At 51.5% G+C, this 57,671-nt stretch carries 52 protein-coding genes (2 of these 52 running past the window's edge); 33 read left to right on the forward strand and 19 right to left on the reverse strand.

Annotated features, from left to right (window positions below; translation table 11 throughout):
• The 7 genes from queF to AYJ59_RS00800 form a co-directional block, all read left to right on the forward strand.
• Positions 1-818 carry the 3' portion of an NADPH-dependent 7-cyano-7-deazaguanine reductase QueF gene (gene queF / locus AYJ59_RS00770; protein WP_127119045.1) on the forward strand. The gene continues 31 nt to the left of window position 1, outside the view, so 818 of the gene's 849 nt are visible here — the last part of the coding sequence; its start codon lies off the left edge, out of view; its stop codon occupies positions 816-818.
• Between the two features lie 89 nt (positions 819-907).
• Positions 908-3,793 carry an EAL domain-containing protein gene (locus AYJ59_RS00775; RefSeq protein ID WP_127119046.1) on the forward strand — a complete coding sequence of 962 codons (2,886 nt, stop codon included), beginning with the start codon at positions 908-910 and terminating at the stop codon, positions 3,791-3,793.
• 94 nt (positions 3,794-3,887) lie between these two features.
• Positions 3,888-4,130, forward strand: a complete 243-nt coding sequence (locus AYJ59_RS00780; RefSeq protein WP_127119047.1) for a helix-hairpin-helix domain-containing protein — start codon at positions 3,888-3,890, stop codon at positions 4,128-4,130.
• Positions 4,123-5,622 (forward strand): sensor histidine kinase, encoded by a 1,500-nt coding sequence (locus AYJ59_RS00785; RefSeq protein ID WP_127119048.1) that lies wholly within the window; start codon positions 4,123-4,125, stop codon positions 5,620-5,622. Before AYJ59_RS00780 ends, AYJ59_RS00785 begins: the two co-directional genes overlap by 8 nt.
• Complete coding sequence (locus AYJ59_RS00790; protein WP_127119049.1) at positions 5,619-6,221, forward strand: hypothetical protein; 603 nt, start codon at positions 5,619-5,621, stop codon at positions 6,219-6,221. The genes AYJ59_RS00785 and AYJ59_RS00790 overlap by 4 nt, the downstream gene beginning before the upstream one ends.
• On the forward strand, positions 6,211-7,578 hold the full coding sequence (locus AYJ59_RS00795; RefSeq protein ID WP_127119050.1) for a sigma 54-interacting transcriptional regulator: 1,368 nt from the start codon (positions 6,211-6,213) through the stop codon (positions 7,576-7,578). The genes AYJ59_RS00790 and AYJ59_RS00795 overlap by 11 nt, the downstream gene beginning before the upstream one ends.
• Positions 7,579-8,083: 505 nt before the next feature.
• Positions 8,084-8,323 carry a hypothetical protein gene (locus tag AYJ59_RS00800; protein WP_127119051.1) on the forward strand — a complete coding sequence of 80 codons (240 nt, stop codon included), beginning with the start codon at positions 8,084-8,086 and terminating at the stop codon, positions 8,321-8,323.
• A 183-nt stretch (positions 8,324-8,506) separates the two neighbouring features.
• Here the strand turns inward: AYJ59_RS00800 and AYJ59_RS00805 are convergent, their stop codons facing one another.
• A complete protein-coding gene (locus tag AYJ59_RS00805) occupies positions 8,507-9,409 on the reverse strand; it encodes a LysR substrate-binding domain-containing protein (RefSeq protein WP_127119052.1) in 903 nt (300 codons plus the stop codon).
• A 111-nt stretch (positions 9,410-9,520) separates the two neighbouring features.
• Between AYJ59_RS00805 and metE the strand changes: the two genes are divergently transcribed.
• On the forward strand, positions 9,521-11,896 hold the full coding sequence (gene metE / locus AYJ59_RS00810; protein WP_127119053.1) for a 5-methyltetrahydropteroyltriglutamate--homocysteine S-methyltransferase: 2,376 nt from the start codon (positions 9,521-9,523) through the stop codon (positions 11,894-11,896).
• 66 nt (positions 11,897-11,962) lie between these two features.
• Here metE and AYJ59_RS00815 read toward each other — a convergent pair whose 3' ends face one another.
• The 4 genes from AYJ59_RS00815 to AYJ59_RS00830 all read right to left on the reverse strand — a co-directional run bounded on the left by AYJ59_RS00815 (position 11,963) and on the right by AYJ59_RS00830 (position 14,676).
• A complete protein-coding gene (locus tag AYJ59_RS00815) occupies positions 11,963-12,265 on the reverse strand; it encodes a hypothetical protein (RefSeq protein ID WP_164730710.1) in 303 nt (100 codons plus the stop codon).
• A 2-nt stretch (positions 12,266-12,267) separates the two neighbouring features.
• Positions 12,268-13,275 carry a hypothetical protein gene (locus AYJ59_RS00820; RefSeq protein ID WP_127119055.1) on the reverse strand — a complete coding sequence of 336 codons (1,008 nt, stop codon included), beginning with the start codon at positions 13,273-13,275 and terminating at the stop codon, positions 12,268-12,270.
• A gap of 149 nt (positions 13,276-13,424) precedes the next feature.
• Positions 13,425-14,261: an AraC family transcriptional regulator gene (locus tag AYJ59_RS00825; RefSeq protein ID WP_127119056.1), complete on the reverse strand. Its 837-nt coding sequence runs from the start codon at positions 14,259-14,261 to the stop codon at positions 13,425-13,427.
• Positions 14,212-14,676: a carboxymuconolactone decarboxylase family protein gene (locus AYJ59_RS00830; protein WP_029939189.1), complete on the reverse strand. Its 465-nt coding sequence runs from the start codon at positions 14,674-14,676 to the stop codon at positions 14,212-14,214. The genes AYJ59_RS00825 and AYJ59_RS00830 overlap by 50 nt, the downstream gene beginning before the upstream one ends.
• Before the next feature lie 29 nt (positions 14,677-14,705).
• Here AYJ59_RS00830 and AYJ59_RS13110 point away from each other — a divergent pair, with 29 nt between their 5' ends.
• On the forward strand, positions 14,706-14,837 hold the full coding sequence (locus AYJ59_RS13110; protein ID WP_257791231.1) for a hypothetical protein: 132 nt from the start codon (positions 14,706-14,708) through the stop codon (positions 14,835-14,837).
• Between the two features lie 50 nt (positions 14,838-14,887).
• Here AYJ59_RS13110 and AYJ59_RS00835 read toward each other — a convergent pair whose 3' ends face one another.
• Both AYJ59_RS00835 and murI read right to left on the reverse strand, forming a co-directional pair.
• Entirely contained in the window at positions 14,888-15,127 is a 240-nt protein-coding gene (locus tag AYJ59_RS00835) for a hypothetical protein (protein ID WP_029939188.1), read from the reverse strand.
• Positions 15,128-15,290: 163 nt separating this feature from the next.
• Positions 15,291-16,103 carry a glutamate racemase gene (murI, locus tag AYJ59_RS00840; protein ID WP_029939186.1) on the reverse strand — a complete coding sequence of 271 codons (813 nt, stop codon included), beginning with the start codon at positions 16,101-16,103 and terminating at the stop codon, positions 15,291-15,293.
• A gap of 347 nt (positions 16,104-16,450) precedes the next feature.
• On the opposite strand from murI, the gene AYJ59_RS00845 reads away from it, so the two are divergent.
• The 5 genes from AYJ59_RS00845 (at position 16,451) to AYJ59_RS13115 (ending at position 21,505) form a co-directional block, all read left to right on the forward strand.
• Positions 16,451-17,746: an MFS transporter gene (locus AYJ59_RS00845; protein WP_029939185.1), complete on the forward strand. Its 1,296-nt coding sequence runs from the start codon at positions 16,451-16,453 to the stop codon at positions 17,744-17,746.
• A 136-nt stretch (positions 17,747-17,882) separates the two neighbouring features.
• Positions 17,883-18,800 (forward strand): sensor domain-containing diguanylate cyclase, encoded by a 918-nt coding sequence (locus AYJ59_RS00850; protein ID WP_038151785.1) that lies wholly within the window; start codon positions 17,883-17,885, stop codon positions 18,798-18,800.
• Between the two features lie 176 nt (positions 18,801-18,976).
• Positions 18,977-20,392, forward strand: a complete 1,416-nt coding sequence (locus tag AYJ59_RS00855; protein ID WP_029939183.1) for a cytochrome ubiquinol oxidase subunit I — start codon at positions 18,977-18,979, stop codon at positions 20,390-20,392.
• Positions 20,392-21,390, forward strand: coding sequence for a cytochrome d ubiquinol oxidase subunit II (cydB, locus tag AYJ59_RS00860; protein WP_029939182.1), 999 nt, complete (start codon positions 20,392-20,394; stop codon positions 21,388-21,390). The genes AYJ59_RS00855 and cydB overlap by 1 nt, the downstream gene beginning before the upstream one ends.
• Entirely contained in the window at positions 21,374-21,505 is a 132-nt protein-coding gene (locus AYJ59_RS13115) for a hypothetical protein (RefSeq protein ID WP_257791232.1), read from the forward strand. The genes cydB and AYJ59_RS13115 overlap by 17 nt, the downstream gene beginning before the upstream one ends.
• Positions 21,506-21,572: 67 nt before the next feature.
• On the opposite strand, the gene AYJ59_RS00865 is transcribed toward AYJ59_RS13115, so the two are convergent.
• Genes AYJ59_RS00865 through AYJ59_RS00880 form a run of 4 tightly spaced genes read right to left on the reverse strand, consistent with a single transcriptional unit; the run spans position 21,573 to position 28,015 of the window.
• Positions 21,573-22,697, reverse strand: a complete 1,125-nt coding sequence (locus AYJ59_RS00865; protein ID WP_029939181.1) for an ABC-2 transporter permease — start codon at positions 22,695-22,697, stop codon at positions 21,573-21,575.
• A 3-nt stretch (positions 22,698-22,700) separates the two neighbouring features.
• Positions 22,701-25,439 (reverse strand): ribosome-associated ATPase/putative transporter RbbA, encoded by a 2,739-nt coding sequence (rbbA, locus tag AYJ59_RS00870; RefSeq protein ID WP_029939180.1) that lies wholly within the window; start codon positions 25,437-25,439, stop codon positions 22,701-22,703.
• A 3-nt stretch (positions 25,440-25,442) separates the two neighbouring features.
• The gene (locus AYJ59_RS00875; protein ID WP_029939179.1) at positions 25,443-26,519 is read right to left on the reverse strand and encodes an HlyD family secretion protein; all 1,077 of its coding nucleotides are present in this window, start codon (positions 26,517-26,519) and stop codon (positions 25,443-25,445) included.
• A 5-nt stretch (positions 26,520-26,524) separates the two neighbouring features.
• A complete protein-coding gene (locus AYJ59_RS00880; RefSeq protein WP_051673475.1) occupies positions 26,525-28,015 on the reverse strand; it encodes an efflux transporter outer membrane subunit in 1,491 nt (496 codons plus the stop codon).
• Between the two features lie 376 nt (positions 28,016-28,391).
• Between AYJ59_RS00880 and AYJ59_RS00885 the strand changes: the two genes are divergently transcribed.
• Complete coding sequence (locus AYJ59_RS00885; protein ID WP_051673474.1) at positions 28,392-29,570, forward strand: NnrS family protein; 1,179 nt, start codon at positions 28,392-28,394, stop codon at positions 29,568-29,570.
• 48 nt (positions 29,571-29,618) lie between these two features.
• Here AYJ59_RS00885 and AYJ59_RS00890 read toward each other — a convergent pair whose 3' ends face one another.
• From AYJ59_RS00890 to AYJ59_RS00910, 5 genes are all read right to left on the reverse strand, one after another.
• Positions 29,619-32,069, reverse strand: coding sequence for a YbcC family protein (locus AYJ59_RS00890; RefSeq protein WP_127119058.1), 2,451 nt, complete (start codon positions 32,067-32,069; stop codon positions 29,619-29,621).
• A complete protein-coding gene (locus AYJ59_RS00895) occupies positions 32,066-33,619 on the reverse strand; it encodes an NADH-quinone oxidoreductase subunit L (protein WP_029939175.1) in 1,554 nt (517 codons plus the stop codon). Before AYJ59_RS00895 ends, AYJ59_RS00890 begins: the two co-directional genes overlap by 4 nt.
• A gap of 221 nt (positions 33,620-33,840) precedes the next feature.
• Entirely contained in the window at positions 33,841-37,743 is a 3,903-nt protein-coding gene (locus AYJ59_RS00900; RefSeq protein WP_051673473.1) for a transporter substrate-binding domain-containing protein, read from the reverse strand.
• Positions 37,715-38,761 carry an HD domain-containing phosphohydrolase gene (locus AYJ59_RS00905; RefSeq protein WP_127119059.1) on the reverse strand — a complete coding sequence of 349 codons (1,047 nt, stop codon included), beginning with the start codon at positions 38,759-38,761 and terminating at the stop codon, positions 37,715-37,717. The genes AYJ59_RS00900 and AYJ59_RS00905 overlap by 29 nt, the downstream gene beginning before the upstream one ends.
• Positions 38,762-38,839: 78 nt before the next feature.
• The gene (locus AYJ59_RS00910; protein ID WP_127119060.1) at positions 38,840-39,457 is read right to left on the reverse strand and encodes a hypothetical protein; all 618 of its coding nucleotides are present in this window, start codon (positions 39,455-39,457) and stop codon (positions 38,840-38,842) included.
• A 193-nt stretch (positions 39,458-39,650) separates the two neighbouring features.
• Between AYJ59_RS00910 and mnmG the strand changes: the two genes are divergently transcribed.
• The 17 genes from mnmG (at position 39,651) to ubiA (ending at position 54,062) form a co-directional block, all read left to right on the forward strand.
• Positions 39,651-41,543, forward strand: coding sequence for a tRNA uridine-5-carboxymethylaminomethyl(34) synthesis enzyme MnmG (gene mnmG, locus AYJ59_RS00915; protein ID WP_127119061.1), 1,893 nt, complete (start codon positions 39,651-39,653; stop codon positions 41,541-41,543).
• Between the two features lie 14 nt (positions 41,544-41,557).
• A complete protein-coding gene (gene rsmG, locus AYJ59_RS00920; RefSeq protein ID WP_051673601.1) occupies positions 41,558-42,208 on the forward strand; it encodes a 16S rRNA (guanine(527)-N(7))-methyltransferase RsmG in 651 nt (216 codons plus the stop codon).
• Entirely contained in the window at positions 42,209-42,976 is a 768-nt protein-coding gene (locus tag AYJ59_RS00925) for a ParA family protein (RefSeq protein ID WP_029939170.1), read from the forward strand. It abuts the gene before it with no gap.
• A 14-nt stretch (positions 42,977-42,990) separates the two neighbouring features.
• A complete protein-coding gene (locus AYJ59_RS00930) occupies positions 42,991-43,857 on the forward strand; it encodes a ParB/RepB/Spo0J family partition protein (RefSeq protein ID WP_029939169.1) in 867 nt (288 codons plus the stop codon).
• Between the two features lie 226 nt (positions 43,858-44,083).
• Positions 44,084-44,380, forward strand: coding sequence for an AtpZ/AtpI family protein (locus tag AYJ59_RS00935; protein ID WP_038151781.1), 297 nt, complete (start codon positions 44,084-44,086; stop codon positions 44,378-44,380).
• A gap of 2 nt (positions 44,381-44,382) precedes the next feature.
• A complete protein-coding gene (locus tag AYJ59_RS00940; protein ID WP_029939167.1) occupies positions 44,383-44,748 on the forward strand; it encodes an ATP synthase subunit I in 366 nt (121 codons plus the stop codon).
• Positions 44,749-44,759: 11 nt separating this feature from the next.
• Complete coding sequence (gene atpB, locus AYJ59_RS00945; RefSeq protein ID WP_038151778.1) at positions 44,760-45,572, forward strand: F0F1 ATP synthase subunit A; 813 nt, start codon at positions 44,760-44,762, stop codon at positions 45,570-45,572.
• Positions 45,573-45,713: 141 nt separating this feature from the next.
• Entirely contained in the window at positions 45,714-45,998 is a 285-nt protein-coding gene (atpE, locus tag AYJ59_RS00950) for a F0F1 ATP synthase subunit C (protein WP_011371579.1), read from the forward strand.
• A gap of 57 nt (positions 45,999-46,055) precedes the next feature.
• Positions 46,056-46,526 (forward strand): F0F1 ATP synthase subunit B, encoded by a 471-nt coding sequence (locus AYJ59_RS00955; RefSeq protein ID WP_029939165.1) that lies wholly within the window; start codon positions 46,056-46,058, stop codon positions 46,524-46,526.
• A gap of 10 nt (positions 46,527-46,536) precedes the next feature.
• On the forward strand, positions 46,537-47,073 hold the full coding sequence (locus tag AYJ59_RS00960; RefSeq protein WP_029939164.1) for a F0F1 ATP synthase subunit delta: 537 nt from the start codon (positions 46,537-46,539) through the stop codon (positions 47,071-47,073).
• A gap of 14 nt (positions 47,074-47,087) precedes the next feature.
• Positions 47,088-48,629 carry a F0F1 ATP synthase subunit alpha gene (gene atpA, locus AYJ59_RS00965; protein WP_029939163.1) on the forward strand — a complete coding sequence of 514 codons (1,542 nt, stop codon included), beginning with the start codon at positions 47,088-47,090 and terminating at the stop codon, positions 48,627-48,629.
• 13 nt (positions 48,630-48,642) lie between these two features.
• Positions 48,643-49,509: a F0F1 ATP synthase subunit gamma gene (gene atpG / locus AYJ59_RS00970; protein WP_029939162.1), complete on the forward strand. Its 867-nt coding sequence runs from the start codon at positions 48,643-48,645 to the stop codon at positions 49,507-49,509.
• Positions 49,510-49,538: 29 nt separating this feature from the next.
• Positions 49,539-50,921 (forward strand): F0F1 ATP synthase subunit beta, encoded by a 1,383-nt coding sequence (gene atpD, locus AYJ59_RS00975; RefSeq protein WP_164730781.1) that lies wholly within the window; start codon positions 49,539-49,541, stop codon positions 50,919-50,921.
• 6 nt (positions 50,922-50,927) lie between these two features.
• Positions 50,928-51,362: a F0F1 ATP synthase subunit epsilon gene (locus AYJ59_RS00980; RefSeq protein ID WP_029939160.1), complete on the forward strand. Its 435-nt coding sequence runs from the start codon at positions 50,928-50,930 to the stop codon at positions 51,360-51,362.
• 138 nt (positions 51,363-51,500) lie between these two features.
• Positions 51,501-52,865, forward strand: coding sequence for a bifunctional UDP-N-acetylglucosamine diphosphorylase/glucosamine-1-phosphate N-acetyltransferase GlmU (gene glmU, locus AYJ59_RS00985; RefSeq protein WP_127119063.1), 1,365 nt, complete (start codon positions 51,501-51,503; stop codon positions 52,863-52,865).
• A 51-nt stretch (positions 52,866-52,916) separates the two neighbouring features.
• Positions 52,917-53,183: a hypothetical protein gene (locus AYJ59_RS00990; RefSeq protein WP_029939158.1), complete on the forward strand. Its 267-nt coding sequence runs from the start codon at positions 52,917-52,919 to the stop codon at positions 53,181-53,183.
• Positions 53,184-54,062 (forward strand): 4-hydroxybenzoate octaprenyltransferase, encoded by an 879-nt coding sequence (ubiA, locus tag AYJ59_RS00995; protein ID WP_127119064.1) that lies wholly within the window; start codon positions 53,184-53,186, stop codon positions 54,060-54,062. It abuts the gene before it with no gap.
• A 1-nt stretch (position 54,063) separates the two neighbouring features.
• Here ubiA and AYJ59_RS01000 read toward each other — a convergent pair whose 3' ends face one another.
• A complete protein-coding gene (locus tag AYJ59_RS01000) occupies positions 54,064-54,570 on the reverse strand; it encodes a hypothetical protein (RefSeq protein ID WP_127119065.1) in 507 nt (168 codons plus the stop codon).
• A gap of 262 nt (positions 54,571-54,832) precedes the next feature.
• Here AYJ59_RS01000 and AYJ59_RS01005 point away from each other — a divergent pair, with 262 nt between their 5' ends.
• Entirely contained in the window at positions 54,833-55,765 is a 933-nt protein-coding gene (locus AYJ59_RS01005; RefSeq protein WP_127119066.1) for a hypothetical protein, read from the forward strand.
• A 57-nt stretch (positions 55,766-55,822) separates the two neighbouring features.
• On the opposite strand, the gene AYJ59_RS01010 is transcribed toward AYJ59_RS01005, so the two are convergent.
• Together AYJ59_RS01010 and AYJ59_RS01015 are read right to left on the reverse strand one after the other, a co-directional pair.
• Positions 55,823-57,136, reverse strand: a complete 1,314-nt coding sequence (locus AYJ59_RS01010) for a porin (RefSeq protein WP_127119067.1) — start codon at positions 57,134-57,136, stop codon at positions 55,823-55,825.
• A 66-nt stretch (positions 57,137-57,202) separates the two neighbouring features.
• A protein-coding gene (locus AYJ59_RS01015; RefSeq protein ID WP_206197888.1) for a DsrE family protein crosses the window boundary here: on the reverse strand, positions 57,203-57,671 show its 3' portion. It continues 17 nt past the right edge of the window; the window shows 469 of its 486 coding nt (coding positions 18-486); the start codon falls outside the window, past its right edge; it ends in the stop codon at positions 57,203-57,205.

Genomic DNA, 57,671 nt, shown 5'->3' on the forward strand with positions numbered 1-57,671 from the left:
CCACCGCCAACCAAAGTTTGCTGGGGCGTGCCACGCCCTATTGCCGTCAGTACGATCCGAGCATTTTGTTTCCGGTACCGCGTCAGGAAAAACGCGACGAATTGGGCGTTTCGCCGGATGCGCTACCGTTTTCCGGCCAGGATGTCTGGACCGGGTTCGAGATTTCCTGGTTGAACGATCAGGGCAAGCCGCAAGTCGGTTGGGCGCTGTTTTTCTTTCCGGCGGAGTCGCCGAACTTAATCGAGTCGAAATCCTTTAAGCTGTATCTGAATTCGTTTAACGGCACCCGCTTTGCCTCGGCGGAGGCGGTCAAACAGCACTGGATAACCGATTTATCCCAGGCCTGCGGCGGTGAGGTCAAGGTGGAATTGTACGATTTGGATGAGCCGCAAACCTTAATCGGTGCTCCGCCCGGCGAGTGCCTGGACGACTTGGACATCGAGGTGAACGATTATCAGGTTCGACCGGAGTTGCTGACGACCGTGTCGTCGACACCGGTGTCGGAAACCCTCTACAGCCATTTGCTCAAATCGAATTGTCTGGTGACCGGTCAGCCGGATTGGGGCAGCATTGTCATCCGTTATGAAGGGCCGCAAATCGACCGCGAAAACCTGTTGAAATACCTGGTGTCGTTTCGCGAACACAACGAGTTCCATGAACAATGCGTGGAACGGGTGTTCGTCGACTTGATGCGCCACTGTCAGCCGGAAAAATTGACCGTCTATGCGCGCTATGTCCGACGGGGCGGACTCGACATCAATCCTTACCGTTCCAACTTCGAGACCGACTTCGATTTGCGGCGTCTGGTTCGCCAATGACGACACCTGTTTGACCCGCATCAAGAAGGTGTCTTCTTTTCCGTTAACTTCGGTGGTCTTCCCGTGACGCTTGGTGTAAAATTTTCGTCATGAAACACCCAAGTAACATTCCGCTTTTTGCAACGTCGCAAGAATCCTTGACCGTTTCCCATTTTATGCATCATGGGCTGGAAACCTGTCCGCCGGATATGAGCATCAAATCGGTGATTGGTCTCTTGAGCCAGAAAAACATCGGCTCCATCCTGGTCGAGGACAACGGTGAAATCGAAGGCATCTGGACGCGTACCGATTTGTTGCGTCTCGACGTCTCCAAACCGGAAGTGTTACAAGCCCCCATCGCGATGGTGATGAACACGCCGGTTTGGCGTGTTCATAAAGACGAGCTGGTGTCGTCCGCCACGTATCTGTTCCACAAGAAACACATCCATCATCTGCTGGTCGTCGATTGCGACGAACGTCCGGTGGGCGTTTTGGCGCAATCCGATCTGGTCAACGCCAAGGCCAGCGAACATTTTCTGGAAGGCGTCGCCATCCGTGAATTGCTGAGCGGGCACTTGCATTTCATTGATGCTCATGCCGGCCTCAACGAGGTATTGGCGATGATGGCGGAAAAAGACGTGGACGCCTTGGTGGTGCGCAAGGAAGATGAGCTCGGAATTGTCTCGATGCGGGATTTGCTGAAGTGTTTCGCGCTGTTGGAAAATTACGACGACCTGACGGTTAAGGACATCGCTTCCTGGCCGTTGATCAGTGTGTCTCACAATCAAAGTCTGTCGTATGTGCGCCATTTCATGATGGAGCGCAAGTTCCATCATATCGGCGTGGAAGACGACGACGGCACTTTGCTGGATTTAATCAGCTTTTCCGAACTGTTGCACCGTATCGAAGAAAACTTCCATTACCAGACCAGCATCAGCATCAAAGAGAAAGAACAGCGGGTATTGGAAGCGGAAACCCTGTATCGCGACTTGTTGAGCATGTCGATGCATGGTGTGCTGATTTATCAAAACGACCGCATCGCCTACGCCAACCATGAAGTCTATAACCTGTTGGGCTATCAGGAGTGCGATCTGATGGAAAAATCGCTGTTGGACCTGGTGCCGGAGGCCGAACGGGAAGCTTTTGCCTTGCGTTTGCGGGAAATGGAACATCACCATCCGGCCTACATCGAACAGAAATTGCTGTGTCACGACAATCGCCGGGTCTCGGTGGAACTGTCGCATAAACCGATTACCTATCACGCCGAACCGGCGCACCTAGTGGTGATGAACGATTTGAGTTTCCGGCATGAAACCGAGCGCTTCCAGATGCTGACCCGTTCGGTGTTCGACAATGCCGGGGAAGGCATTCTCGTCACCGACGCCCGTAACCGTTTCGTTCTGGTCAATCGTAAGTTCGAAGACATCACTGGCTACGACTTCAAGGATGTCGCAGGCAAAGACCCGTCGATGCTCAGTTCCGGTAAGCAAGCGGAAAATTTCTATCGCGAAATGTGGGCCTCGCTGAATGCCACCGGCACCTGGCAGGGCGAAATCTGGAACCGTAAGAAAGACGGCACCATCTATCCGGAATGGTTGACCATCAACGCGGTGAAAAACAAAACCGGCGAAGTGATGCATTACGTGGGTCTGATGAACGATTTGAGCCAGCAAAAAGCCACCGAGCAGGAAATCAACCGTCTGTCGTTTTACGACATTCTGACCGGCTTGCCGAATGTGTCGCTGTTCAAAAACCGCTTGCAGCAGTCGATCAAAAAGTCCTCTCGCGAATCTCAGAAGGTCGCATTGTTGATTGTGGACATCGCCCGTTTCAAGATGTTCAACGATGCCGTGGGTTACGAATATGGCGACCAATTACTGAAAGCCGTGGCACAACGTTTGAACCAACTGCTGGATTCGGAAGATTCTGTGGCGCGTTTGGGGGCGGATAACTTCCTGATTCTGATGGAAGACATCCAGCATAAAAACGAAACCGCCGAATTCGCCGAGCAGTTGATTGAAGCTTTTCTGGAACCGTTTAGCATTGACGGTCAGGATCATGTGCTCGACGTCAAAATCGGTATCGCCTTGTCGTCTCTGGACGGCGACGAAGCCTTGGATTTGATGAAATCCGCCGACGAAGCCTTGTTTGAAGCCAAGAAATTGCCGCACAGCGGTTACGCTTTCCATTCCTCGGAACTGACCACCACCACCTCGGAATACTTCTTTTACGAAAAAGCGTTGCGTCAGGGCATTGAAAACAAAGAGCTGATTACCTATTTCCAACCGCAAATCTGCTTGAAAGCCAATCGGGTGATCGGGGCCGAAGCGCTGGTGCGTTGGTTGCATCCGGAAATGGGCGTGGTGCCCCCAAGCAAGTTTATCGGCATCAGCGAATCCACTGGCTTGATTATTCCATTGGGACGCGAGATTCTCGCCCAGGCCTGCCGCCACTGGCAGGCCTGGCAAAAACAGGGATTCGAGTTGGAGCGCATATCGGTGAACGTTTCCACCATCCAGTTGATGCATCAGGACTTTGTGTCTTCGGTGGCCGAGGTACTGGCGGAAACCGGCATCAACCCCGCGGTGCTGGAACTGGAAGTGACCGAAAGCTTCCTGTTGCAAAACGAGCAACAGGGCATTGAAGTTCTCTACGCTTTGAAGGAATTGGGTGTCGCCTTGTCGATGGACGATTTCGGGACAGGTTTCTCGTCCTTGTCCTATTTGAAGAAACTGCCGTTGGACCAGTTGAAAATCGACCAGTCTTTCGTGCAGTCGCTGCCCGACGATGCCGAAGACCTGGCCATTGTCGAAGCCATTATCGCGGTCGGAAAAGCCGTCGGGGTGGAAGTCATCGCCGAGGGCGTCGAAACCGAGTTGCAGGCCAAATTCCTGCACGACAAAGGCTGCTTGCTGGCGCAAGGCTTCGGCTTCAGTCGGCCGTTGCCGCCGGAAGAATTCCTCGGCTGGTGCCGTTCATTCAACCAGATGGATTGATTTCCGTCGAATCCATGCTTCTCCAAAATTTTCCGATTTTTCCCGGCCGTCGTTTTACAATGATGTTTTTGATTTTTTCGATAGTGAGCGCATCATGGCATTTTCCAAGCAGGAAACGACGCAGTTATTGGCCTTGAAAGGTGTGGGGCCCACGGTTATCCAACGCTTGGAAGAAATCGGTATTGATTCCTTTGACGTTTTGCGAACCTACAGTGTGGATGAGGTGGTTGAAACCGTCGCGGACAAGTTGAGAACCTCTTGTTGGAAAAACAGTCCGCAAGCACGCGCTGCTGTGGCCGCCGCCATTGAGCTGGCCGGGCAGGAGTCGCATGTTTAATCAGGCCTGGTCGAATTTCCGCCAACAGTTGAGCGCCAAACTGAAACCGGTTTGGGAAGGCTCCCTGTACCAGTGGATGCTCGGCAGTTTCGTGGTGGTGAGTTTGCCGTTGATGTTTGCGATAGTGTACGCCTTGGTGTCGATGGACAGTTACTCGAAACAGGCGCATAAAACCGTATTTCAGACGGTGATGGTCACGGAAAACAGTCGCTTGATTCTGGAACGTCTGGTGTCGATGGAACGCAGTATCCGCCAATATCAGGTGTTGAAAGAAACCTCGCTGCTGGATGCCTTTCTGACCCATCATCAAAAGTTCATCAGTCTGGTGGATGCGTCCAAACCCTACGACATCGATTCCGATTTGGCGAAGAAACTGAACCAGTTGAAGCAGCTGGAAATGGAACTGTTCGAGTCGGTGTACAACCGCGCTTTTTTCGAACAAAAACCGGTGCTGGCGGAAGACGTCGGTCAGTTTGAGATACTGACCAATCAGGCCAAGCAAATCATCGAAATGGGGTCGCGCCAGCAATCGCTCGAGGTGCAGGCCTTGTCGGAATACGAAGCGTCGGTGCGCGAACGGGTGTTTTACATCGTGCTGGCCAGCGGCTTGTTGGCGTTTTTGTTGAGCGTGGTGTTCGTGCATTTCATCACCAAGCCGATTCGCAAGACTGGTTCGGTGATTCGCCGTTTGGTGAAGGACGATTTTGAAACGCCCATCGAGATTTCCGCCGGGCCGCGCGATGTGCGCGAACTGGGCGCCAATCTGGAAGGTTTGCGGCAGGAATTGAAGCACCTCGAAAATGAGAAACAGCAGTTCATCCGCAACATCTCCCATGAACTGAAAACACCGCTGGCCACGTTGAAAGAAGGCACGGACTTGCTGTCGGAGGAACTGATCGGCTCCCTGACGTCGGAGCAGAAAGAAGTGGTGCAACTGATGCAGGTCGGTAACTTCAATATCATGAACCTGGTCGCCAACCTGTTGGAATACCAGAAAGCGGTGTCGATTCAATCCCGGCTTGATTTGGGCGACGTGGATGTGTCCAAACTGGTGGCACAACTGGTCGCCGATTATCAATTGTTGGTGCAGAACAAGGGCGTTGTCTTGGATGTGGCGGTGCCAAGGTTTAAAATTGTGGCGGACGCCGCCAAGTTGAAGATGATTTTGAGTAACTTCCTGTCCAACGCCATCAAGTTTTCCGGGTCGGGCGACCACATTGGTTTGTCGGTGACACGCACCGATACTGGATTGCGTTTTCTGGTGGAAGATCAGGGCCCGGGCATTCCGGAAGAATTGCATAAAGCGATTTTCGAAGACTTTTTCCAAGGCGACGTTCAGCCCGGCTCGACCATGAAAGGCACCGGGCTTGGATTAGCCATTGTCGGTTATTATGTGGAAAAGCACGGTGGCGAAATTCAGTTGTTGCCGCCGAATGAACATTATTCTGGAGCGCGTATTGCTTTGGATTTACCTGTGGAGCCAGTGAAATGAAATTCATCGCCATAATCGGATTGGGCTTTGCCCTGTTGACGGGATGCAGTGCTTTTTCCCCCAAGCATTCCGGGCCGTCGGACAAGATGCAGTTTCCGCTGGCGTTTCCTGAAGATCGGGATCAGGTCAGCGAACCGTTGTTTTGCAGCCTGACCGATAAAGAAGCGGTGCGGCTGCTGAAACAAGGCGCCTATTATTGCAACCTGGAAGGCGAACACCGTCAACGGGTCTGCCATAGCCTGGCGCAACAATACCGTGAAAAACAGGTCTGGCAAGCCGGGTGGCTGCTGGCGTACAGTTTTTCCGACAAAAAAAGCTGCATCACCCATAAGGAGCGGTTGGCGATTCTGAACGATTTGAACCAACGCCCGGCACAAAACCAAAACAGTCTGTTGACGTGGCTCAACGAAAGCCAGGAGCAGACACTGGAAGTCATCGACACGTTGAAAGCCAACCAGGATGTATTGGAACACAAAATAGAAGCTCAACATCATGAGCTCGAGGAACTGCGGAAGGAAAACGCTGTGCTGAAATCGCAAATTCAAGCACTGAAATCAATCGAAAAAACCTTAAATAAAAGGATAGACGATGAGCGTTGACTCGGAAGCAACGCCCGATTTTAACGGGCAACGATTATTATTGGTGGACGATGATGCCAGCTTGCTGACGTTGTTGTCCATCCGCTTGCGGTCTTTGGGGCTGGAAGTGGAAACCGTCAGCAGTGGGGCCGAAGCCTTGGCCAAACTGCCCACCTTTAACCCGCACCTGGTACTCACCGATTTGCGGATGGCCGAAATGGACGGTTTGGCGCTGTACGAACAAATTCACCTACATTATCCCACGCTGCCGGTCATTATCATGACCGCGCACGGCACCATCCAGGAAGCGGTGGACGCCACCAGCCGTGGGGTGTTCGGATTCATTACCAAACCGATTGACCACGTTGAGCTGAATGAAAAAATTCGTCAGGCCTTGAACATTCATACCCCGGTCGGGTCCGGTGACGAACAAGCCAAATGGCGCAAGAACATTATCGGCCAAAGCCACGTCATTGAAGCGCTGTTGCAGGATTTGTATCACGTCGCCCAGAGTGACATCAGTGTGTACATTCAAGGTGAAAGCGGTACGGGGAAGGAGTTGATTGCTCAAGCCATCCACGCCGCCAGCCCGCGGCGCAAAAAACCGTTTATCGCGGTCAACTGTAGCGCCATCCCGGAAGACTTGCTGGAGTCGGAGTTGTTCGGCCATAAGCGAGGGGCGTTTTCCGGTGCCATCGAAAACCGCAAAGGCTTATTCGAGCTGGCGCACGGCGGCGTTCTGTTTCTGGATGAAATCGGCGATATGTCCCCGGCGTTTCAGGTCAAGCTGCTGCGCGCCTTGCAGGAAGGCGAAATCCGTCCGGTGGGTGAGAGCAAAACCGTTTCGATTGATGTGCGGGTGGTGTCGGCCAGTCATAAGGATTTGAAGCAACTGGTGGAGGAAAAGCAATTCCGGCTGGATTTGTATTACCGCTTGAACATCGTCACCTTACGATTACCGAGTTTGACCGACCGGCCGGAAGACATTCCGCTGCTAGCAAACCACTTTATCGCGCAACAGAAGACGAAAGCCAAGAAGTTATCCAACGAAGCGATGGAAATGCTGCTGGGGTACGATTGGCCGGGGAACATCCGGGAGCTGAAAAACGTCATCGAACAGGCCTGCACTTTTGCGACGGCGCCGTTGATTCCGGCGAGTCTGATTGAAAAGGCCCTGCAACAGAAAAACCTGTCGATGATGTCATTCAATGAAGCCAAACAGAACTTCGAGCGGGATTACCTCATTCGTTTGCTGAAACTGGTCAACGGCAATGTCACTCATGCGGCGCGGATTGCGCAACGCAATCGCACCGAGTTTTATCGTTTGTTGGAACGCCACCAGTTGAAACCGGCGGAATTCAAGAAAAAATCCTCGTAGTCTTATTTCTGTCGCTGTCCGGCGACAGAATCAAAAAACCTGTCAAATCAGCGAATTATCGTTCAGTTCAATCTATCGATTCCGGAACGTTTTTATCAGGTGTCGCCATTCGGCAACAGTTTTTCAATCCTTTCAAAAATAATGCGGCCTTTAAGCGAAAAATATTTTTCTTGAGATGTCATGCACTTAGGGTTCACGCGATCTAGCGCTTTGTTGTCATGCCAGAACAATGCGTATTTTTCGGGGGATTTGGAATGTTCCAAACTGAAAAGTGTCGGGATATGCATACAAAAAAACGCTGTTTTCGGCCGATTTGAAGTCTGGGTTTTCAAAAAACAATTTTTGGTTGAAAAATATCTTTTATATCAATAGGTTATTTTATTTTTAAAAGTTGGCACAGCCGATGCTGTATAGACCTCGAAAGCAATCATCATGCGGTCGAATTGGGGGAGTTCATTCGGTCGCCTTTTGATTGTTTCACTTAATTTTTAAAAGGAGTAATCAAATGAAAAAATTTAGACTGATCACAGCATTTTTGGCTTCTATCGGTATGGCAGGCGTTGCGATGGGTGAATCGCAAGTGGATCAACTTTGGTCTGATTTGAACGCCGACAAAAATGACGCGCTGAGCGCAGACGAAGCGAAAGCGTCTGACCAGGTTCAAGCGCAATGGAGCTTGTTGGATGTCGACCAAGACGGCCAATTGAGCTACAAAGAGTTTTCAATGATCGATTTGACGAAGTAATCGATTCATTCTTATCTCCTAAGTTTTAGTTTTCGAGGCTTCGGTTGAAGCCTCTTGTAAAAGTTCCTTCTAGTTAGTTCCTCAGGGTTTGAGGGCCGTCCAGGCCCTCCTTTTTATTTCCCTCATCCAAATTTTTTGAATTTCCGTTTCCCGAAAACCACCAGGCCTGGTGAATCTTACTATTCAGGTATTTTGCATTTCCTGTTTGATTCTGTCGATAAATGCGCCGATATAGGCTTTATTTTCCGCATCTGCATGAATGGCGGCGTAGAGTTTCGACCACAAACCTTGCGTGCCGAGCCGAAGGGTCGGTAAATGCTGGAATTCCGGTAAGGTCGCCAGCAACCATTTTGGCAGGACACACACACCTTTACGGCTTTCCACCAATTGCAGCATCATCAACGTCATTTCTGATAAACGTTCGTTCGGTGAAATGTCCGCCGGCATCAGAAAATGTTTGAATACATCCAGCTTTTCTTTCGGCACCGGATAATGAATCAGGGTTTCGTGTTTCAAATCCTGCGGGGTAATCCAGTCGGATTCCGCCAGCGGGTGCCCGGCGGCGGTTACCAGAACGGATTCGTAACTGAATAATTCCTTGTAGATCACACCGCTCAATTCGATTGGGTCGGAGGTGATGACCAAATCCAGCTTCTGGCGTTGCAGGTTGGAGAGCGCCTGATTGTTCGCCGCGCCGGACAAGCTGTTGACCACGTCCATGTCCACACCCTGCCAGGCCTGTTGATAACTGCGCATCACCGGCAGCAGCCATTCAAAACAGGTGTGGCATTCCACGCCGATGAACAAACGCCCCTGCTCGCCCGCCTCGAAACTTTTCAGCGCCATCTCGGTTTGTTCCAGCTTGGGCACGATTTCCTGAGCGGTTTTCAGCAGCATTTTACCGGCGGGGGTGAATCGAATCGGCGAGCTTTTGCGCTCGAACAGCTTCAAGCCGAGACTGTGCTCCAGTTGTTTGATTTGATGCGACAGCGCCGATTGCGTCATGCATAAGGTCTGAGCAGCCAGGCTGACGCTGTTGTGTTGTTGCAGTGCCAGCAGGGTTTTGAGGTGGCGAACGTCAATCATTATTAATAATTCTCATATATTTCTGAATATTATTCGTTTGTTTTCATGTTTTGAGGATTCTATCATTGTTTTCGTACAAATAGAAACATATCGAATTTAGAGGAAACGACTATGACACTCCATAACTTAGGCTACCCGCGTATCGGCGATAAACGGGAATTGAAATTCGCATTGGAAACTTACTGGAAAGGCGAGCAAAGCGAGGCCGAACTGGCCGCCGTGGCGAAAGACATTCGCCGTCGCAACTGGCAAACCCAGTTGGACGCGGGCGTGAATTTGTTGCCCGCCAACGATTTCGCTTATTACGACCAGTTCCTGAACATGAGCACCTTGCTGGGCGTGATTCCAAAACGCTTCCGTCAAGAACACTATGATTTGGAGGTGGCGTTTCGCATGGCGCGTGGCCGCGCACCGTCCGACGACGCGGCGGTGTGTTGCGCCGGGCATGCGGGTCACGAACATTCGGAACCAGTTTCTAAAACCACGTCCAAAGCAGATTACGCCGGGGCGATGAAAAAATGGTTCGACACCAATTACCATTACATTGTGCCGGAACTGGAAGACGATACCGCCTTTGCCCTGACCGACACGCGTTTGTTTGACGAAGTGGCGGAAGCCATTGAGGTGGCAGGCCTGGCGAAAAACGTCAAACCCGTATTGGTCGGCCCGGTTACGTATTTGTATCTGGCCGAGAACAAAGGCACGGCGATTCCGAAGCTGAGCCGCTTGCCGGAGTTGCTGGCGGTGTATGGCGAAATCTTGCAACGTCTGGCCGACCAAGGCATTGAATGGGTGCAAATCGACGAACCGATTCTGGTGCTGGAACTGGCCGACGAATGGCAACATGCGTTCCAACAAGCTTATGACGCTTTGAGTCAGTCGTCGAGTCAAGCGCCGCTTAAATTGCTGTTGGCGACCTACTTTGAAACGCTGGGTGATAACCTGTCGTTGGCGTGTGACTTGCCGGTGGCCGGATTACATTACGATGGCCTGCGCGGTGCGAAACAGTTAAACGACGTGGTGGCGCAGTATCCGGCGGACAAAGTGCTGTCCATCGGATTGGTGGACGGGCGCAATATCTGGAAAACCGATGTCACCGACGCGATTGCACAGCTTCAGGACGCCAAAGCCAAATTCGGCGATAACCTGTGGGTGGCACCAAGCTGTTCGTTATTGCACGTGCCGGTCAATCTGGAGGTGGAAGAAACGCTTAATCCTGAATTGAAAAACTACCTCGCCTTCGCCAAACAAAAACTGGCGGAAATCAAACTGTTGGCGGATGCTTTAAACGGCCAGGTTGATGAAAAAGCGTTGGCCGCGAACGCTCAAGCCATTGCCGATAAGCAACAGTCCAAACTGATTCACAATGCCGACGTGCAAGCGCGAATCGCTAAATTGGACCAGGTCGCCTTGGATCGCGCCGCGCCTTATGCTGAGCGTGCCGCCGTTCAGAAGCCCAAGTTCGATTTGCCATTGTTCCCGACCACGACAATCGGTTCTTTCCCGCAAACGCAGGCCATTCGCCAGACCCGTCTGAAATTCAAAAAAGGCGAGATGTCCGAAGCGCAATACATTGACGCCATGCAAGCGGAAATTCGTGATGTGTGTGAACGTCAGGAACGCATCGGCATCGACGTTTTCGTGCACGGTGAGCCGGAACGTAATGACATGGTGGAATACTTCGGTGAGCAATTGGACGGTTTCGCCTTTACCCAATTCGGCTGGGTGCAATCTTACGGTTCGCGTTGCGTGAAACCGCCGATTATTTTCGGGGATGTTTCGCGCCCGAAACCGATGACGGTTTTTTGGTCGCAATACGCGCAAAGTCAAACCGACAAAACCATGAAAGGCATGCTCACCGGCGCAGTCACCGTGTTGCAATGGTCGTTCGTGCGTAACGATCAAACCCGCGAAGCCACCTGTAACCAGATTGCCTTAGCCTTGCGCGATGAAGTGCTGGATTTGGAAACCGCCGGTATTCACATGATTCAAATCGACGAAGCGGCGTTGCGCGAAGGCTTGCCGTTGAAAAAATCGGATTGGACGGATTATCTGCGTTGGGCGGTGAACAGCTTCCGCATGACGACTTCCGGCGTGCAGAACGACACCCAGATTCACACCCACATGTGTTATTCCGAGTTCAACGATATTATCGAAGCGGTGGTGAAAATGGATGCCGATGTCATCACCATCGAAACCTCCAAATCGCAGATGAAACTGCTGGACGCCTTTGTGGATTTCCAATACCCGAACGAAATCGGGCCGGGCGTGTACGACATCCATTCGCCGAATATTCCGACCGTGGAACAGATGGTGGATTTGATTCAAAAAGCGGCGGAAAACATTCCGGCGGAACGCCTGTGGGTGAACCCGGATTGCGGTTTGAAAACCCGAGGTTGGCAAGAAACCGAACCGGCGCTGACGAATATGGTCGAAGCCGCGAAAGTTTTACGGAAACAATTTGAAGCGCAGATTAAAAGTGCTTAATTGGGTTTTAGGGAACCTTTCTTAAATCAATAAAAACCACCAGGCCTGGTGGTTTTTTATACAAAGTCAGCTTTTTTTATTTAGCGTACTAATCACTTGTTGAACAAAGCTGATAGCTAAATCTTCTAGCCTTACCACAAAGTTCTTTTTTCCTTGAAAATCTCTAACACCTAATACATTCTTCATTTTGATTTCAAAATGCTTTACTTCATCTCCAATGCTTTTATCCAGTACAGAGTATGGCTCTCCGAATTCCTTTTCTTTTAATAGTTGGGAATAGGTTATTTCAGAGTTTTCTATTTTTACTTTATTTCTCGGATAGACCGCTTTGATTAATACGGAATCGTCTTTTCCAATACCATCAAGCATCGTTAACAATTTTGTTGTTTGTCCTCTGGCTTTTCCTTGGGATATTTCAACTTTATAAAGGCAAGTGATGGTTCTTCTTTCAAAATCAAAAGTAACGTCAAAAGTATTTTTTTGTTGGAGTCAATCATGAATGTAGACGTAACGCATCGGTCAGCATGAATCATGTCCGATATTTCTTCATACCGGTCTTTTTTGGTTACCAGCTCGATTAAATAATTGGATTTGTCTGTGAGGCATAGTCCCAAATCCTTTTCTTCTTGAGAGTAAGACGTCACAGCTTTTTCTACGGTATTGGAAGACAGTTTTTTCGATTTATCATGAACGTGAATGTTTTCGGCAGCTTCCTTCCAATGTTCTCCCATGTCCGTGTAATGGGATATGTTTTTGTGGCAATCCATATAACGTCTAAATTCGGATAGTAAATAGACATGGTCTTCATCTTCAACCATTTCATTTCTTACTAAGTAAAGAGCCATTACTTTTATATAGGCCCATGACCAGTGGAATAGCTTGATTTTCTTTTTTGTCGTAACCGGAGAATCAAAAGGTGTTGGAACAAGTTGGTTTGAAATCGTGATGATATTTTCAACGCCCTTGTCTTTCGCAAAATCAATGTATCTATCTATTTGAGTTTGTTCTATTTGTTTATGGCCGACCTTAGATTCGATAAATGCAGCCCATTCAATAACAGGAGTTCTGAGTCCGCTTGTGATAACAACTAAACCATCGGGTCTAGTTTTCAAATCTTCGCTGGGAAGTTCTGTATATACGTGTAGCTTTGAGGTTTTACCATTAATTTTGTTTGCACCGATGTTTGATAGTAAGTATTGTCGAAACTCTTTTACGGCGCTTAAAGAGGCTAAAAAGATGGATGTTGTTGCTCCTTCTTTATCTGGAGCCCCTGTTGGAAATAATTTAGCTTTTCTATTTTCTAGCTCTTCACTGGAGATTTTGAAAACTTCATGTAAGTCTTCAAAGTTTGTTACACCGCATTTAATCGCCTTTATCACAATAAAAACCTCGAAATAATACGTAGTCTGTTTTTAAAGAATAAAGAGGCTGCCGCTAAAATACAATTAAAAATAGTTATTGGTGTATTAGTACTAAAATAATTTCAGTGGCGGTGAGAGTTGATAAAACCACCAGGCCTGGTGGTTTTTTATCCGAGTTTTGCGGAAATAATCTGCTTCCGATACTTCTGCGGCGTGATTCTAGCAATCTGTTTGAATTCGCGTGTCATGTGGGCTTGGTCGGCGAAGCCGTGCATTAGGGCGAGTTCGGCCAGATCGATGTCGGGGGTTTGTTTTAGGGTTTTCTGGGTGCTTTGAATGCGTTTGATGCGCTGGAATTGTTTGGGCGTCATGCCGAGCAGTTGGCGGAATTGCCGTTCGATTTGGCGTTGCCCGATGGGCAAGTCGGCCGGGTTTTCGGATTGGCGCATCCAGTTCAATACCGGTCGCCAGGCCGGGGCGATTTTATCGGAAAAGGGTAAGTCTTTGTCGAGCCATTGATACAGGCGAATGAGTCGGGAAAAATGGCTGGGCGAGTCGGTCATGCGGCGGGTGAGTTGGTGTAAGTTGGCGGGCAGTTCCGAGTCTTGCAGGGCGAAAGGTTGTTCGTAATGCTCATTGAAGACGCCGAAGCTGATGCCGGGGTGAAAACGGATGCCGGTCAATTGCGTGCCCGGCGGCCAGGTCATGGAGTGGGCGTGTTTTTCGACGGGCAGTAAGATGACTTTTTCCGAGTAGAAGTGGTCGTCCAGATACACCGCTTCGGTGAGGTTGAACAGAATGCCACTGCACGCGTCCACCTGCAGCCATTTTGTCAGGTCGGAACGGTTGGTTTTGGAAACCGTCAGCGACCAGATGGCTTGCACATAAGGCGACAGTTTTCCCTGCGGTTTAAATAACCGCAGGGAAAAGGTGCCGTCCTGCAAACGATGAAGGTTATTTTCGCGGTTGATAGCGTCCCACCTCGGGTTTGAAGACTTTGACAATGCGATTCCAACTGTTGATGGCGTTAATCGCTAGGGTCAAATCTACCAGACTTTGCGGCCCGAAACCATCCAAGGCGTGTTGGTAGGCCTCCTCGTCAATCGGCTGGCCCGAGGTGACTCGTTCCGCCCAGCCCAAAGCGGCGCGTTCGGCGTCGGAATACATCGGCATATCCCGCCAGGCACTGAGGCCGTAAATGCGTTCCGCGGTTTCGCCCATCGACAGGGCATCTTTGCTGTGCATATCGATGCAAAACGCGCATTGGTTGATTTGCGAGACGCGCAGTTTGACCAATTCCCAGGTGCGGACGGGCACGGTGTCGCTTTGTTGGAATTGGTGGCGCAGGTAAGCTTCCTGCTGGTGCAGGATTTTAATCGCTTCCGGTGAAATGGCGGCGTAATCGATTCGTTTTGTCATGTTGACCTCCTGTGGTTGTGTCAGGAGTCATGTTAGAAAAGGGCGCGGCAAAAGGATTGAAGAAAATCGACATCCCGTCGGTTTTGTTTATTTTGAATCGGTTTGATAATGCGTTATTGGACTGGTTATTGAGTTGGTCATTGGGCGGGAAAGACCGGTAATTTCGGTATTACAAAAGCGGCGCTGGCTGGCGCCGCCGCTTCATAAGGCGTTATTCGCCATTCTCCGATTTGGAAGCGCCTTCGTCCAACTCCGGGTGCTTTTTCATGACCTTTTTGAGTTCTTTCTGATAGGCCTTGAGCGATTGAGACAAGGCCGGGTTTTCTTTGGCATAGCTTTGCATAGACGCGGTGTATGGGTCTTTATCAGATCCTTTCGCGGCCATGGCGCCGGTGCTGATAAACGCGGTTCCGGCCAGAGCGGCCAGCATCAGTGTGATGGATTTTTTCATCGTAAACTCCTTGTTATTTAGGTTCCTTAGGGGAAATAAATCGGAGGATAAATGCATCAGGTGATCCCGATTAATATTTAGCGTATGGAAATAAGAACCGAGTTTCAAGGGCAAGACGCCATTTCAAACGTTTTGTCAGGCTTTGCGACGTTTGAAGGGCTGGTTAGAAGGATTTGATTTGGATGTCGTGCTGGCTCTCGGGCCCCCAGAGCGCGGCGACTTGCTTTTGGAACAGCGGTAAATCGCGGTTGCTCCAGAATTCGGCGGAAGCCGCTTGCGTGGTTGGCTCAACCGGTTTCGCAAGGAGGTCTTCGGCTTCCAGACGGCGGGCGACTTCTTTGGCGACGGCGGTTTCGGTGCTGATAACGGAAACGCCCAGGCCTGCCACTTGTTTGATAATGGGCGCAAGGTGGGCGAAGTGGGTGCAGCCGAGGATAATGGTGTCTGCGCCTTTTTCAAGCAAGGGATGCACATAATCTTCCACGGCTTGCACGGCGTCTTGACCGCTGAGTTGCAGAGATTCTACCAGCCGCACGAGTTTCGGGCAGGGTTGGATTTCCATCTGCACGTTTCCGGCGACGCGTTTGGCCAGTTGGTTGAAGGCATCGCTGGTGAGGGTTTTTTCCGTGGCGAGCACGCCGATGACGCCGGTTTGGGTGTGAATGGCGGCGGGCTTGACGCCGGGTTCCACGCCGATAAACGGCACGGAATGGCGCTCGCGCAGGGTTTTGATGCTGACCATGGTGGCGGTGTTGCAGGCCACGACAATGGCTTTGGCGTTTTGCGCCAGCAGAAAATTGGTGACGGCCAGCGAGCGTTGCAGAATGTAGTCTTCGGTTTTTTCGCCGTAAGGTGTGTGCAAGGTGTCGGCGACATAGACGATGTTTTCGTTGGGGAGCAGTGCGCGGATTTGACGGGCAATGGGCAGGCCGCCGATGCCGGAATCGAATACGCCGATGGGTCTGGATGTTGTCATATCGTTTTTCGGGTTCAGAAACGTCTTGCCGACTGTGTGGCCGGTTGTGCGAAGCCTTATTGTAATCCATTCCCGCGAGATTGCACTCGGCAATTGTGCGGGCGAATCCTAATTTTTGCGTAAAGATGCTAGAATGGGGACGCAAATTTTCAAATAGACGCCCGTGTACGCTGGTACGCTCGGGCGATTCAAAACTGTTTCAAAGCCGTTCATAGGCTGGGCTATTTGGGCCTGTCTTCCGGGTGTTCGTCAAGCGGATGCCTGTCTGGTGTGTTTTCCATTGTCGCGGTCAGCGCGGTGATTTTATGGCGCCTTTGAATCCGGCAAACAACAAAAAGGACAATGGGATGAAGTGGGCAAGTTTTAAGCGTTTCGGCTCGCCGTGGTTTTACGGTTATGGTTTTCAGGGCATCGTGGTATTGGGGATTGTGCCGATTCTGATGCCGTTGATTGTGTCGGAACACACGGGGGCGTCCACAGCCGGGCTGGTGGTGGCGAGCTTTTACGTGGGGCAATTGCTCGGGCCTTTGGTGGGGATGTTGAGCGACCGATTTGCCTTGCACAAGCCGTTGTATTTGTCCGGGTTTGTGTTGCTGGGCGGGGCGCTGGTGTTTTTCCCGTATGTGCAGGACACCAGCTTTTGGTTGATTCTGGCCTTTTTGCAAGGCTTCGGGTCGGTGGCATCGAACACGGTGGCGGGGATTTTCATTGTCGAGCGTTATGAAAAGTCGGAATGGGACGAGCGCATCGGCGTGATGCAAACGCTTTACGGTGTCGGGCAGGCGATTGGCTTGGCTGCGGCGGCGGTGTTGTTCCCGGAACCGGCGGTGGCGTATCTGCTGGCGGCGGCCTTGATGATTCCTGGCATGCTGGTGGGGTATGCGTCGCTTCCGTCGATGCGTAAACAGCAGGCTCATTCCAGATTGCGCGGTGAATTCGAGCATAAACGCCATTTGCCGTTTCGTTCGCCGATGGTGTTGTTGAGCAAACTGGAGTTGTCGTTTCATCAGGCGATTTTGAAAATCCCGGCGTTGTTGACGTCGCGTTTCGGCTTGTTCATTGTCGGTTGGTTTTTCATTATGCTCGGTAATTGGTTGCTGTATAACCTGTATCCGCTGTTGATGCGCTCGGTGTTCGATATGGATGCGGATGTGTCGTCGGTTTACAATGCGTTGGGCGCGATTATCGGCATTTTCCTGTATGCGCCGGCGGGGATGTTGGGTGAGAAAATCGGCGATGGTAAAGTGGTGTTGGCGGGTATTCTCGCCAGTTTGCTGGCGGTCGGATTGATGGCGTTTTTCGCCTATTTCAATTTCCACGGTTTGGCGTTTTTCATCGGCGGTTTGGCGTTTGTGTTGATTCCGGCGTCCTGGTCGCCGTTGATTGTGGGCGGCACTTCCTGGAGTGCGGAACTCAGTTCTTTGTCGCAAGGCGAGGCGCTGGGGATTTTCAATTCCACTACCGCGTTGGCGTGTGTGATTTCCGCGCTGGGGGCCGGTTACATTGCCGAGTTTGTGGGCTACAAAGCGATTCTGCTGGTGTCGCTGGCGTTTACGGTATTGTCGCTGTTTGTGATTCTGCGTGTCATGGCGACGGACGCGGCACCGACGGAAACGGAAGCATCCGTCACCAAAGCGCCTTAACCGATTCAAAACTTAAAACGTCAAGAATCCCGAAAATGCCCAGGCCTGGTGGTTTTCGGGAAATAAATCTGCCACGTCGGGGAGTAAAAACCTTATACTCTAGGCTTCGCATTTAACTCCCAAGCCAATCCGAACGATGAACGACGATCTTTACCAGACATTATTGGAATCCACCAAGGCGATTCCGTGGCAGATTGACTGGCCAACCCTGACGTTTTCCTATATCGGCCCGCAAATTGAAACCCTGCTGGGCTGGCCCCAGAACAGTTGGAAGTCGATTGACGATTGGGTGGAACGCATGCATCCGGACGACCGTGAGCGTGTGGTGAATTTCTGCGTGTCGCAATCCAAAAGCGGTATCGACCATGAAGCCGATTATCGCGCCCTGACCCAAAACGGTGATTATATTTGGATTCGCGATGTGGTGCATGTGGTGCGCAAGGACGACGGCGAGGTGGAATCGCTGGTGGGCTTTATGTTCGATATCACCGAACGCAAGCAAAACGAAGAAGCCTTGAAAGAGTTGAACCGCGAATTGGAACGGATGTCGTTTCTGGACGGGCTGACCCATGTGCCGAACCGCCGCCGCTTCGACCGAAAGCTGGATGACGCCTGGGCGGAAGCCGGTCGTACGCAAACACCGGTGTCGATGATTCTGTTGGATATTGATGCTTTCAAAGCTTATAACGACCATTACGGTCATTACAAAGGCGATGAGTGCCTGATTCAAGTGGCGAAGGCTTTGTCGGACGTGGTGGAATCGCCGGGCTTGCTGGCGCGTTACGGCGGCGAGGAGTTTGCCTTGTTGTTGCCTGGGACGGATGCCGTTCAGGCGAAAACTCTGGCGGAACGCTGCGCCGATGCGATTCAGGCTTTGGCCATTCCACATGTGGCGTCGCAAACCGCGCCGGTGGTGACGGTCAGTCAGGGGGTGGCGACGGTGACACCGGACGCGACCCTGGCGTCCTATTCCTTAATCGAAGCCGCCGACCAGTTTTTGTATGCGGCGAAAAAGGGTGGCCGAAACCGCATTGAATCGGCTCCGGCCGACTGACGCTTAACCGTCCGCCTCCAAATTTTTTCAAGTATCAAATATCACCAGGCCTGGTGATTTTTGCATGATGCCCGTTCAGTGCCCGGCTGGCAGGGGTTGGAAATTTATACACTTACTATCTGTATGATTTTGTACTAGAATGTGCGTACCTCTTCCAACCAGCTTCAGGACGTCCTATGGAACTCGATGCCGCGATTTTGTCCCGCATGCAATTCGCCTTGACGGTCAGTTTTCACATTCTTTTTCCCTCCATCACCATCGGTTTAGCCACCGCCATCGCCATTTGGGAAGGCCTGTGGCTGAAAACCCGCAATCCGGTGTATTTTCAATTGGCGAAATTCTGGATCAAACCTTTTGCCGTGACTTTCGGCATGGGCGTGGTCAGCGGCATTGTGCTATCGTTTGAATTCGGCACCAATTTTTCCGGCTTTTCCGAGAAGGTCGGCCCGGTGTTGGGGCCGTTGCTGGCCTATGAAGTGCTGACGGCATTTTTCCTGGAAGCCGGGTTTCTCGGGGTGATGCTGTTCGGTTGGCAGCGCGTCAGCGAGCGGATGCATTTTTTCGCCACGGTCATCGTCATGCTGGGCACCTGGTTGTCGGCGTTTTGGATTTTGTCGGCCAATTCCTGGATGCAAACCCCGGCGGGTTACGAGTTGGTGGATGGACACTTTCAGGTGCGCGATTGGTGGGAAGTGATTTTCAATCCGTCGATGCCGCACCGTGTGGCGCATATGTTGTTGGCGGCGATGCTGACGGCGTCGTTCATTATCATTGCGGTGAGTGCCTGGCATGTGTTGCGTGATCAGCAGGCGCAATGGGCCAAAAAAAGCTTGTCGATGGCGTTATGGGGCACGTTGGTGTTGGTGCCGTTACAGATTTTTGTCGGCGACGGTCACGGTTTGAACGTTAAGGAATATCAGCCGGTGAAACTGGCGGCGATTGAAGGGATTTGGCCGGAGCACGAACAGCCGTTGCCGTTGGTGTTGTTTGCCTGGCCGAATATGGAGGAAGAGCGTAACGATTACGAAGTGGCGATTCCGCATTTGGGCTCGTTGATTTTGACGCACACTCTGGATGGCGGCGCGCAGGGGTTGAAGTCGGTGCCGCCGGAAGACCGGCCGTATGTGCCGATTGTGTTTTTCTCGTTCCGGGTAATGGTCGGGATCGGTTTTCTGATGTTGTTCGTCAGTTTGTGGGCCTTGTGGTTACGCCGCAAGAGCCGTCTGTATGAAAATAAACCGTTTTTGACCGTGGCGCGCTGGATGTGGCCGGTGGGGTCGATTGCGACCTTGGCAGGCTGGTATGTGACCGAAACCGGGCGCCAGCCTTGGCTGGTGGAGGGCTTGGTGCGCACCATGGAGGTGGCGTCGCCTTTGCCGGCGGAAAAAGTTCTGTGGTCATTGAGCGTGTTTGTGGTGTTGTACGGAACCTTGTTGGTGGCGTATTTGTATTTCATGCGGAAACTGTTGCGTCAGGGCGCACCGTCGCTTGAGGCGTTGGAATCGCAATTGAACGCGCCGGAGTTGCCGGGCTATGCCAAGGCGCTGGTGAAACAGGTCGCCGACAAACCCACCGAAGGAGGAGCGCGATAATGGAACAGGAATTGGCGTTATTTTATTTTTTGCTGCTCGGCTTCGGCGTATTGATGTACGTGATTCTGGATGGCTTCGATTTGGGCTTGGGCGTGCTTTACCCTTGGTTTGACGGCGAGGGCGAACGTGATACGGTGATGCGTTCGATTTCGCACGTTTGGGACGGCAACGAAACCTGGTTGGTGTTTGGCGGCGTGGTGCTGTTTGCCGCTTTTCCGGCCGCCTATGCGCATTTGCTGTCTTCTTTGTATGTGCCGTTGGTGTTGATGCTCGTCGGGCTGATTCTGCGCGGGGTGGCGTTTGAATACCGTTTTAAGTCGGTGCGCTCCAAGCGGGTTTGGGATGCGGCCTTTTTCGGTGGTTCGACCTTGGCGGCCATGTGCCAGGGCATGGTGCTGGGCGCGGTGGTGCAAGGTGGCGAAATGGTCGGTGAGATGTTTGTGTTGCACTGGGTCACGCCGTTTACGATTTTCACCGGACTGTCGGTGGTGGCGGCCTATGCGTTATTGGCCAGTTGCTATCTGGTGTTGAAAACCCGTGGTGATCTGCTGGTGCGAGCGGCGCGATTGGGGCGTCGTTTGGTGGTGGTGATGATGGTGAGTTTGGTCATTGTCAGTTTGTGGATGCTGTACAGCAATGAGTGGGTACGCACCCGCTGGCTGGAAGGGTTGAATGCCTTGTATCTGTTGCCGATGCCGGTCTTGAGTGCGGTGTTCGGTTTTTGGTTGTATCGCGCTTTGGATGGCAATGAGTGCGGTGCACGGCCTTTCTGGCTGGCGGTGGGCTTATTCGTGATGGGGTTTGTCGGTTTGGTGGCCGGGCTTTTTCCATTCCTGCTACCGCATCAGATGACCTTGTGGGAATTGCATGCACCGGAAAGCAGTTTGTGGTTCACCCTGCCGGGCGTCTTGATTTTCTTACCGTTGGTGTTAGCCTATACGCTTTGGGGCTATCGCATCTTCGCGGGTAAGGTGGAAGATTTTGAAGAAGGCTACTGAGGCCAAGTCGAAATCGTCCTGGCGCTGGTTTGTTGGTTTGTACCTTGCCGGCGTGCTGGTGTTGCTATTGGTGACGCTGTTGCTGAAATGGGCTTTCGGTTTTTTGGTTGATTAAGTTTTATCGACGTGATCCTAAAATGGCCAGGCCTGGGCGTTTTCTCTATTTTGTTGTCGGCTTGGGTTTACGCCATCTGGCTGATGGTTTTGCGGAAGCGCATTAATGAAAATATGAACAGCGCGTTGCCGATGCAGAACAAGGCCAGAAACTGTGGCCAGACCACGTCGAATCCGGCGGCGCGGTACAAGATGGCCTGACTCAACTCCACAAAATGTGTGGTCGGAGCCATCAGCATGATGTTTTGAATGATTTCCGGCATGCTTTCACGCGGTGTCGTCCCGCCCGACAGGATTTGCAACGGCAAAAGAACCAATACGATCAGCATGCCAAATTGCGGCATGCTGCGGGCAATGGTGGCCAGAAAAATGCCCATGGAGGTCGTCGCGAACAGGTGCAGTAAAGCGCCCACTAGAAACAGTAAGGTCGACCCTTCTATGGGGACGTCCAATGCGCCACGCACCACCAGATTCAGGGATAAAAACGTCGATACGATCACCACCAGAGACATGGACCAGATTTTGGCGATCATGATTTCCGCCGGGGTGACGGGCATGACCAGCAAGTGTTCAATCGTGCCGTGTTCCCGTTCTCGAATCAAGGCCGCGCCGGTTAGCATAATCGACAGCATGGTGACGTTATTGATGATTTCCATAATGGCACCGAACCAGGAACCTTCGAGGTTGGGGTTGAAGCGCATTCGATTGACGATGGCGACTTGGCCGGCTTCATTGGTGCGATAGCCTTGTAAAAATTCCGAGACTTCCTGATTGATGATCTGTTGAATGTAATTGTTGCCGCTGAAAGATTGACTCATGCGGGTGGCGTCGATGTTCAACTGAATTTCGGTTTTTTTACCGGCGAGGATATCACGTTGGAAATTGGGTGGAATATTGATAACAAAGGTATAATGCCCGGAATCCAGCGCTCGGTCGATCTGGTTGATGGAGAGCTTGGCCGGTGTTTCGAATTTGGGCGGAAAAAACGCCGACACGATGCGTTGCGACAGTCGGGAATCGTCTTCGTCTACGACGGCGATCGGCGCCATATGCAGGGTATCGGGTTTGGCCGTGGCCGAGCTGTAAATGGCGAAAGTGAAGATGTACAGAATCAGTATCATCATGCCGGGGTCCCGATACAGGCTCCACAGTTCTTTGACGCCGAGACGGATAATGTTTTTAAGCGCTTGCATGGTTCAACGCTCCTGCTTTTTCAGTAGGACGATCGCCAAGGTCAGAATGACCGGAATGGCAATCATAATCGGCCAGAAAGACTGGTGTAAGTCGGGAAACCCGAGTGCCTTACTGAACGCGCCACGGCTGATTTCAAACATGTAGGTGGCCGGGTAGGTTTCACCGACGATTCGTCCGGCCCCTTCCATTGAATCCACCGGATTCAACAGTCCGGAAAATTGCACTGCCGGAATCATGGTGCCGATCATGGTCAGTACCATTGCGGCAATCTGGCTTTTGGTGAACGTCGAGGCGAATAGGCCGATTCCGGTGGCGACGATGTTGAATAAAACACCCGCTAATAATAACGCCAACACGCTCCCGGTAATGGGAACCTGAAAAGCGGTGACCGACAAAATCAATAATAAAATGAAATTGACTGTGGCTAAGACAATGTAGGGCAGTTGTTTGCCCAGGAGAAATTCGGTCCGAGTCACGGGAGTGACATAAAGATTGATGATGGACCCCAGTTCTTTTTCACGCACTACGGATAAGGCGGTGAGCATGGCTGGGAACATCAACATTAACAATGGAATGACGGCGGGAATCATGGCCGGCAGACTTTCCACATCGGGGTTATAACGGTAACGGGTCTCAATGGTGAAATTGCCCGCCTCGCGTTGACCTAAGTTCACCCTGGCCTGGTACGCCATCCAGTTTTGGTGCATGCCCTGCACATAACCGTTAATGGTTTCGGCGCGAGTGGGCATGGAGCCGTCTATCCAGGCCGCAATTTCAACATCACGACCGTGTTTGATGTTTCGTGCGAACCCGGGCGGAATTTCAATGGCGAGGGAGATTTCCCCTTTTCGCAAGCGTTTTTCCAAGTCTTGATAATCTTGAATCGGGGGCTTCTCGGTAAAATAGCGTGAACCGGACAGGTTGAGGGCGTAATTTTGGCTCAGTGTCGTTTGGTCTCGGTCCAGAATGGCATAATTCAAATCTTCCACGTCAAATGAAATCCCAAGGCCGAGTACCGTCATCAAGATGATGGAACCGAGCAGTGCCAGCGTCAGCCGAATCGGGTCGCGCGTGAGTTCCAGGGATTCGCGCCAGGAATAGCTGAAAGCTCTTTTTAAACTGAAGCCTTGAGGCTTCCGTGTAGTAGCGCTGGCGGAAAATGTTTCTTGCAGTGTTTGTTCCGGCGAGTCTGAGTTTGATGGGTCGGATTCTTTGAGGTATTGGATAAAGGCCTGTTCCAGTGAGTCCGCTTGTTTGGATTGCACGATGTTTGCCGGGGTGTCGCTGATGAGGACATTGCCGGCATGCATGAGCGAAATACGATCACACCGTTCGGCTTCATTCATAAAATGGGTGGAAATGAAAATGGTCACTTTATCGTTGCGAGCCAGTTCAATCATCAGTCGCCAGAAGTTATCGCGAGCCACGGGGTCGACGCCGGAAGTTGGCTCGTCAAGAATCAGCAACTCGGGTTTATGCACCATGGCCACGGCCAGGGAAAGGCGTTGTTTGACGCCCAGCGGCAAACTGTTCGGCAAACTGTCGATCACGTGCTGCAAGTTGAAACGCTCGACCATTTCGTCGACGCGTGCCGGGATGTCCGCCTCCGGCACACCGAACAACCTAGCGTGCAACACCAGGTTTTGGTGTACGGTCAGCTCGGTGTAAAGGGAAAAGGCTTGCGACATATAGCCGACCCGTTTTCGGGTGGTCATGTCGCCCGGATTGATTTTTTGGCCGAAGAGCAGGGCCTGGCCTTCGGAGGCGGTCAGCAAGCCGGTCAGCATTTTCATGGTCGTGGATTTGCCGCACCCGTTGGAGCCGAGAAAACCGAAAATCTCGCCTTTCAAAATACGGAAATTCACATGATTGACCGCCGTGAAGTCACCAAATCGCATGGTTAAATCGGTGGCCTCGATGGCGACATCGTTTTGGCTGTCCAAATGCAACGGTGGAATGTCGACCGCTTGGTGTTTTTTACGTTTGGCTTCGGGCTGCAAGGCAATAAAAGCGGATTCGAGATTGTCGGTTTGTGTTTTTGAGAGCAATGCTTGGGGGGTATCGGTGTCGAGGATCTTTCCGTCATCCATCATTACCAGCCAATCAAAACGTTGGGCTTCGTCCATGTAAGCCGTGGCGACGATGACACTCATGTCCGGCTGTTTCTGGCGAATTCGGTCTATCAGGTCCCAAAATTGCGACCGGGCCAGAGGGTCAACCCCGGTGGTGGGTTCATCCAGTATCAGCAATTTGGGGTCGTGAATCAGGGCGCAGCATAATCCCAGTTTTTGCTTCATACCACCGGATAGTTTTCCCACTGGGCGGTCAAGGAACGGATATAAGCCTGTGCTTTGGGTGAGGTCGTCGATGCGTTTACGCCGTTCGGCTTTGTTGTGCCCGAACAGGCGCCCAAAAAATTGCAGGTTCTCTTCCACGGATAAGGTGGCATAGAGGTTTTTGCCGAGTCCCTGCGGCATATAAGCGATTTGCGGACAGACCCGGTCGCGGTGACCGCCATCTTTCATGTCACCGCCCAGCACATGGACATGGCCTTTTTGTATGATGCGCGCGCCGGAAATCAGTGCCAGTAAACTGGATTTTCCAACTCCGTCCGGCCCGATCAGCCCCACCATTTTGCCAGCCGGAATTTGTAAAGAAATATCGTCCAGAGCAACCGTTTCTTTATAAGCGAGAGAAACGTGTTCAAGCTCGGCGATGTAGGGTTCGGATGGCTGTGTCATGGTTTAATCGGGTAGCGCTACACGCAAGTTTTCCGGCCAGTCTTTATCGGGGTCCATTTTGAGCCAAGCCAAGCCGGGCAAACCGGTTTTTACTTTGTCGATATGCGCCTGCAAGAGTTCTTCCGGAATCTGTGCTTTGACGCGGAACATGAGTTTTTGACGTTCCTTAGCCGTTTCGACCGTTTTGGGGGTGAACTGAGCCACACTGTCGACGAAGGAAATATGGGCTGGAATCACAAAACCGGGCGCGGCATCCAAAACGATGTGAACGTCTTGGCCAATGGCGAGTTTACCGGCATCGGTTTCCGGTACGAAAAATGTCATATACACATCGCTTAAATCCACCAGGTTCAGCAGTTTCCCGCCGGCGCCAAGAACTTCACCCGGTTGGGCGATGCGGTATTGGATGCGGCCGTCTTTCGGGGATGTCAGTTGACTGTCGTTGATGTCGGCGCGAATGCGTTCAATGGTGGCTTCCACGGCGACAACCTGAGATTTGGCGCCGGTGACTTGCGCTTCGGCGGCGGTAACGGCGGCTTGAGCGGCGGTCACTTGTGCCTGGGCCGCAATGACGGCGGCTTTGGCGCTGCGAACCTGCGCGCGATTGTCATCCAGTTCCTGTATGGAGGACGCATTTTCTTTAGACAATACCTCGGATCGCGCCAGGCGTCGTTTGGCGGCATCCAATTCGGCCTCACGCTGCACCACCCCGGCATTCGCGGCGGCCACGTCGCTTTTGCGTACTGCCACTTGAGCTTCGGCGCTTTTGACGGCATTTTGAGCTTGTTTGTATTGGGCTTCGGCTTCCGCCAGTTGGGCATTTAAGGTGTTGGTTTGCATAATGGCCAGCAGTTGGCCTTTCTGGACGAAGTCGCCTTCATCAACCAGCACTTTTTCAATACGACCGGGCAACTTGGTTGCAATGTCGATTTCAACGGCTTCAATGCGGCCATTGCCACTGATTAAATAGCCGTTTTTATTGTTTTCATTCCATTGTTTCCAAAAATGCCAGCCCCCGAAACCAACAATGGCAGCCAGTATGATAAGGACAGTCGCGCGTTTGAGGCGTTGGGCATTCATGCTGATTATTCTCCAGTCTTTTGGGGTTCGGGGGTTTCTTGTTTTTGGGTCAGGCCGCCGCCGATGGCTGTGTAAAGTTCAACCTGACTGCTGGATAAAGCGCGCCGGGCGGTGACGAGGGTTTGTTCGGCACTGAGGCGGGCGCGTTCGGCATCCAGAACTTCCAAAAAAGGCGTCGCGCCGCTTTTGTAGCGAAGTTCGGCCAAATGGGCTCGGCGTTGCTGTATGGATAAGGTGTCTTCCAGCACTTTCAGTTGTTTCTTTAACCATTTCTGGTTCGACAATGAAACCGAGACTTCCTTGAAAGCGTTTTGAACGGTTTTTTCGTAGTTGGACACGGCCTCGTTTTGGCGTGCTTTGGATAAATCCAGATTCGATTGGTTTCGCCCACCGTTAAAAATGGGTAGGTTGATACTGGGAGCAAAACTCCAGGCACCGCTGCCGGAGGCGAAAAGGCCGTCCAGTTCCGCACTGGCGGTGCCGGCATAGCCGGTCAGGGTAATGCTCGGGAAGAAGGCCGCTCTGGCCGCGCCGATATTGGCAGTGGCGGAACGCAGTGAATGTTCGGCGGCGAGAATGTCCGGCCGGTTGTTCAGCAGCTCGGAAGGCAGGCCTGGTGAAATCGGTTGAAATACCGTCTGTTCGCCGAAATAGTTGTCGACATGTTCCAGTTGCACCGGACTGCCGACCAAATAGGACAAGTCGTAGAGTTGGTTTTCTTTGAGTTGCTCCAATTCGATGGTCAGGGTTTGAGCTTGTTTGACCAGTGTCTCGACCTGGGTTAGATCCAGTTCGGAGATGACGCCCATTTCAAAGCGTCGCTTGAAAATACGGTAGGATTCTTCGCGGGAACTCAGCGTCTTTTGGGCCAAAACCAAGCGCTGATCCAGCTCCCGATAATTCAGGTAGCCATTGGTCACTTGGGCGATCAAGGCGATTTTAAACGCCTGTTGCGAGCTTTCCTGCGACAGATAATCTTGTAATGCAGCTTCTTCCAAGCTGCGGATGCGGCCCCAGAAATCGAGTTCCCAGATACTCAAATTGGCGCTGACTTGATAGCTGGACGAGGTGACTTCCCGGCCGGTATAGCTGAGGTCGGCGGGCGTATGGGTCCGGCTGCCTTGTGCGCCGACATTGATGTCGGGGAAGAGATCGGAGCGCTGAATGCCGTAAATGGCGCGTGAGGCTCGGACTCGGGCGGCCGCGATTCTCAAATCACGGTTGTTGACCAGCGCGTCATTGAGGATTTTTTGCAGTGCCGGGTCGCTAAAGTAGGTTTGCCAATCCGGTGTGGCTTTATCTTCCGGCATGGTGGCATCTGGGGTTTTCGCCGGTTGTTCAGGGGCCGGAAATTTGGATGGAATGGGTGCTTCCGGGCGTTGATATTCGGGCGCCATGGAACAGCCCGTCAGTGACAGTATCAGAAGACCGACCCCTAACGGGGAAAGGCGTAACAGGTGCTTCGTGGTTGAATTCTGTTTAGGGATTGAAAACATGCCGGTTCCGTCTTTTCTGGCTCACTGGTTTGAGCAGAGTGTTACACATAAGTATCATGTCGTCATCATATACCGACTCATCCGTCGTTAACAAGACTTATTATGGCATTTTTAAACGTAAAGCTTCGGAAGTTTTTCAAGTGATTGGAGAGTGCGCCGGTCAGAGTGATTTTGGTGTTGTGATATGATGTTGCGACAAAAAAGTGTGGATGGGCGATCATGGATTCAAGCTGGTCGCTAGGCGTAGCCTTGACGAGAGTTATCAAAATCTTCAAACCTTACTCTGTACCTTGTTGGAAAGTGGGCATTCACAGACTGCGATTTTGACCAGGCCTGGTCGATTTCTTCATACCATTCGAATTCAAAGGAGAAGGCAATGGTACGACTTCCGAGTCAGTTATTCTTTTTCGACCGCGCTTTCCGCGCGTTTTTTCTGGGTGGCAGTTTGTTCACCGGCGTGGCGATGTTGATCTGGTTTTGGCAATATCCCGCTGCGATGACGACCTTCTCCGGTATTCCGTCGATGTATTGGCACGCACATGAGATGGTATTCGGTTATGCGTTGGCAACGGTGACGGGCTTTTTGCTGACGGCGGTGATGAACTGGTCGCGGGAGAATTCGGCTTCGGGCTGGCGTCTGGCTTGGGTGTTTGCCTGTTGGGCCTTGGCGCGAATCGGTTTTTTGCTGGATTGGCCGTTGATTTGGGTGGCGACGTTCGATTTGCTGTTTAACCTCGGGCTGCTGTGGCTGTTCATCGGCCCGGTGTTGCGCCAAAAGCTATGGCCGCAAGTGGGGCTGGCCTCCAAGTTTGCCTTGTTGTTGGCGGCCAATGGGGTGTTTTACGCCGGAGCGTTTAACTGGCTCGATAACGGTGTGCACATGGGGGTGATTTTCGGACTCTTTCTGGTGCTGGCGATTAACTTGACGATGATGCGGCGTCTGATTCCGTTTTTCACCGAAAAGGCGTTGGGATTGCCGGAGAGCGTGCAATCGAAACGGCTGGATGCCTTGGCGCTGGTCGGCTTTCTGGCCTTGATGGTGGCGGCGGTGTTTTTTCCGCAGCACTGGGCAACCAGTTTGATTGCGTTTCCGTTGGCCGGGGTGCACTTTATCCGACTGAAGGCCTGGTACCATCCACGCATCTGGTCGGTGTTGTTGCTATGGCCATTGCACGTTTCCTATGCGTTTATGGTGACTGGCATGGCGCTCTACGGCTTGGTCGGTCTGGGTTGGGTCAGTGAATCGATTGCCTTGCATGCGCTGGCGGCCGGAGGCATTGGCTTGCTGTGTTCGTCCATCATGGCGCGCATTTCATTGGGGCATACCAACCGGAATGTGTTTGAACCGCCGAAAAGCTTAGTTTGGGTGTTCGCCCTTTTGGCGGCCTCCGCCGTATTGCGGGTGGCGTTTCCGCTCCTGTTGCCGGAGTACACAGTTTGGTGGGTTCAGGCCAGCCAACTGGGTTGGAGCCTGGCCTTTTTATGGCTGACGGTGTTGTACCTGCCGATTCTGGCGCGCCCCAGCCGGAAACCGAACAGCGGTATCTTGCTGTAACCGTGCGTGCGGAAGCAAGCTGAGACGTTGGAATTGGTCGAAAGCGATTTAGGATTGCGTCAACCATTGGCCGTTGAGGTAACGGTCGATGTCACCTTGCTGGCTCCAGTGAAAGCAGAACAGCCATTCGTTGTCGATGAGCTGACGCACCACTTCGTTTTCCGCCACCACTTTGGCGATGGCATTGCGCGGCGCATCGATATAGACACTGAGGCGAAGCGGTTCATGCATCCATTTGTTGCCGTCGTGCAGGGATTGCATCGGCAAGCCAATGCGTAAATCCCCGCCGTTGCCTTCAAACAACCCGATGCAGCCGTCCACCACATTGTGCAGGACTTTGTTGCCACTGCCATAGGTGTGGTTGTCGCAGACCGACGCGTAGTATTGCAAGTTGATCCAGTTGGTGACCACCATCGGAGCGGTCATGATTTGGGTCAGCAAGCTGGCGTCCAAATCTTGCGAAGCCTCGTAATCGTGCAGGAAGGCGCGGCCTTGCAGGTTGATGCCACGGGTGCGCCAACGCGGTGCGACGATGAAGGCGGCGTTGTTCGACAGACCCCATTCCGGTCGCACCTGCGACCAGTCCTTGGCGCGGTGTTTGATGGATTTGTGCAAGACCGGTTCTTTGAGGTGGTCCAAGCCAAGACGGATCGAACGTTCCTGACGGGCCATTTCGCCGGCACGGGCCAGCCAGTTGGAAACCGGCTCATTGCGGGCGATGTCTTCCCCGAAACAAGTGAACTCGTCCGTGGTGGTGTTGTGCATGGCGGCGACGAAACGGGTGGCCGTTGGAATGATGAGGCCTTTTGCTCGCAAGCCATCGCGAACGGTTGGGTCATTCAGTAAATAGGCCAGAACCCGGACGTTGATTTCACCGGTTTGGCCGCCGCAAGCTCCGCAGTCCAGCCCGGAAGCGTGCGGGTTGTTGCAACTGCTGCTGCCGTGCCCGACCAACAGCACCGTCTCCGCCAACGGTCCGGTCAGCCCCATGGCGTTGAGGATGCCGTAAGCCAAATCGACTTTTTGCGACAAACTGAGCGGGTCTTGGTCCTGTGTCAGTTCGAAGGCGTCGCTCACCGGAAGGTGGTTGACCGGGTGGCTGTCATCTTCCGGGAAAAGACTGTTTCGCAATAGCTTAAAGGCATATATCAATCCGGTCGCTTCCACCATGGTAAAAGCGGACGGTGGGGCATTGCTCCATTCAATCCAACGGGCTTTCTTGTTGAGCTTCTCCCGAATTGACGCGGTTTTTTGCTGCGGCAGAATGGGCGCTACCTGAATGTTGGATTTCAACAGGCCTGGCAGTTGTGGCCGGATAATATCGGTTCCGGCCGGGCGGTATTCTATCGGTAATCCGAAGAAACCGGCGAAGCCGAGGGTTTCGATGTTCGGGTCCTGCGCTTCCAGTGCGCGTCGAATGATTTCCGAGCGCACATCGATGCAGAAAGCGGCTTGTAACGTCGGCGTTTTACCGGCGTCGGTCTGTTCGGCATGGGGCGAGTATTTCAGTTGTTGATGCAACGTCGATTGATAGGCGATTTCCGCGGCCCGTTGCCAAATCCAGGATTTTTCCTGCGAATTTTGATGATTCTGAATCAAGTCGTGCACGATGGTCATCTGGTGACGCCACATCACTTTTAATTCGTTGAAGACGACTTTGTCGGTTTGTTTTTGGTGACGCCAAAGGACCCATTCCCAAGCCATGCGGATGGCGAGCAAATCCATCATCAGGTCATTGTCATGTCCGCTTAAACGATCCTGCCAGCGCAGGTACGCCACCCAGGAGGCCCAGCCGTTGATGTCCAACAATAAGGCGTGACTGTATTCGGCGGTTTCACCTTCCGGTACTCGTAATCCAATCAGGGCTTCGGCCAGCAGGGCTTCGGCACTTTCCGGCAAGTCATTGAACAGTTCGGTCAGGCCGTCTTCGGCCATGAGAATTTCAATCCCTTTGTCTTGCCGGGTGGTTCTCAACCATTCAAGGTAAAGCCCTTGATAGGTGTTGGCGTAGGGGGCGGACCCGACATTTTGGGGGCGAAAAAAGTCCGCGCAGAATTGACTGATCTGGTGGGTAATCTCATCCCGCCAGGCCATTTTGTATTTGCGGTTGGGGCCGCTGTCGACGAAGTCACTGATGTTGTGCCAATGGGTTTGGTCGTCCTCGTTGAGCAGGTAGCGCTCCATGGTTTCGACGCTGTAATCTTTGCCGAACTCGGCGATGGCCGCTTCCAAATGTTGCGGTTGCAACGTTTCCATCCAGATTTCCTGGAAATAGGCTTTCGGCATGACGCAGTTGGCCTGCGTCAGGGCGCTGAGGCGGGCGGAAACCTGACTGACGTGCTCGTCACGCATTTCCCACCAAGGGTTGACGGCAATCAGTTCGTCAAGCGGCCAGGTCGGTGCAATGCGGCTGCAAGCGGCTTGCAGGGAACGTCGTTGATTGTCTGGAAGACTCGGCCTCAACGCCGTGGCTTGGTTGGTCATGTTATCAGCCATCATTGGAAAAACTCCTCTTTTGGAATCTGAAGTTTTTTGGGTTTCAATCGAACCGGCAAACGGGTCGGATAGATCCGCAGATTCAGACGCGTCACCCATTCGTCCAGATAAAACCCGGCATAAAAGGCGCGGCGCGCTTTGGTGACAAGCGGGTGGTCGGTGTGGTAACGAAGCAGGATGTAGCCGGCCATGAACAGGATCATCAAAAAGCCGATCCAGGCATCCCCGACCCAACCGACGCTGGTGGTCATCGATGGAATGACTAGGTGGGCCCCGGCTTTTTGCAGGCTGTAAGCCACAATCAAAATCGCACCCAGCGTCATCATGCTGATGACCGAAGAGGTGTTGAGGCGTCCTCGGCGTTCGGCCATGAGCAGTGTCAGGGCAATGGCGAACAATAGCCATGGGCTGTAAGGGCCGTCCAAATTCAGTACGGCCACCAAGGCGGCGACCAGTGTCAGTGAGGCTAACCCGGCCAGAATCCATTCGGTTCGGCTGGGCGGCACCGCTTGTGACAAGCGGCGTTTGAGACTGGATTCGACTTCGGAACCCGAATTCAGGAACGCATAGGCCTTGTAGCAGGAGTGGGCGACCAAGTGCAGTAGGGCCAGCTCGAATAACCCCAGAGCACATTCGACCAGCATCAAGCCCATTTGCGACATGGTGGACCAGGCGAGACGCACCTTGACCGAAGCGCGGGTCATCATGACCAATGCCGCCAGCACGGTGGTGATGCCGCCGACAACGAGCAGAACCCATTGAGCGATGTCGGAAACCACAATCAAAGGCGCGAAGATAATCAATAGGAAGCCACCCAGGTTGATGATGCCGGCGTGCAACAGCGCGGAAACCGGCGTGGGGGCTTCGACCACTTGAATCAACCAGCCGTGCAACGGCAACTGGGCACACTTCACCAGCGCAGCCAACGCGACCATCAGGGCGGCAACTTGATCAAGATGGGTGATGCCGTTCAAGTCGATGGCACGATGGATGTCGGTGATGAGCCAGGTGTTGTGCTCGTAATGCAAAATCAGGATGGCGCTCAACAGACACAGTTCCGCCACTCGGGCAAAAATGTATTTTTTGTGGGCGGCCAGCACGGCCCGTTGGCGTTCCGGGTAGAAAATCAACAATTGGTGCAAGCTCAGGCTGATGGCGATCCAAGCGGTCATCATCAGCAGCATGTGGTTACTGATGACCACCATCGCGACACTGCCCAATGTGATCATCAGCCAGCGCAGGTAGCGTTTTTCCTCGTCCTTATTCCCGGCCATGTAGGCGCTGGAATAGCGGATGTTGATGAAGGCGATAAAGCTGATGAGGCCGAGCATGACGTAGGCGACCGGTGAATGCGTGATCCAGCTGTCGGTGGTGACGACCGGCGCCACATTGAAACGCTCCAGCAAGCCCAATACGATGACCAGGGCAAGCGCGGTCAAGCTGATGGCGGCGGCCGTGTTCCAGCGAGCGCGTTTTTCATTGAGCAGTGCGCCCAGAAAAAAGCCGAGCGGGACGAGTATTAATAGCCAATTTCCGATCCAATGACCGTCCATAAGACACTCCTTTCACAAATACAGTTGAGGCAGATTACATGGCGATAATGTTAGGAGAGATGGGCGAGAAAGAAAAATTGGGAAATTAAATGCGACCTATAGACTGCATCGCATGTATAGAGACGACAGGCCCTATTTTGTCAGGCTTTAACGTGGGTTGATGCCGGTTGGTGTCAAGGTAAAAAACCACCAGGCCTGGTGGTTTTGCAGATCAATATGGATTATGGGTGTTCGGGAATCAGCGTTTCCCGAAGGGCTTTTTCAATGCGGGTAAAGCGCTGCAACCCGGTTTGAATGCTTGGAATATCGAAACTGTCCAACGCTTCCAGCAGGACGGTGGCGAGTTCGCTGAGCTGGGTGCATTGATATTGGTCGGCTAAGTCAGCGCATTGTTCGGCAAAACGTTTGATATCGTCGATGTTGTTGGTTTTGAGCGCTTTTTGGTGTTTGGGGTGCAAGCTGTCGAGTCTTTGCAGAAATTCGGTCGGATGTTGCTGCATCATCTCACTGACCAGTGGGCGCTTGGCCGCCGGTTTGTCGGCGTCAACCACGTCAAAGGTATGGGGCAGGAAATGGCTCAAGGTCTGGAACAAATTGGATTTCAAAACCGGTTTGCGCAGATAGTCGTCAAAGTGAGCGCGCTTGGCTTTTTCTTCGGTGTCTTCCATGACCGACGCGGTCAGGGCGACAATTGGCAGATCCGGATTGAAGGCTTTAATGGCTTGGGCTGCTTCGTAGCCGTCCATGACCGGCATTCGGATGTCCATCAGGACCAAGTCGAACGGGTGTTGGCGACAGAGCTTGACCGCCTCGTCCCCGTTTTCGGCTTCGGTGACGCGAAGGTCGGTGTCATCGAAATTGTGTTCAATCAAGGCACGGTTATCTTCGATGTCGTCCACTATCAATACCGACGCTGGTTGGAAGTGAATGCTTCCTTTGGGGGATTGGGGGTCAGCGTTATCGTTGGCCTGGTGGTGGATGGAGGCGATGTCTACGCTGGGGAGAAGAATGCCGAAAGTGCTGCCTTTGCCCGGTTCGCTTTCGAGGTTGATGTGGCCGCCCATCATATCAACTAATCGCTGGGTGATGGAGAGCCCTAAACCGGTGCCGCCGAATTTATGGGTATTTTGACCGTCCTGTTGTTCGAACACATTGAAAATCCGTTTTTGTTGCTCCGGCGGAATGCCGAGGCCGGTATCGGAAACTTCGATCAAAATATCCAGTTTGCTGAGGTGCTCCAGAACGTTCATGGATCTGACCGACAGTTTGATGTGACCGGTCTCGGTAAATTTAACGGCGTTGCCGAGTAAGTTGAACAAAATTTGCCGAAGGCGAACCGCATCCAGTAACAAAGCATCCGGCAGATTGGGGTCAATATCAATCAGGAAATCCAGGCCTTTTTTCTGCATATTCATGGCAAATATCTGACCGATTTCCTTGAAGAGATCGTGCGGATTGGTGGCCTGTTTTTGCAGCGTCATCTTACCGGCTTCGATTTTCGACAGGTCAAGGATGTCGTTAATCAGCATCAGTAAGGTGTTTCCGGCGGTCTGAATGGTGTGGATGAAGTTTTTCAAACGGGGTTCGGTGACTTGCTCGTTCAGCAGTTCGGTAAAACCAATGATGGCGTTCATCGGGGTGCGTATTTCGTGGCTCATATTGGCGAGGAATTCCGACTTGGCGTGGTTGGCGGCATCCGCCTGGTCTTTGGCTTCCTGTAGTAAACGTTCTTTGTGTTTGAGTTCGGCTTCGGCGGCTTTACGTTGTTTGATTTCGCGTGCGAGTTTGCGGTTCCAGTAAAGGAACATCAGAACAACGGCCAGGAAAATGCCGACGATTTGTATGAGCAAAACGTAATCGAACTGGGGGGCGAATTTGATTTTCGTCCAGCGGTCGAGGATGGCTTGTTTTTGTTCCTGCGTGAGACTGTCCATCGCCAGGTTGAGGAGCTGGTGTAGCTCCGGTTTGTCTTTTGAGACGAACAAGGTCATCTGCATGAAGAGGTCGGTTTTCCCGACAATACTGAGCGTGTGGAGATTATTCTGTTTGATGAGATAACTGGCTTTCGGCAGTGACATCAGCGCCGCGTCGTAACGACCGATGGCCACGCCTTCCAAGGCATTCTGCGCCGAATCGACGGGCTGAAAATGATAGGCCGGGTAGGCGCGGGTGATGGCGTGGCTGTAGCCGAACCCTTTGACGAAAGCAATTTTACGGTCGTGCAGTTCCGGCAAACCGTTGACGAATTCGTTGCGGTCTTTCATGACGATGACAATCGGGCTTTTCAGGTACGGGGTAATGGGGTAATAGTGTTCGGCCAGTATCGGGTCGTCGATGTCGCCGGAGATGACATCCAGCGTTCCTTCTCGCGCCAGGTTGAGGGTTTCTTGCCAGGTCTGGGTCGGATGGGGCTGGAATTCGATCGGCATTTTTTGTTCCAGCGCGCGGAGAAAATCGGCGACGATGCCGACATAGCGCCCTTTGGTTGTGAAAGCTTCAAACGGCCGCCAGTCCGGTGAACCGCCGAAGGAGACAATCGGGTGGGCGTTGAGCCAGGCTTGCTGATCGGGTGTGATGGGCACCGATTGCGGCGTCGGGAGCACATTCAACCATTTGTCGTCGATTTGTTGTTTTTCGGCGGGGGTGAAGGCGGCCAGCGCTTTGTTGATGATGGATTGCAGTTCCGGGGCGTCCTGACGAATCATGAAATGCAATGATTGTGTTGCCTGCCGAGAGGAACGAAATGGCTTGATGTTGCGAATGCCGAATTGCGACAGGGTGTAGGACAAAACGGAATAATTGTCGTACAGCAGTTGGGCTTTGTCTTCGATGACGGCGTCAATCGCCTGGCTCAACGTATCGGTTTCCAGTAATTGGATGTGCGGATAGTGCTTTTTCAGATAGTCGACTTGCGCATAGCCTTTCGGGATGGCCAAGGTCAGGTCATTCAGATCTTCGAGCCGTTTGACGTCGACGTCCTGACGGACAAAGAAATAGGTCAGGGTTTTGAAATAGGGCGCGCTGAACAGCGCATATTGGCGACGGCGGTCGTTGACGAATGCGGCGGGGAGCAAATCGACCTCGCCGCGTCGGATTTGGTCGAGGTTGCTTTGCCAAATGCCGGTTTCAATGTCGAATTGCAGGCCGGTCTTCTGGGAAATGAGCGCCAGATAGTCGTTGGCGATGCCTTGATAGTCGCCGTTGAGGTTGACGAAATCGAACGGAGCCCAATCCGGTTCACCGGCCACTTTGACGACGGGGTGGGCCTGAATCCAGGCGACTTCTGCGTCGGTCAGATGGAGTTGGTCGGAGCGGGAGGCCATGAACCAGCGATTAAGCACGGCGTTTTTTTCACTGGGTTGGATGTCGTTGAGCGCCTTTTGGATGATGCTGAAGAGAAAGGGTTGGTCTTTATCGATGGCAATGGCGGTTTCGGTCTGGTAATCGTCGGCCTTGGCGAGAATGTCGAGGTTGGTCAGATAATGGTGTTTGATGAGGTAAGTGGCCACGGCCAAGTTGCCGATGTAAACGTCGGCCTGCCCGAAGGAAACCGCTTCCAGCGCTTCCAGATTCGAGTGCTGGGGCCGAAATTGAAACCCCGGATAGTGTGTTTTCAGCCATTCATGCAGGTAAGAATCTTGATTGATGGCAATGGTTTGGCCTGTCAGGTCTTTGAGGTCATCCAGCGAGCCGAGGCGTTTGAGGGCACTGTCATTGCGGACGAAGACCGCCAGCGGCATCTGGGTGTAAGGGGTGGTGAATGAAAAATATTGCTGGCGTTCCGGCGTTTTGACGGCGCAGGCCAGCCCATCGAGCTTCCCTTGTTTGGCATCTTTTAAAATTTCGGCCCAGACGCCGGAACGGACATGAATGACCAGGCCGGTCTTTTGTTCAATTAATTGCAGAATGTCTGCAGAGATGCCGGTGTGACGGCCTCGTTCGTCATTGAATTCATACGGTGGCCATTGGTAATCGGCGCCGAGGGTGATTTCCGGGTGCTGTTGAATCCAGCGGGTTTCCTGAGGCGTCAGGTCGAGAGCCTGTGCGCCGCCCGCCCAACAAAAAAGCAGCCAGGTCAGTAGGCGTAAAAACCGGCTAAGTCTGCGAAATACGGATGAAATCATCAAGGTGTTCTGTAAAGATGTCCACAAGTTGCGGGTCGAATTGAATGCCTTTTTGTTCGACGATGTATTGCACGGCGTCGTCAATCGGCCAGGCGTCTTTGTATTCCCGTTTATGGGTCAAGGCATCGAAAACGTCGGCGACACTGACGATTCGGGCGTAAATGTGGATGTTTTCCCCGGCCAGCCGGTTGGGGTAACCGCTGCCGTCCCACTTTTCGTGGTGCTGCAAGGCAATCACCGCTGCGGCCTGAATGAATTTACGCTTGGAGAATTTGAGCATGTCGTAAGCGGTGGTGGTGTGGGATTTGATGATTTGGAATTCGGCTGGTGTCAGTTTGCCGGGCTTGTGCAGGATTTCCAGCGGCACGGTCATTTTACCGATGTCGTGCATGGGAGCGGCGTGGTAAATTACGCTTTCATCGTCGCTCGATAGGTTGGGATGATAATGCGCCAGGCATTTTGAGCATTCGGCGACGCGCCGGATATGCTGGCCGGTTTCGTCGGAAGTGGATTCCATCAATTCGGTGAGGACAAAAATGATTTCTTTCTGGTTTTCTTCCAGCTCGGTGGCGAAGCGTTTTTCGCGGTGGGCCAGGTTTTTCTGGAGGGTCAGGTTGTTTTGTTTGAGGAGCTGTTTGGCGGCGGAGAGTTCGAGGTGGTTTTTGACGCGGGCAATGAGTTCTTCGGCATGAAAGGGCTTGGTGATGTAATCGACCGCACCGAGCCGGAACCCCTGGCTGACCGAATCGATGTCGACTTTTGCGGTCAGGAAGATAATGGGGATATCCTGGGTGCGGGCCTGTGACTTCAAGCGCCGACAGACCTCGAAGCCGTCCATCCTCGGCATCATCACATCCAGCAGAATGAGGTCGAAGTCGTTTTCCTCGACCAGCGATAACGCCTGTTCGCCATCCATGGCGAAGGAAAACTGGTAGCCTTCCTCCTTCAGTATGCTCATGGCGACCTGAATGTTTTCCGAGACATCGTCGACGATGAGAATATGAAACCCATATTGCATTGTCCGCTCCGTACAGAAATAACCGTTTGCCGGCGCAAAGCCGGTATGACGGTTGAATTTTTTAGTTTTCAGTCAACGTCAGGGCGCCACTTCGCCGTAGCTGCCGAGAATCTGGTTGATTTGTTTTTGCTGTGGGCGTTGGCTACGAGGCGCATCCAACGGGTTGCCGCGGCTCAATGAACCGGCACAGGTTAAACGCAGGATATTGGGCTGGGTTTTCGACTCGAGGTAGAGGTAAACCAAATCCATGGTCGGGTCAATGCCGGCACCTCCGTCATTGTCGGCCAAGTTGACGTGGGCCGGCAGGTCACGAAGTGTTTGGTTCGGATAAGGATTGATGTCGTTCATCGCATAGAAAACCGTAGGCGCTTGGCGGCTGGCGATGGCTTCGGAGTCGATACGCACTTTGGTGATGGTGAAGGTGCCGGGTTGAATCACTTGCGGCTTGCGGGACAAGTCTTTTACTTCAAGTTCACAATGTTGTTCGTAGCGGTTAAAGCCGTGGTGGGTGGTCATTTGACCGTCCTGAATGAAGGCCCGAGCATCATGCGCCGGAACGGTGACCGGCTTTTTCAATGTAAAGGTGTAACCCGCTTGGACGTCCATCATGCTTTTGGGCGGCGTCAGCGAGCAAGCGCTCAGGGAAAGCAGAGTCAACAACAGGGAAAAACGAACCGGCGCGGAAAACAGAGTCATGATGGGGCCTTTTTGTTGAGTGTTTTCAACATTATAGAAGAAAAAATACGATGAAAGGTAAAATTATTCCAAGCGGAATTTATGCTATAATGCATCGTTTTTTTATAGGCAGCCGAAAAGACGGTTTTGACCAGGCCTGGTGGGATTTCTGGTTCCGGCGTCGGCGTATTAACAGGCGGGTGGAGTTGTTTCGATGGATAGCGCGGTGACCAATTTTGATGTGATTGTCGTCGGAGGCGGGCATGCCGGTACGGAAGCCGCGCTGGCGTCCGCGCGCATGGGCGTGAAAACCCTGCTATTAACGCATAATATTGATACGCTCGGACAGATGTCCTGTAATCCGGCGATTGGCGGCATCGGTAAAGGTCATTTGGTGAAAGAAGTCGATGCACTGGGCGGCGCCATGGCCTTGGCAATTGATGAGGCGGGGATTCAATTCCGCACGCTGAACGCCTCGAAAGGCCCGGCGGTGCGCGCCACTCGTGCCCAGGCCGATCGCGTGTTGTATCGTCAGGCGATTCGCATGCGCTTGGAAAACCAGGTGAATCTGACCATTTTCCAGCAATCGGTGGAAGATTTGATTCTGGAGGGCGGTGAAGTTATCGGCGCCGTGACCAAGATGGGGTTGCGTTTCTATGCACGCCAAGTGGTGTTGACGGCCGGGACCTTTCTGGCCGGGCGCATTCATATTGGTTTGAAGAACTACGAAGGTGGCCGCGCCGGGGATGCCCCCGCGAATGGCTTGGCGGAAAAAATGCGTGAATTGGATTTGCCAGTCGGTCGCCTGAAAACCGGCACGCCACCACGCATCGACGCGCGTACCGTTGATTTCGAAGCCATGCAGATTCAGCCGGGCGACACGCCGATGCCGGTGTTTTCCTTTATGGGCAAAGCGGAGATGCATCCGCAGCAAATGCCTTGCTACATTACCTATACCAATGAACAAACCCATGAGTTTATCCGTCAATCTCTGGATCAATCGCCGATGTATTCCGACGCCGGTGAAATCGACAGTGTCGGGCCGCGTTATTGTCCATCCATCGAAGACAAGGTGATGCGCTTTGCCGAACGTGACCGCCATCAGGTGTTTATCGAGCCGGAAGGCCTGACGTCGAATGAATTGTACCCAAACGGCATTTCCACCAGTTTGCCGTTCGAAACCCAGGTGCAGATTGTGCAATCCATGAAGGGGATGGAAAATGCCCGCATCATGCGTCCCGGTTACGCCATTGAATACGATTATTTCGACCCGCGCGGTTTAAAACCGACCTTGGAAACCCAAGCGGTTCACGGCTTGTTCTTCGCCGGGCAAATCAACGGCACCACCGGTTACGAAGAAGCGGCCGCACAAGGCTTGTTGGCCGGTTTGAACGCCGCGCGCCGCGCGCAGGAAAAGTCCCAATGGTATCCGCGACGTGACGAAGCTTATATCGGTGTGTTGGTGGATGATTTGATTACGCTGGGGACGTCCGAGCCTTACCGGATGTTCACCTCACGCGCCGAGTATCGTCTGATGTTGCGGGAAGACAATGCTGATCAGCGTTTGACGCCGATTGCCCGCGAGTTCGGTTTGATTGACGATGAGCGTTGGATGGCGTTTGAAGCCAAAATGGAACAGATGGAAACCGAGTTGGCACGTTTGAAGGAAACCTGGATTTATCCGCAACATGCCGAGGCGAAAAAGGCCGAGGCCTTGATGGATTTGCCGTTGAGTAAAGAGCAAACGCTTTACGACTTGCTCAAACGCCCGAAAGTGACCTATGACGCTTTGGCCTCGTTGGATATGTTCGGCGACGGTTTGCAGGACGAAACGGTGGTCGATCAGATTGAAATCGAAGCCAAGTACTCGGGTTACATCGCTCGCCAGCAAGAGGAAATCGACAAGTTGCGACGTGCCGAAAGTGTTGAAATTCCAGCCAACCTGGATTTGGATGCCATTTCCGGTCTGTCGAACGAAGTGAAGCAGAAGTTGCGTGATCACAAACCGACCACCTTGGGCATGGCGTCACGTATTTCCGGGGTGACACCAGCGGCGGTGTCGCTACTGCTGATTTCAATTAAAAAGCAGCGCAAAGCGGCTGGTTGAGGGATCGTTTGTTCGTGGATAGCGCTCATCATAATCAATTCTCCGGTCGTCTCGCTACAGCGTTTGAGCAGTTCGGTTTACCCGAAAACACCCAGGCCTGGTCGAAATTACTGCATTACCTTTCCCTGCTTGAAAAGTGGAATAAGACCTACAACCTGACCGCGATTCGCGATCTGGACGAGATGTTCGTCAAACATTTGCTCGACAGTTTGAGCGTGGCGGCCATTATCGACAGTGAACGTTTGATTGATGTCGGCACTGGCGGTGGCTTGCCCGGTATTCCATTGGCGATTCTGTTCCCGGAGCGTCAAATCGATTTGCTGGACAGCAACAGTAAAAAAACCCGTTTTTTAATTCAGGCCAAGGCCGAACTGGGGTTGGAAAACGTCACAGTGCTACACCAGCGGGTGGAAGCCTATCGCCCGGAACAGCTTTATGACGGCGTGGTGTCACGGGCGTTTGCGTCGTTAGACGATATGTTGACGTGGACCGAACACCTGTTGGCGGTCGGTGGACACTGGTGGGCGATGAAAGCGCAAAAAACACAAGATGAAGTCGCAGAGCTGCCAGAGTTTGCTAAAATGTCGCAAGTTTTTGACTTGAAAGTGCCCGATTTGGACGCGCAAAGAACGTTGATTAAAATCGAAAAATGCCGGGAAAAATAAATGAGTAGGATCATTGCGGTCGCCAATCAGAAAGGGGGTGTCGGGAAGACGACATCGACGGTGAATTTATCCGCTGCGTTGGCTCGAATGCAGAAGAAAGTTCTGATGATTGACCTGGATCCGCAAGGCAATGCCACGGTGGCGATCGGAGTGGAAAAGGACGATTTAAACGTGTCCGCTTACGATGTGCTGGTCGGCGAGACCAAAGCCCGTGATGCGGTGATGGAAACCAATGTCGAAAACCTCGATCTGATTGGTGCCAATGGCGATTTGACCGCGGCGGAAGTCGATTTGATCGACGAATCAAAAGGCCCGAAACGTTTACGAAAAGCGTTAAAGAAATTGCGCGATAAATACGATGTGATTCTCATCGACTGCCCGCCAACTTTGAATATGTTGACCCTGAATGCATTAACGGCCGCCGACGGCATTGTGGTGCCGGTGCAGTGTGAATATTTTGCGCTGGAAGGTTTGTCGGCCTTGATGGATACGATTGAGGCGGTGCAAACGGAGTTGAATCCGGATTTGCACATCGACGGCCTGTTGCGCACCATGTATGACCGTCGTAATAATCTGGCCAATGATGTGTCCAGCGAGTTGGTGGCGCACTTCGGTATGAAGGTGTTGCAAACCATCGTGCCGCGAAATGTCCGCTTGGCGGAAGCGCCGAGTTACGGTGAGTCGATACTGGATTACGACCGGGGCTCGAACGGTGCGGTGGCCTATTTGGCGTTGGCGAATGAATTGATCCGAAAAACAAAAATCTAACTGGGTAAAGAGTAATGGCAAAAAGACGTTCTGGCATGGGGAAAAGAGGGGTCAGTGCCCTGATTGGCGGTAAGCAGAAAGCGGAAAACAGTCTGTCGGATTTGCGGATTGATAAGATCGCAATTGATCAATTGGTACCGGGTGAATACCAGCCGCGTCAGCAATTCGGCGCCGAGGCTCTCCAGGAACTGTCGGACTCGATTCGCATTCAGGGTATTGTTCAGCCGATTGTGGTGAAGGCATTGGGTGACGATCGCTATGAAATCATCGCCGGTGAACGTCGTTGGCGTGCGGCCAAACAGGCCGGGTTGGAGTCGGTACCGGTGGTGATTCGTAAAGCCGATAACCAGGCGACATTGGCGATGGCATTGATTGAAAACATGCAGCGTGAGGACTTGAATCCGATTGAAACCGCCTTGGGTCTGAAGCGCTTGATGCAGGAGTTTGATTTGACGCAGCAAGCCGTGGCCGATGCCGTGGGCCGTTCCCGTGCGTCCGTCACTAACCTTCTGCGGTTGTTGAAGTTGCCGCAACCGGTGCAGAATTGGTTGCATGACGGCAAGTTGTCCATGGGGCATGCACGTGCCATTATTACCTTGCCGGAAACCATTCAATTAGAGTTGGCGGAAAAGGCTATTTTGAAGCAGTGGACGGTGCGTGAAATCGAGCAAGCGGTGCAGAATGTCTTGGTGCCGAGTCAGCTGAAAAAGTCCAAAAAACCGGCGTTGCCGAAATTTGCTGAAGACCACCAGGCACGCTTGGCGGAAAAGATGGCCACCGATGTGAAGATTTCGCATGGCGCGAAGGGGCGTGGAAAAATTGAAATCGCCTACCGTTCCGAAGAGGAGTTGAAGCGCTTGTTACACGAATTAAATCAGTGAGTTAGTTCAATTGAATAACCATTTTTAATAAAAGGTTATTGCTTCGGTTTGATGGTAAAAAATTCTCCTCTAGTGTTCGTTTTTTGAAACGAACCAATATATTGTGGGCAAAAAAAATTAATTGGATTATTACTAGATTTTGGCATCAGAAACCGCTATTATTCTTGACCGTTTGACTTGAGAAGAAAGTCGAACCTGAATAATTTATCGGAGCATTGAACGTCCCGTGTCGGAACTGGAACCCAAAAAGGCTGGACAAAACGAAAGAAAACATAAGCCGGCCCTGAATTTTTTGCTGTTGAGCGCCGGTTCCGTTTTCACCAGTATGATCGTCGCCGGTTTTTTGGTGGGTTATGCATTTGATGTGCTGTTCGACACCACACCGCTGTTTTTGTTGAGTTGCGGTGTGCTTGGTTTTGTCGGCGGGATGATGAAAGTACATAAACTGCTTGGAAAGATGGAATTGTTAGACGAAAGGCCGATGAGTTCGGTGAGCGATTCCAAGCAGTCGGATAAGGAATGAAGATGCAGGCAAGCAGCTTGGGTAAATCCATCCAGATTCAAGGTTTGTTGGGTTTGTTGATGGTGGCGGTGTTTGCCTGGCAGGAACAGTTTTCTGCCGCTGCGTTCGGTTTTTTGATCGGTGTTGTGAATGTGGCTTTGTTGGCACTGACGTTTAAAGTTGCCAACCAAAAAGCTAAGACAGACCCGAAAAGCGGCATATTGGTTTTATATTTGAGTGCAGTGGTTAGGTTTATCCTGCTTGCTGTGTTATTTGTTTTGGGGTTGCAACTTTTTGAATTGGCACCCTTGCCGGTGGTGTTGACCTTTGTGGTCATGCAAGTCGGCCAGGTGTTTAATTTGAAAGGGAAGCAGCGTTTGACTGACTAAGGAGAAGACCCTTGAGTGCTGAAAAAATGGGGACGGTCGAGTATATTCAACACCACTTGACCAATAATAGCATTGGAGAAGGTTTCTGGACATTTAACCTGGATACCATCTTTTTTAGTGTGCTGCTAGGCGCGTTGATTGTGTTTGCGGCGATGCGTTTGGGCCGGCAGCTTGAGTCCGGTACACCGGGCGGATTCCAAAACTTTGTCGAAAGTATTCTGGACTTTGTTTCCACCAATGTAAGAGATGCTTTTCCTGGACACAATCCATTGATCGCTCCTTTAGCGCTGACCATCTTCCTATGGGTGTGGTTGATGAACTTCATGGATTTGATTCCGGTTGATTTGTTGCCATACCTGTTCCAGATTATTACGGGCGACCCGCATGCGTATTTGAAAGTGGTTCCGACAACGGATTTGAATACCACCTTGGGGATGGCGTTTACCGTATTCGCATTGATTCTTTACTACAACATTAAAGTGAAAGGGATTGTTGGATTCATCAAGATGTTCCTGTTCCACCCTTTCGGTAAATTCTTAGTTCCTGTCAACATTGTGATGACGCTGATCGAAGAAGTCTCCAAGCCTTTGTCCTTGGCGCTGCGTTTGTTCGGTAACATGTTTGCAGGGGAATTGGTATTCCTGCTGATCGCTTTGATCGGTGGAACTTTGGCAGTGGGTGCCGCTGCCTTATTCTGGGCGCCGTTACAAGCGGTATTGGACCTGGGTTGGTTGATTTTCCACTTGTTGGTTATCACGCTTCAGGCCTTTATCTTTATGGTGTTAACCATTGTTTATCTGGGTATGGCTCACGAAGAGCATTAAGGGTAAACAATAAAAGGAATAACGGGGAGCTTGTCTCCCTTAAGGTTTAAGCGCACCTGCCGGGTTTCATTGAACAACGGTGTGGCCGGTAAAAAGCTTTTTTAACTTTAACTTTGTATAAAACTTTAAGGAGTAATCTAAATGGAAGCTCAATTTATTGCGGACATTTATGCTGCTACAGCAATTGGTGTGGGTGTGATCTTGGCTGCGGCTGGTCTAGGTTCAGCTATCGGTTGGGGTCTGATCTGTTCTAAGACTCTAGAAGGTATCGCACGTCAGCCAGAAATGCGTCCTGCGCTAATGACAAACATGTTCATTTTCGCCGGTTTGATGGAATCTTTCCCATTCATTATCTTGGCATTTGCAATGTGGTTCCTATTCGCTAACCCATTCGTCGGAGCTATGCAAGCTGCTTTGGGTGCGTAATCCAAACTGTTTCATAACCAACTATTTTTTAAATAAACGAATGGCGAGGTAACCACCGTGAGTATTAATGCAACGCTTCTCATCCAAATCTTGGCTTTTGTGCTATTGATTTGGTTGGTGAATAAAGTGCTGTGGGGGCCGCTGTCTAAGCTAATGGAAGACCGTCAAAAACGTATTGCTGACGGACTTTCTGCCGCTGAGAAAGGTAAGCATGAACTTGAATTGGCTGAACAACGTGCGAAAGAAGTACTGAAAGAAGCCAAAGTTCAAGCTCAAAATGTATTGAGTCAAGCAGAAAAAAGAGGATCTGAAATCGTAGAAGATGCGAAGATCAAAGCCTCTGAAGAAGCTGACCGTATTAAGGCTTCCGCCCAAGCAGAATTAGAGCAAGAAGTAAGTCGCGCAAGAGAAGAGCTTCGTAAAGAAGTTTCCACTCTGGTTGTTTCTGGTGCAGAAAAAATTCTTAATAAAGAAGTCGATGCAGCAGCACACAACGACATGCTTGAAACCTTAGTTAAATCAATCTAAGGATAACTCTATGGCAGAATTAATAACGATTGCAAGACCGTACGCTGAAGCCGCTTTCGACGTGGCGAAAGAAGAAAATAAACTAGCGGAATGGTCAGAGCAGTTAACCAGTTTGGCCGCCATCGCTTCCGATGATGCGATGCAGGCCTTTATGGTGAACCCGGTTGCAACCGAAGAAGAAGTCTTGGACATCTTCGTTGGTGTGATGGGAACGGCTTTGACGAATGAAGCTAAGAATCTTCTAACAATCATGTCTGAAAACAAACGCCTTGCAGCGCTTTCCGATGTGGCTGAATTGTTTGAACAATTGAAAGCCGAAGACGAAAAGCGTGTTAGAGCGACAGTTGTTTCAGCGCGCAAAGCGACGGTTGAGCAGAAGAAGAAATTAAGTGCTGCTTTAAATGCTAAGTTTGATGCCGACGTTGAGATCAGTTATGAAGAAGATCCAACGCTGATCGCAGGCATTAAGATTAAAGTCGGTGACTGGGTGGTAGATGGCTCAGCGCGTTCTCAACTTAACAAACTTGGCGCAGCAATCGCCCAATAATGGAGAGGAAACACATGCAATTGAATGCCTCTGAAATCAGTAACCTAATCAAAGACCGAATCAAAGGGTTTGATGGGGCTGCAGAGTCTGGCAGTGAAGGTACGGTCGTCAGTATTGCTGACGGGATCGCACTTATTCATGGTGTGTCAGATGTAATGTATGGTGAGATGGTTCAATTTGACGAAGAGACTTTCGGTATGGCGCTTAACCTTGAGCGTGATTCCGTTGGTGTCGTTGTCCTAGGTGAATATGAGCACATCTCAGAAGGTGACAAAGTCACTTGTACTGGACGTATTTTGGAAGTGCCGGTTGGTCCGGAACTGAATGGTCGTGTTGTAGACGGTCTAGGTCGTCCAATCGACGGTAAAGGTGCAATCGACACGAAACTGACTTCGCCAATCGAGCGCATCGCGCCGGGCGTTATCGATCGTCAATCGGTTGATCAGCCTATGATGACAGGTATCAAGTCCATCGACTCGATGATTCCTGTTGGTCGTGGTCAACGTGAGTTGATCATCGGTGACCGTCAAACCGGTAAAACGGCTATCGCGATTGATGCCATCATTTCACAAAAGAACACGGGTGTGAAATGTGTGTACGTCGCAATGGGTCAAAAAGCTTCCACAGTGAACAACGTTGCGCGTAAATTGGAAGAATACGGTGCCATGGAAAACACGGTTATCGTTGCGGCTAACGCTTCTGATCCAGCTGCGTTGCAATATATGGCGGCTTATGCCGGTTGTGCGATGGGTGAATACTATCGTGACCGCGGTGAAGACGCTTTGATCATCTATGATGATCTGACCAAGCAAGCGCAAGCGTATCGTCAGATTTCCTTGTTGCTACGTCGTCCACCAGGACGTGAAGCTTTCCCTGGGGATGTTTTCTACCTTCACTCTCGTTTGCTTGAGCGTGCCGCTCGTGTTAACGCGGACTACGTAGAAAAATTCACCAACGGTGAAGTGAAAGGTAAGACCGGTTCTTTGACCGCGCTACCAATCATTGAAACACAAGCCGGTGACGTATCTGCATTCGTACCAACCAACGTAATCTCGATTACAGATGGACAAATCTTCCTAGAGACTGGTTTGTTCACACAAGGTATCCGTCCGGCGGTTAACGCGGGTCTATCGGTATCGCGTGTTGGTGGTTCTGCCCAAACAAAAGCGATCAAAAAGCTGGGTGGTGGTATTCGTCTTGATTTGGCTCAGTACCGTGAATTGGCGGCTTTCGCCCAGTTCGCTTCTGACCTGGATCCTGCAACAAAAGCTCAGTTGGAGCGTGGTAAGCGCGTCACCGAGTTGATGAAGCAGAAGCAGTATTCACCTTTGACTATCGCAGAAATGGCCGTTTCCCTATATGCGGCGAATGAAGGTTACTTGGATGACGTTGAAGTCGAAAAAGTACTGGACTTCGAAGCGGCCTTGCATGCCTATCTAAACTCTGAAAAAGCTGATTTGGCGGCTAAAATCAACGAAAAAGGCGACTGGAATGATGACATCATCACAGACGTTAAAGCGATGGTTGAAGCATTCAAAGCAAACGGCGTTTATTAAGAAGGGGTAGGCCATGGCAGGCGGTAGTAAAGAAATACGGGCGAAAATCGCTTCCGTAACAAATACCAAGAAAATCACCAAAGCCATGGAAATGGTGGCGGCTTCCAAAATGCGTAAAGCGCAAGCACGCATGGAAGCCACACGCCCATATGTCGAAAAAGTGAAGAGAGTCATCAATCACGTTTCCGGTGCGCACCCTGAGTATAAGCATCCTTATACCCAGGTCCGCGATCAGGTAAAGCGCGTGGCATTGATTATGGTCTCTTCCGACCGTGGACTATGTGGTGGTTTAAATTCAAACTTATTCCGCAAAGCATTGCCATTGCTTAAGAAGTGGCAGGAGCAAGGTGTGGAAGTTGAGCTTGCACTGGTCGGTAACAAGGCACAAACATTCTTTAAGAGCTACGGCGGGAATGTGGTGGCCACTGTTACTGATCTGGGCGATGCCCCACACATCGAAGATTTGGTCGGAACCATTAAAGTGGTTCTGGATCGTTTTGACGCCGGTGAAGTTGATGAAGTACATTTGGCTTCCAACGAATTCGTTAATACGATGACTCAATCTCCGACGATTAAACAGCTTGTTCCTTTGCAATCCGATGAAGAAGCAACAGAAGAGACGTATTGGGATTATATTTACGAACCCGATGCGAAAACAGCTCTGAACTTGTTGATGCGTCGTTATGTTGAAAGTACCGTTTTCGGTGCCGTCGTTGAAAACGCGGCCTGTGAACAGGGTGCTCGAATGATTGCAATGAAGAATGCGACTGATAATGCGGGTGAGATGATTAACGAGCTTAAGCTGTCTTACAACAAGGCTCGTCAAGCAGCAATCACAGCCGAACTTTCGGAAATTGTGGCTGGTTCATCAGCTGTTTAAGTTTGAAGTATTTCAATAAAAGGTTAAAGATTATGAGTGGAAAAATAGTACAAGTAATCGGCGCGGTAATCGACGTCGAGTTTAAAGGTGCTGATTTACCAAAGATCTATGACGCGTTAACTGTTGATGAACTAGGGCTAACTCTTGAAGTTCAACAGCAAGTTGGTGATGAAGTCGTGCGTGCCATCGCAATGGGTTCTTCCGACGGTCTGAAACGTGGCATGGCTGTTTTCAATACCGGTGAAGCGATTGCGGTTCCGGTTGGTAAACCAACACTGGGTCGTATCTTTGATGTTCTAGGGAACCCAATTGATAATGCGGGTCCTGTTGAGTCCGACGAGAAAATGACCATTCACCGCGCTGCACCAGCGTTTGAAGAGCTAGCGGCTTCTCAAGAGTTGTTGGAAACGGGTGTTAAAGTTATCGATTTGATCTGCCCATTCGCTAAGGGTGGTAAAGTCGGTCTGTTCGGTGGTGCCGGTGTTGGTAAAACCGTTAACATGATGGAATTGATCCGTAACATCGCCATCGAGCACTCCGGTTATTCCGTATTTGCGGGTGTGGGTGAGCGTACACGTGAAGGTAACGACTTCTATTATGAAATGGAAGAGTCCGGCGTACTGGATAAAGTTGCTTTGGTATACGGTCAGATGAATGAGCCACCAGGTAACCGTCTACGTGTTGCTTTGACTGGTTTGACCATGGCTGAGTACTTCCGTGACGAAGGTCGTGACATCCTGTTCTTCGTTGATAACATTTACCGTTATACCCTAGCCGGTACCGAAGTATCCGCCCTGTTGGGTCGTATGCCTTCTGCGGTAGGTTATCAGCCAACGTTGGCCCAAGAAATGGGTCAAATCCAGGAACGTATCACGTCCACTAAAACCGGTTCCATCACGTCTATCCAAGCGGTCTATGTACCGGCGGATGACTTGACTGACCCGGCACCAGCAACAACATTTGCTCACTTGGACGCAACCGTTGTATTGAACCGTTCGATTGCCGAAACCGGTATCTATCCTGCGATCGATCCATTGGATTCGACTTCTCGTCAGCTGGATCCGTTGGTTGTTGGTAACGAGCACTATGATACGGCTCGTGGCGTTCAAGAAACACTTCAGCGTTATAAAGAGTTGAAAGACATCATCGCGATCCTAGGGATGGATGAGCTGTCTGAAGAAGACCGTGCTCTGGTAGCACGTGCTCGTAAGATGCAACGCTTCTTCTCTCAACCTTATTTCGTCGCGAAAGTATTCACCGGTGAAGATGGACGTTATGTTTCATTGAAAGAAACCATCCGTGGTTTCAAAATGATTCTTTCCGGCGAACTTGACGATGTCCCAGAGCAAGCATTTATGTATGCCGGTGATATCGACGAAGTGCTTGAAAAAGCTAAAAAATATAAGGATTAATTGATTATGGCAGTCTCAATGCAAGTCGATATTGTAAGTGCAGAGGGCTCAATGTTCTCTGGTAAAGCGGATATGGTCTTTGCACAGGCTGCCGATGGTGAAGTCGGCATCCTGCCAAAACATACCCAGCTATTAACTCAGTTAAAGCCAGGGCAGGTTCGTGTCGTCAGTGGTGATGAAGAAGATTTCTTTTTCATCAACAGCGGTGTGCTAGAAGTGCAACCAAGTGTTGTTACCATTCTGGCCGATACCGCGATCCGCGCTGAAGACTTGGATCAAGCTGCAGCTGAAGAAGCGAAACGTCGTGCCGAAGATGCGATGGAGCAAGCGAAGTCTGATACAGACGTAGCACGTGCTCAAATCGAATTGGCGGAAGCCGTTGCGCAGATTCAGACGATTAGCAAGTTGCGTGATCGTTTGCACAAGACAGGATTGTCTTAAGTCAATTGTCCTTTTAGAAAAAGCACCTTCGGGTGCTTTTTTTTTAGAATTGCAATCAAACAAATTCGATAGAATACGTTTAAGAGCAACCCTAACGGAAGGGTTTGATTGCGGTTTTATGAAGTTTCAGGAGTTTTCATGTCCCTAAAAGTGGTTATCTTGGCGGCCGGAAAAGGCACGCGGATGCGTTCGAATTTACCGAAAGTGCTGCAGCCATTGGCGCAAAAACCGCTTTTAGGGCACGTTGTCGCAACGGCTGACCGACTCGATTGCCAGGACATCGTGACGGTGATTGGTCACGGTGCCGAGTTGGTTGCGGAACGAATCCGGCATCCGAATATGACTTTTGCGATGCAGGAGGAACAACTGGGTACCGGCCATGCCGTACAACAGGCGGTTCCGCATTTTTCCGATGAGGACACGGTGCTGATACTCTATGGTGATGTGCCTTTGACCCGTGCCGAAACGCTTCAGGATTTACTGGGCTTGATTGATGACCAGCATCCCTTGGCGCTGTTGACGATTAACCTGGACGATGCCACCGGCTATGGACGTATTGTGCGTGATCCGCATCATGCCGTGCAGGCGATTGTCGAGGAAAAGGATGCTTCCCCAGCGGAAAAAACGATCCGGGAAGTAAATACCGGTATTTTGGCCGCGTCCGGAACCTATTTGAAGCCATGGCTGGCGCGTTTGTCGAATGACAATGCACAAGGCGAATATTATCTGACCGATATCATTGCCATGTGTGTGGCCGATGGTTTTGAAGTGCATACCACGCAACCGCAATCGGAAATTGAGGTATTGGGCGTGAATAACAAACTACAGTTACAATCTTTGGAACGACGTTATCAGCAGGCCTTAGCCGAGGATTTAATGGTGCAAGGTGTGACGCTAATTGATGCCAGCCGTATAGATGTTCGCGGTCAGTTGGATGTGGGCCAGGATGTGCAAATCGATGTGAATGTCGTGTTCGAAGGTCAAGTCACTTTGGGGAATAATGTGGTGATTGAAGCGAACTGTGTGATTAAAGATGCCGTGATTGCCGACAATACAGTGATTCACGCTTTCAGTCATATCGAATCGGCACGCATCGGCCAAGCCTGTCAAATTGGGCCTTACGCGCGTTTACGCCCAGGAACCGAGTTAGCGGAAGGCGTGAAGATTGGTAACTTCGTTGAAACCAAAAAAGCACAAATCGGGCAGGGCTCGAAGGTCAACCATCTTTCCTATGTCGGCGATACCGTTATGGGGCAGGACGTGAATATCGGTGCCGGCACGATTACCTGTAATTATGATGGCGTGAATAAGCATCAAACCGTCATTGGTGACCGGGTTTTCGTTGGGTCGGACACCCAGTTGGTGGCTCCGGTGACGGTGCATGACGGTGCGACCATTGGTGCCGGCTCCACCATTACCAAAGACGCGCCGGCGGAAACCCTGACCCTGTCGCGTTCCAAGCAAATCAGTTTTAAGGATTGGCAGCGTCCGGTTAAAAAATAACCAGGCCTGGCCGATTCTTTCCGTTCACTATCCAAACCGTCGGGTGTCGATATGGTGTATTTAATGATCGAACCGCAACAAGCGGAAGCCTTTCAAAAGCGTATGAATGAGCAAGGGTGGTCGCTCTTCTTTCAAGACGGTGGCCAAAGCCAGTTCATTGGTTGGGCTTATATGATGAAATGGGAGAAGACCTTGGAGGATGAACGCCGGGCCGAAGTGACCTTGCATTATTCCGATAATCACGGTGAGCTTGAAGCCTACCTGGAAATGAATCCGCCTGCGAAGCCGTTGATGGATGCCTTGGTTGCCGAATTGTAGATGACTCGAGAAACGTTACAAGCATATCTGGATCTGACTCGGCTGAACCGGCCGGTGGGGATTTATTTGGTGCTGTGGCCGGCGTTGTGGGCGCTTTGGTTAGCGGCGGATGGCACGCCTCCTTGGTCGATTGTGCTGATTTTTATTTTGGGCGCCGTCATTATGCGTTCGGCGGGTTGTGTCATCAATGACTATGCCGACCGCCATTTCGATGGCGACGTGTCACGGACTTGCTGTCGTCCGCTGGCGACCGGTGCCTTGACGGAAAAACAGGCGCTGCGTTTTTTCGTTCTGTTGGGGTTGGTCGGCTTCGGTCTGGTGCTGATGCTGAATCCACTGACCATTGCGCTTTCGTTGGGGGCTTTGTTCCTAGCCGTTTTGTATCCGTTTATGAAGCGGCACACTTATTGGCCGCAGGCGTTTTTGGGTGCGGCTTTTGCCTGGGCCATCCCGATGGCGTTTGCGGCGGTTCAGAATGACGTGCCCTGGCAGGCCTGGGTGATTTTCACATTAACCCTGATTTGGGCGCTGATTTACGATACCGCCTATGCCATTGCGGACTTGGAAGATGATTTGAAACTCGGTATCAAATCGACGGCGATTTTGTTCGGTGAAAAGGTCCAGTGGATAGTGGGCGCTTTTCAACTGATGATGCTGGCCGGTTTTGTGTGGTTGGGTCAATTGTTCGATTTGGGCTGGGCGTATGACTTGTCCATTTTGGCCGCTGCTGGGTTGTTCGTCTATCACCAGTGGTTGTTGCATTTCCAACAGCCCGAACAGGCGTTCCGGATGTTTTTAAACAATCACTGGGTGGGCGTGGTGATTTTGGTCGGCATTGTTGCGGATAAAAGTGTGATACCCTGGCTAGGCACTCTTTAAATTATTGCAGAGTGAAATTATCCGGCATGTCGAGAATCGGCTCCAAATCCAACGACCAATCGGCTTTGGTCAACGCCTTGGACAAGACCTTGAGCAGAACCCCCATCAGTTCCGGGTTATAGCCCAGCTGGATGCCGGCCCCTTCGTCGGGTTCCAAGGCCAATTGTGGTTCCGGCCCATCCAGATTGCGAAAGGTCATTTTCGCCAATAGAATAGGGGTATCGCCCAAAGGGTGTTCCAGATTTTCCGGCTCTTCGTAGGGTTTTTCGAAGTCGCCTTCCAACTGAGCTTTTTCTTGCCGCAGTTGGTGTTCCGCCGGGTGTTGGTGTTGAACAATGGTTTCGCCGGTTTGCGGGTGTTGGCCTTGCAGTGCCGGAATGAGTAATTTCAGATAACGTCGGGTAATCCAGGCTTGCATGCACTGTTGTTGCTGGGTATGCAGCTGGAACAGGATTCGATCTTCAATGGGCTGATATGTGGCTTGGATTTGTTTGATTTGATCCGACATGAGGCATTTTCGATTGCATAATAATAGAATCATTATACTGCTTTTGAGCGGGATTGCGTGGTGCATACCGCAAACAGTCTTTTCCGAGGGTTCCGCCAATTCGGCATCCGATTCTTCCGAGGCCGAAGCCAAATCACAGACCGAAACCGCTGCCCCCCCTTCGTCATCGCCTGCCCCCGACAATGCTCCGCCTACATCAGAGGGACCGACTCAACCGCTACCGGAGAAGACCTATTTTTTTGAAGGCACGGAAAGCCCGTTATTGAACTTCACTTTCAAGTATCTGGACACCATGCACGATTGGCTCAGTCATAAGGTGGATGATTTCGGCGAACAGGCGGATGACTTTTTCGGAACCGACGACTCCTTTGACCGAACCAAAGGCAGTCGTTTGGACATTATGACGCCGGTCCGGTTTCATTCCGACGGCAGTATCGATACTCAAGTGAAATTTCGAACCAAAATCGCCCTACCAAGAACCAATCGGCGCTGGCATTTGATTGTCAGTTCGGCGGAAGATAATATCAAGGAGTTGTCATCCGGAGGGGCGGCTGGCACGGCCGGAACGGGCAATAATTCACCTTTGAATAACGCGTCGAGCGCCACTTCACCTCAGCAGGATGATGGTACCAATGTCGGTTTGCGTTATGCGTTGGACATTGCCGGTTTTACCGCTACCTTTGTTGATGTGGGGCTGAATTTCCGCAATATTATTGAACCGGATCCGTATGCGCGGATCAAGTTGCATTACAAGTGGCAGCTCAGTCCTAAGTGGTACAGTCGGATGTATCAGGATTTGTATTGGGAAAGTTATAAAGGTGTGGGGCTGAATTCCCGTCAGGTGTTCGACCGCCAAATCAATAACCAGTTTTTATTCCGTTCGCAAACCGAAGCGGACTGGAAAGATAAAGATCAAAACTATTCGTTGTCGCAGAATTTCATTTTTGTCGATCAGGTCAATGTACATCGTGGCTTAGCTTATTACCTTGGGTGGGGCTGGAATTGGACTCCGGATGCGCCAGGGTTCAATTTAAGTTCCTATTCGGTTGGGGTGAATTGGCGGGAGCGAATTTATAAGGACTGGATGTTCTTTGAGATCGATCCGGAAATCAGTTTTTACGATGATACCAATTTCAATAAAGCCGACGCCAGCATTCGCTTTATGCTGGAAGCGCAGTTCTATGATCATAAATAAGTGGATATAAAAAAGGCCTGCAAAGCAGGCCAAAGCACTTTAGACAAGCAACGAAACTTAGAAAACAGCGGTTAGCTGTACGGAAATACGATTATCGATGGAATCCAGAATGTCATTGACGGTATCGTTGGAGTTCGGTGCGTCAACGCTACGGATTTCGTAGTTGGCTTTCAGGGACGTCTTCTTATTGAAGAAGTATTGTGCGCCCAGCGTCGTGGTTTCGAATACACGCTCGGCATTGGCACCGCCCGTACCGTTTTTATCGGTGGCACTGTTCAGTTTGTCATAACGCACATCCAGTTCCACGGTTGAAATCGGACGATACCCCAAACTGACGTAATAACCGTCGGCTTTCTGATCCGGTAAAACACTGAAGGTGCCACCATCGTCTGGCGTTCTTGCGCCAGAGGTTCCGCCGTAAATCATCCCGTCGGCCATGATGTACTCAGCCGCCATCCGATATTTGCCGTTAAAGAAGGTGGTCCCCACGCCGCTACGGGTACGGTCCTGACTTTGTTCTGTGCCCGGTGATGTCGGGGTGCCATCATTGTAATCTCGCTTCCCGCTTTGGTTCCAGGCATACAGCTTAAACCCTTGGCGGCGCGGTCCTTTGGAGTCGCCAAAAACCTTTTCGGTGGAGGCGTACAGGTAGGTGTCCATATCTCCATTGTTGTTGGTGACGGCTAAACCGCTGCCGTTGCCGATCATAACCGCATAACTGGTGTCCCATCCGCCGAGATTAAAAGTGTCGAATATCTGCACCCCAGTATCACGGAAGGCACCGACCGGGCCATCCCGCTCGGTATTTCCGCTTTCGTATTCAAAATCTCTTTCCAACAGCAAGCGATCGGTGGCATTGGAGAAGTTGATGTAATTGGCGACGAAAGCGGCTTGTAGACCTTCTTCCGAGCCAGGAGTTTTAAATAAACCGGCGCGTACGCGTGCACCCGGAATGTAATTTAAGGTGACACTGGCGTCGGTCAGTTGACCTTGGGATGCGCCTTTGCCTGTGGTGATACCGTTGTTCCCGAATTCCGCCAGCAGGAAATAGTTCACTTTTTTATCCAACGGAAGGTTGTTGCCGCGTACCCCGATACGGGCACGTTTGACATTGAATCCGCTGGCGCTGTCCAATTGAGGGGCCATTTGGTTAAAGGCCGCCGGTTTGCCTTTGCCTGGGCCCGCTTTCAGTTTGGTGTCATCGGTGTGCTGATAGTCCAGTTGCACAAAGCCCCAAAGCTTGGCTCTTGGCGCTTGGTCGGCGGGTTCGGTGCCTTGCAGCATCAACCAGTTGGTGGCGTGCGCCGGAGTGGTGGTGCAAGCCGCGATGATGGCGGCCGGTAACAGTTTGGTTAAAAATTGTTTTTTCATAAGCCTCTTCTCTAGTGTTTTCTATTGTTTTTAGGGTCTATTCAATTTATTTAAGGGTTAGGTGATTCAAGGTCTCAGGTAAACGAACCCTTCTTCTTGCAGGTGTGCCAGTTCGGCCACGCCGCTGGGCACGATGTCCTTCTGGTCAACGTCGTAAAGATCACGTTTGTAATCGACGTTTCGGCCCTTCAGGGTGTTGGCGCAGACATCAAACACCACGCCTTGCATGCGCAGACTGTCCACCTTCTGCTGCATCTCCGTGGAGGCATTGGCGGCCTTGAATTTCGGCACGTTTTTCAGGGCGTCCTCTTTCAGCAGTAAAGACAGGCCGTTGCCGTGCAGCACGACTTTGATGTCCAGGTTATCCGCGCCGACCGCATTGATGTGGTTCTGGATGTTACGTAAGGTGCTGGACTGCTTTTTGGCATCGTCATAATTGATGTGATAAACCACTTTTTGATGGCCATATCCTTCGGACGCCTGCGCTGAAGACAACAGCACCCAGCCGGACAGCAAGGTCAGGACAAACAGTTTG

It is taken from the genome of Thiomicrospira sp. S5, assembly GCF_003991075.1.
Classification (GTDB): domain Bacteria; phylum Pseudomonadota; class Gammaproteobacteria; order Thiomicrospirales; family Thiomicrospiraceae; genus Hydrogenovibrio; species Hydrogenovibrio thermophilus.

Bases quoted from the DNA above. Each gene is read 5' to 3' on its own strand.
- AYJ59_RS00960 (WP_029939164.1), top strand. From the start codon at position 46,537: ATGGCAGAATTAATAACGATTGCAAGACCGTACGCTGAAGCCGCTTTC.
- AYJ59_RS00830 (WP_029939189.1), bottom strand. From the start codon at position 14,676: ATGACAAAACGAATCGATTACGCCGCCATTTCACCGGAAGCGATTAAA.
- AYJ59_RS01000 (WP_127119065.1), bottom strand. From the start codon at position 54,570: ATGTCGGATCAAATCAAACAAATCCAAGCCACATATCAGCCCATTGAA.
- murI (WP_029939186.1), bottom strand. From the start codon at position 16,103: ATGACAACATCCAGACCCATCGGCGTATTCGATTCCGGCATCGGCGGC.
- glmU (WP_127119063.1), top strand. From the start codon at position 51,501: ATGTCCCTAAAAGTGGTTATCTTGGCGGCCGGAAAAGGCACGCGGATG.
- AYJ59_RS00890 (WP_127119058.1), bottom strand. From the start codon at position 32,069: ATGATGGCTGATAACATGACCAACCAAGCCACGGCGTTGAGGCCGAGT.
- AYJ59_RS00880 (WP_051673475.1), bottom strand. From the start codon at position 28,015: ATGTTTTCAATCCCTAAACAGAATTCAACCACGAAGCACCTGTTACGC.
- AYJ59_RS00855 (WP_029939183.1), top strand. From the start codon at position 18,977: ATGGAACTCGATGCCGCGATTTTGTCCCGCATGCAATTCGCCTTGACG.
- AYJ59_RS00780 (WP_127119047.1), top strand. From the start codon at position 3,888: ATGGCATTTTCCAAGCAGGAAACGACGCAGTTATTGGCCTTGAAAGGT.
- AYJ59_RS00865 (WP_029939181.1), bottom strand. From the start codon at position 22,697: ATGCAAGCGCTTAAAAACATTATCCGTCTCGGCGTCAAAGAACTGTGG.
- atpA (WP_029939163.1), top strand. From the start codon at position 47,088: ATGCAATTGAATGCCTCTGAAATCAGTAACCTAATCAAAGACCGAATC.
- AYJ59_RS00835 (WP_029939188.1), bottom strand. From the start codon at position 15,127: ATGAAAAAATCCATCACACTGATGCTGGCCGCTCTGGCCGGAACCGCG.
- AYJ59_RS00910 (WP_127119060.1), bottom strand. From the start codon at position 39,457: ATGACTCTGTTTTCCGCGCCGGTTCGTTTTTCCCTGTTGTTGACTCTG.
- AYJ59_RS00925 (WP_029939170.1), top strand. From the start codon at position 42,209: ATGAGTAGGATCATTGCGGTCGCCAATCAGAAAGGGGGTGTCGGGAAG.
- AYJ59_RS00875 (WP_029939179.1), bottom strand. From the start codon at position 26,519: ATGAATGCCCAACGCCTCAAACGCGCGACTGTCCTTATCATACTGGCT.
- rbbA (WP_029939180.1), bottom strand. From the start codon at position 25,439: ATGACACAGCCATCCGAACCCTACATCGCCGAGCTTGAACACGTTTCT.
- AYJ59_RS00930 (WP_029939169.1), top strand. From the start codon at position 42,991: ATGGCAAAAAGACGTTCTGGCATGGGGAAAAGAGGGGTCAGTGCCCTG.
- AYJ59_RS00850 (WP_038151785.1), top strand. From the start codon at position 17,883: ATGAACGACGATCTTTACCAGACATTATTGGAATCCACCAAGGCGATT.
- ubiA (WP_127119064.1), top strand. From the start codon at position 53,184: ATGACTCGAGAAACGTTACAAGCATATCTGGATCTGACTCGGCTGAAC.
- AYJ59_RS00815 (WP_164730710.1), bottom strand. From the start codon at position 12,265: ATGCTTGATGGTATTGGAAAAGACGATTCCGTATTAATCAAAGCGGTC.
- AYJ59_RS00805 (WP_127119052.1), bottom strand. From the start codon at position 9,409: ATGATTGACGTTCGCCACCTCAAAACCCTGCTGGCACTGCAACAACAC.
- AYJ59_RS00795 (WP_127119050.1), top strand. From the start codon at position 6,211: ATGAGCGTTGACTCGGAAGCAACGCCCGATTTTAACGGGCAACGATTA.
- AYJ59_RS00895 (WP_029939175.1), bottom strand. From the start codon at position 33,619: ATGGACGGTCATTGGATCGGAAATTGGCTATTAATACTCGTCCCGCTC.
- AYJ59_RS00990 (WP_029939158.1), top strand. From the start codon at position 52,917: ATGGTGTATTTAATGATCGAACCGCAACAAGCGGAAGCCTTTCAAAAG.
- AYJ59_RS01010 (WP_127119067.1), bottom strand. From the start codon at position 57,136: ATGAAAAAACAATTTTTAACCAAACTGTTACCGGCCGCCATCATCGCG.
- AYJ59_RS00905 (WP_127119059.1), bottom strand. From the start codon at position 38,761: ATGCAATATGGGTTTCATATTCTCATCGTCGACGATGTCTCGGAAAAC.
- AYJ59_RS00790 (WP_127119049.1), top strand. From the start codon at position 5,619: ATGAAATTCATCGCCATAATCGGATTGGGCTTTGCCCTGTTGACGGGA.
- AYJ59_RS00980 (WP_029939160.1), top strand. From the start codon at position 50,928: ATGGCAGTCTCAATGCAAGTCGATATTGTAAGTGCAGAGGGCTCAATG.
- atpE (WP_011371579.1), top strand. From the start codon at position 45,714: ATGGAAGCTCAATTTATTGCGGACATTTATGCTGCTACAGCAATTGGT.
- atpG (WP_029939162.1), top strand. From the start codon at position 48,643: ATGGCAGGCGGTAGTAAAGAAATACGGGCGAAAATCGCTTCCGTAACA.
- AYJ59_RS13110 (WP_257791231.1), top strand. From the start codon at position 14,706: ATGTTAGAAAAGGGCGCGGCAAAAGGATTGAAGAAAATCGACATCCCG.
- metE (WP_127119053.1), top strand. From the start codon at position 9,521: ATGACACTCCATAACTTAGGCTACCCGCGTATCGGCGATAAACGGGAA.
- AYJ59_RS00885 (WP_051673474.1), top strand. From the start codon at position 28,392: ATGGTACGACTTCCGAGTCAGTTATTCTTTTTCGACCGCGCTTTCCGC.
- AYJ59_RS00940 (WP_029939167.1), top strand. From the start codon at position 44,383: ATGCAGGCAAGCAGCTTGGGTAAATCCATCCAGATTCAAGGTTTGTTG.
- AYJ59_RS00785 (WP_127119048.1), top strand. From the start codon at position 4,123: ATGTTTAATCAGGCCTGGTCGAATTTCCGCCAACAGTTGAGCGCCAAA.
- cydB (WP_029939182.1), top strand. From the start codon at position 20,392: ATGGAACAGGAATTGGCGTTATTTTATTTTTTGCTGCTCGGCTTCGGC.
- mnmG (WP_127119061.1), top strand. From the start codon at position 39,651: ATGGATAGCGCGGTGACCAATTTTGATGTGATTGTCGTCGGAGGCGGG.
- AYJ59_RS00775 (WP_127119046.1), top strand. From the start codon at position 908: ATGAAACACCCAAGTAACATTCCGCTTTTTGCAACGTCGCAAGAATCC.
- AYJ59_RS00845 (WP_029939185.1), top strand. From the start codon at position 16,451: ATGAAGTGGGCAAGTTTTAAGCGTTTCGGCTCGCCGTGGTTTTACGGT.
- AYJ59_RS00900 (WP_051673473.1), bottom strand. From the start codon at position 37,743: ATGATTTCATCCGTATTTCGCAGACTTAGCCGGTTTTTACGCCTACTG.
- AYJ59_RS00800 (WP_127119051.1), top strand. From the start codon at position 8,084: ATGAAAAAATTTAGACTGATCACAGCATTTTTGGCTTCTATCGGTATG.